42 protein-coding genes and 2 pseudogenes (1 of these 44 running past the window's edge) are annotated in these 57671 nt (G+C 63.3%); 11 read left to right on the forward strand and 33 right to left on the reverse strand.

Translation table 11 applies throughout. From position 1 onward, the window contains the following. Positions 1 to 248 precede the first annotated feature (248 nt). The gene (locus FJY68_02270) at positions 249 to 1328 is read left to right on the forward strand and encodes a DUF814 domain-containing protein (GenBank protein ID MBM3330662.1); all 1080 of its coding nucleotides are present in this window, start codon (positions 249 to 251) and stop codon (positions 1326 to 1328) included. 62 nt (positions 1329 to 1390) lie between these two features. After that, positions 1391 to 1630 (forward strand): NifU family protein, encoded by a 240-nt coding sequence (locus FJY68_02275; protein MBM3330663.1) that lies wholly within the window; start codon positions 1391 to 1393, stop codon positions 1628 to 1630. An 86-nt stretch (positions 1631 to 1716) separates the two neighbouring features. Here FJY68_02275 and FJY68_02280 read toward each other — a convergent pair whose 3' ends face one another. The 6 genes from FJY68_02280 to FJY68_02305 all read right to left on the reverse strand — a co-directional run bounded on the left by FJY68_02280 (position 1717) and on the right by FJY68_02305 (position 7889). Further along, entirely contained in the window at positions 1717 to 2940 is a 1224-nt protein-coding gene (locus FJY68_02280) for a hypothetical protein (GenBank protein ID MBM3330664.1), read from the reverse strand. Then, entirely contained in the window at positions 2937 to 4517 is a 1581-nt protein-coding gene (gene rseP / locus FJY68_02285; protein ID MBM3330665.1) for an RIP metalloprotease RseP, read from the reverse strand. Before rseP ends, FJY68_02280 begins: the two co-directional genes overlap by 4 nt. A gap of 1 nt (position 4518) precedes the next feature. Further along, a complete protein-coding gene (locus FJY68_02290) occupies positions 4519 to 5724 on the reverse strand; it encodes a 1-deoxy-D-xylulose-5-phosphate reductoisomerase (protein MBM3330666.1) in 1206 nt (401 codons plus the stop codon). After that, positions 5706 to 6389 (reverse strand): 2-C-methyl-D-erythritol 4-phosphate cytidylyltransferase, encoded by a 684-nt coding sequence (ispD, locus tag FJY68_02295; protein ID MBM3330667.1) that lies wholly within the window; start codon positions 6387 to 6389, stop codon positions 5706 to 5708. Before ispD ends, FJY68_02290 begins: the two co-directional genes overlap by 19 nt. Before the next feature lie 61 nt (positions 6390 to 6450). Further along, positions 6451 to 7446: a tryptophan--tRNA ligase gene (trpS, locus tag FJY68_02300; protein ID MBM3330668.1), complete on the reverse strand. Its 996-nt coding sequence runs from the start codon at positions 7444 to 7446 to the stop codon at positions 6451 to 6453. Between the two features lie 218 nt (positions 7447 to 7664). Then, positions 7665 to 7889 (reverse strand): hypothetical protein, encoded by a 225-nt coding sequence (locus FJY68_02305; GenBank protein MBM3330669.1) that lies wholly within the window; start codon positions 7887 to 7889, stop codon positions 7665 to 7667. A 394-nt stretch (positions 7890 to 8283) separates the two neighbouring features. Between FJY68_02305 and FJY68_02310 the strand changes: the two genes are divergently transcribed. From FJY68_02310 to FJY68_02340, 7 genes are all read left to right on the forward strand, one after another. Then, positions 8284 to 10965, forward strand: coding sequence for a tetratricopeptide repeat protein (locus tag FJY68_02310; GenBank protein ID MBM3330670.1), 2682 nt, complete (start codon positions 8284 to 8286; stop codon positions 10963 to 10965). Between the two features lie 527 nt (positions 10966 to 11492). Then, positions 11493 to 11993, forward strand: coding sequence for a hypothetical protein (locus FJY68_02315; protein ID MBM3330671.1), 501 nt, complete (start codon positions 11493 to 11495; stop codon positions 11991 to 11993). Between the two features lie 261 nt (positions 11994 to 12254). After that, complete coding sequence (locus FJY68_02320; GenBank protein ID MBM3330672.1) at positions 12255 to 13868, forward strand: T9SS type A sorting domain-containing protein; 1614 nt, start codon at positions 12255 to 12257, stop codon at positions 13866 to 13868. A 361-nt stretch (positions 13869 to 14229) separates the two neighbouring features. Then, positions 14230 to 16029, forward strand: a complete 1800-nt coding sequence (locus tag FJY68_02325) for a hypothetical protein (GenBank protein ID MBM3330673.1) — start codon at positions 14230 to 14232, stop codon at positions 16027 to 16029. A gap of 9 nt (positions 16030 to 16038) precedes the next feature. Beyond that, positions 16039 to 18135, forward strand: a complete 2097-nt coding sequence (locus FJY68_02330; protein ID MBM3330674.1) for a hypothetical protein — start codon at positions 16039 to 16041, stop codon at positions 18133 to 18135. A gap of 9 nt (positions 18136 to 18144) precedes the next feature. After that, entirely contained in the window at positions 18145 to 19923 is a 1779-nt protein-coding gene (locus FJY68_02335) for a T9SS type A sorting domain-containing protein (GenBank protein ID MBM3330675.1), read from the forward strand. Between the two features lie 78 nt (positions 19924 to 20001). After that, positions 20002 to 24999 carry a T9SS type A sorting domain-containing protein gene (locus tag FJY68_02340; protein MBM3330676.1) on the forward strand — a complete coding sequence of 1666 codons (4998 nt, stop codon included), beginning with the start codon at positions 20002 to 20004 and terminating at the stop codon, positions 24997 to 24999. Positions 25000 to 25177: 178 nt separating this feature from the next. On the opposite strand, the gene FJY68_02345 is transcribed toward FJY68_02340, so the two are convergent. The 17 genes and pseudogenes from FJY68_02345 to rsxC all read right to left on the reverse strand — a co-directional run bounded on the left by FJY68_02345 (position 25178) and on the right by rsxC (position 39326). Then, complete coding sequence (locus tag FJY68_02345; GenBank protein ID MBM3330677.1) at positions 25178 to 25444, reverse strand: type II toxin-antitoxin system Phd/YefM family antitoxin; 267 nt, start codon at positions 25442 to 25444, stop codon at positions 25178 to 25180. Positions 25445 to 25831: 387 nt separating this feature from the next. Further along, positions 25832 to 26428 (reverse strand): hypothetical protein, encoded by a 597-nt coding sequence (locus tag FJY68_02350; protein MBM3330678.1) that lies wholly within the window; start codon positions 26426 to 26428, stop codon positions 25832 to 25834. A gap of 295 nt (positions 26429 to 26723) precedes the next feature. Further along, the gene (locus tag FJY68_02355) at positions 26724 to 27023 is read right to left on the reverse strand and encodes a DUF2442 domain-containing protein (GenBank protein ID MBM3330679.1); all 300 of its coding nucleotides are present in this window, start codon (positions 27021 to 27023) and stop codon (positions 26724 to 26726) included. 94 nt (positions 27024 to 27117) lie between these two features. Continuing rightward, positions 27118 to 27318, reverse strand: coding sequence for a hypothetical protein (locus FJY68_02360; protein MBM3330680.1), 201 nt, complete (start codon positions 27316 to 27318; stop codon positions 27118 to 27120). Next, positions 27308 to 27790 (reverse strand): type II toxin-antitoxin system VapC family toxin, encoded by a 483-nt coding sequence (locus FJY68_02365; protein ID MBM3330681.1) that lies wholly within the window; start codon positions 27788 to 27790, stop codon positions 27308 to 27310. The genes FJY68_02360 and FJY68_02365 overlap by 11 nt, the downstream gene beginning before the upstream one ends. 352 nt (positions 27791 to 28142) lie before the next feature. After that, positions 28143 to 28211: pseudogene (locus FJY68_02370) on the reverse strand (zinc ribbon domain-containing protein). A gap of 850 nt (positions 28212 to 29061) precedes the next feature. Further along, positions 29062 to 30204 (reverse strand): acyl-CoA dehydrogenase, encoded by a 1143-nt coding sequence (locus tag FJY68_02375; GenBank protein MBM3330682.1) that lies wholly within the window; start codon positions 30202 to 30204, stop codon positions 29062 to 29064. A 162-nt stretch (positions 30205 to 30366) separates the two neighbouring features. Beyond that, positions 30367 to 31455 (reverse strand): annotated as a pseudogene (locus FJY68_02380) (acyl-CoA dehydrogenase). A gap of 100 nt (positions 31456 to 31555) precedes the next feature. Further along, the gene (locus FJY68_02385; protein ID MBM3330683.1) at positions 31556 to 32320 is read right to left on the reverse strand and encodes a 3-oxoacid CoA-transferase; all 765 of its coding nucleotides are present in this window, start codon (positions 32318 to 32320) and stop codon (positions 31556 to 31558) included. Beyond that, a complete protein-coding gene (locus tag FJY68_02390) occupies positions 32320 to 33291 on the reverse strand; it encodes a CoA transferase subunit A (GenBank protein ID MBM3330684.1) in 972 nt (323 codons plus the stop codon). The genes FJY68_02385 and FJY68_02390 overlap by 1 nt, the downstream gene beginning before the upstream one ends. 269 nt (positions 33292 to 33560) lie before the next feature. Beyond that, positions 33561 to 33911, reverse strand: a complete 351-nt coding sequence (locus tag FJY68_02395; GenBank protein ID MBM3330685.1) for an RNA-binding protein — start codon at positions 33909 to 33911, stop codon at positions 33561 to 33563. A 258-nt stretch (positions 33912 to 34169) separates the two neighbouring features. Next, positions 34170 to 35174, reverse strand: a complete 1005-nt coding sequence (locus tag FJY68_02400; GenBank protein ID MBM3330686.1) for a 4Fe-4S dicluster domain-containing protein — start codon at positions 35172 to 35174, stop codon at positions 34170 to 34172. Positions 35175 to 35192: 18 nt separating this feature from the next. Beyond that, positions 35193 to 35765 (reverse strand): electron transport complex subunit RsxA, encoded by a 573-nt coding sequence (locus FJY68_02405; GenBank protein ID MBM3330687.1) that lies wholly within the window; start codon positions 35763 to 35765, stop codon positions 35193 to 35195. 18 nt (positions 35766 to 35783) lie between these two features. Then, positions 35784 to 36398 carry an RnfABCDGE type electron transport complex subunit E gene (locus FJY68_02410; protein MBM3330688.1) on the reverse strand — a complete coding sequence of 205 codons (615 nt, stop codon included), beginning with the start codon at positions 36396 to 36398 and terminating at the stop codon, positions 35784 to 35786. Continuing rightward, on the reverse strand, positions 36395 to 36919 hold the full coding sequence (locus FJY68_02415) for an RnfABCDGE type electron transport complex subunit G (protein MBM3330689.1): 525 nt from the start codon (positions 36917 to 36919) through the stop codon (positions 36395 to 36397). Before FJY68_02415 ends, FJY68_02410 begins: the two co-directional genes overlap by 4 nt. Beyond that, positions 36916 to 38115: an RnfABCDGE type electron transport complex subunit D gene (locus FJY68_02420; protein MBM3330690.1), complete on the reverse strand. Its 1200-nt coding sequence runs from the start codon at positions 38113 to 38115 to the stop codon at positions 36916 to 36918. The genes FJY68_02415 and FJY68_02420 overlap by 4 nt, the downstream gene beginning before the upstream one ends. Next, a complete protein-coding gene (gene rsxC / locus FJY68_02425; protein ID MBM3330691.1) occupies positions 38019 to 39326 on the reverse strand; it encodes an electron transport complex subunit RsxC in 1308 nt (435 codons plus the stop codon). The genes FJY68_02420 and rsxC overlap by 97 nt, the downstream gene beginning before the upstream one ends. 99 nt (positions 39327 to 39425) lie before the next feature. On the opposite strand from rsxC, the gene FJY68_02430 reads away from it, so the two are divergent. Next, a complete protein-coding gene (locus FJY68_02430) occupies positions 39426 to 40847 on the forward strand; it encodes a hypothetical protein (GenBank protein ID MBM3330692.1) in 1422 nt (473 codons plus the stop codon). A 59-nt stretch (positions 40848 to 40906) separates the two neighbouring features. Here FJY68_02430 and FJY68_02435 read toward each other — a convergent pair whose 3' ends face one another. The 8 genes from FJY68_02435 to FJY68_02470 form a co-directional block, all read right to left on the reverse strand. Beyond that, entirely contained in the window at positions 40907 to 43477 is a 2571-nt protein-coding gene (locus FJY68_02435) for a hypothetical protein (protein MBM3330693.1), read from the reverse strand. Positions 43478 to 43539: 62 nt separating this feature from the next. Next, positions 43540 to 44052: a hypothetical protein gene (locus FJY68_02440; GenBank protein ID MBM3330694.1), complete on the reverse strand. Its 513-nt coding sequence runs from the start codon at positions 44050 to 44052 to the stop codon at positions 43540 to 43542. A 92-nt stretch (positions 44053 to 44144) separates the two neighbouring features. Then, the gene (locus tag FJY68_02445) at positions 44145 to 45128 is read right to left on the reverse strand and encodes a hypothetical protein (GenBank protein ID MBM3330695.1); all 984 of its coding nucleotides are present in this window, start codon (positions 45126 to 45128) and stop codon (positions 44145 to 44147) included. 17 nt (positions 45129 to 45145) lie between these two features. Then, positions 45146 to 46432 carry a hypothetical protein gene (locus tag FJY68_02450; GenBank protein MBM3330696.1) on the reverse strand — a complete coding sequence of 429 codons (1287 nt, stop codon included), beginning with the start codon at positions 46430 to 46432 and terminating at the stop codon, positions 45146 to 45148. Between the two features lie 66 nt (positions 46433 to 46498). Continuing rightward, on the reverse strand, positions 46499 to 46933 hold the full coding sequence (locus FJY68_02455) for a hypothetical protein (protein ID MBM3330697.1): 435 nt from the start codon (positions 46931 to 46933) through the stop codon (positions 46499 to 46501). Continuing rightward, a complete protein-coding gene (locus FJY68_02460) occupies positions 46911 to 47528 on the reverse strand; it encodes a hypothetical protein (GenBank protein ID MBM3330698.1) in 618 nt (205 codons plus the stop codon). Before FJY68_02460 ends, FJY68_02455 begins: the two co-directional genes overlap by 23 nt. A gap of 470 nt (positions 47529 to 47998) precedes the next feature. Further along, positions 47999 to 50110, reverse strand: coding sequence for a tetratricopeptide repeat protein (locus tag FJY68_02465; protein MBM3330699.1), 2112 nt, complete (start codon positions 50108 to 50110; stop codon positions 47999 to 48001). Further along, positions 50107 to 52080: a tetratricopeptide repeat protein gene (locus FJY68_02470; GenBank protein ID MBM3330700.1), complete on the reverse strand. Its 1974-nt coding sequence runs from the start codon at positions 52078 to 52080 to the stop codon at positions 50107 to 50109. Before FJY68_02470 ends, FJY68_02465 begins: the two co-directional genes overlap by 4 nt. Positions 52081 to 52402: 322 nt before the next feature. Here FJY68_02470 and FJY68_02475 point away from each other — a divergent pair, with 322 nt between their 5' ends. Further along, positions 52403 to 55300, forward strand: coding sequence for a T9SS type A sorting domain-containing protein (locus FJY68_02475; protein MBM3330701.1), 2898 nt, complete (start codon positions 52403 to 52405; stop codon positions 55298 to 55300). Positions 55301 to 55573: 273 nt separating this feature from the next. Here FJY68_02475 and FJY68_02480 read toward each other — a convergent pair whose 3' ends face one another. Together FJY68_02480 and FJY68_02485 are read right to left on the reverse strand one after the other, a co-directional pair. Beyond that, positions 55574 to 56776 carry a Zn-dependent exopeptidase M28 gene (locus FJY68_02480; GenBank protein MBM3330702.1) on the reverse strand — a complete coding sequence of 401 codons (1203 nt, stop codon included), beginning with the start codon at positions 56774 to 56776 and terminating at the stop codon, positions 55574 to 55576. An 854-nt stretch (positions 56777 to 57630) separates the two neighbouring features. Continuing rightward, a protein-coding gene (locus tag FJY68_02485) for a hypothetical protein (protein MBM3330703.1) crosses the window boundary here: on the reverse strand, positions 57631 to 57671 show its 3' portion. The gene runs 370 nt beyond the window's last position; the window shows 41 of its 411 coding nt (coding positions 371–411); its start codon lies beyond the right edge, outside the window — the gene reads right to left on this strand; the stop codon is at positions 57631 to 57633.

Below are 57671 nucleotides of genomic sequence, written 5' to 3' on the forward strand. Positions count from 1 at the left end.
CATAGTCAAAGCCATCTGACCGGTTCCTTTCCAGATAGAACATGGTCAGATTGTGCCTCCGCTTCGAGTAGGTTTCTTACGTGAGGCAACGGGGTGGCTTCGAGTAGATTTCTGGTGAGGCAACGCGTCGCCTTGACACCGCACACGTACGGGCTACAATGTTAAATCGTGAGTGAGGGTATCGTTGGACCGAGTTCGAGAGTGAAAAGAACCAAAACCTGTTCGCAGAAGAGAAGCGACGGCAGGCGATGATCCCGAGTCGCAAATCCAAGGCGGTCGGCCTGTTTTCGGGCGGACTTGACAGCATTCTGGCGACGAAGCTGATCACCGAGCAGGGCGTCACGGTCGTGGCGCTCCACTACCGTCTGCCGTTCGGCGTGCCCGGCCAAGGACCGACCGAGGAGAATCTGTCAAGAATGGCCAGCCTCGTCGGAGCGAGCCTGATGACTCTGGACGCGGACGAAACATACCTGCAGATAGTCAGGTCCCCGCAATTCGGCCACGTCAAACAACTGGCACCGTGCATCGACTGCGTCGCCCTGATGCTGGCAAAGGCCAAGGAGCTGGCCAAGGAGATCAAGGCGGACTTCGTGTTCACCGGCGAGGTGGTGGGCCAGCGGGCCATCTGCCAGAACAAGCGGTCGCTGAAGCAGATTGAGAAGGCCGTGGGTCTCGAAGGCAGGCTGCTCCGGCCTCTATCGGCCAAACTGCTCGAACCTACTATCCCGGAACTGACCGGGTTGGTGCGCCGGGAGCGGCTGTTGGACCTCAAGGGACGCAGTCGGCGCCGGCAGATACGGCTGGCGCACGAGTTCGGCATTTTCGACTATCCTATCCCGGGAGCCGGATGCATGCTTCTGGACAAGTATTTCGCAGCCCGGGCGCGGGACGCCGTCAAGCAGGACCAGTTGGCGCTTCCCGAGATCGAGCTGCTCAAGTACGGCCGCCACTTCCGGCTGGAGAGTGGGGCGAAGGTGGTGGTGGGCAGGAACGAGGCCGAGAACAGACGGCTGGAAGCTCTGGCGCGCGAAGACGACACTCTCTGTAGACCAGTCGAAATCATGGGGCCGACCACAGTCCTGCGTTCTCAGAAGAAGACAAAGAAGGATACGGAGATCGCGGCGCGGATAACCGCCCGGTACTCGGATGCCCCGGCCGGCAAGTCGGTGAAGCTCGAGTGCGCGGGGAAGACCCTGTCGGTCAAGCCCTACAAGGACGAGGATTTTGCTGCCTGGCGCGTGCAACCGCAGGAAACGAAGTCCATCGAGCCGGCTCCCGCACCGAAGCCGGAGGCCGACAAGACCAAGAAGCGGCGTGGCAAGAGGTAGGTGCCCGAGCCGCTGCCCAACGGGCAGATGTCCCAGTTCCTGTTGACAAGAGAGAGGTCAGCATGACGGAAGAGACGAGAGCGAAGATACGCGAGACACTTGATAAAGAGATAAGGCCGAACCTGCAGGCTGACGGCGGTGATCTAGAGCTGGTTGGTGTCGGTGATGACGGCGTGGTTCAGCTCAGGCTGACCGGGGCCTGCGCCGGCTGCCCGTTCTCGGCAATGACACTGGCTGTGGGCGTTGAGCAGAGGCTCAAGGCTGCCGTGCCCGAGGTCGTCAGAGTACAGCCGGTGCCCTGAGGGCAGCAAACCCGGGGTCTGCGGACCGGCGCTGCGCCCCGGTTCCCGATCGACAATCCGAGCTTTAGCGGCCTCTCCGGCCGCGGTCAGGGCAGTTCCTCGAGCAGGTTCTGCCTGTAGGCGGCGCTGTAGGGCAGCAGATAGACGGCCGTGGTGAAGAACCCGACCCGGCGCGGTCTGCGCAGCATCCGGTCGGCTATCGTCCCCATCGAGTAAAAACGGTACTTCAACCAGGCAGGTTCGGCTGACGTGATCGTGGGTCGATAGACAACTTGCGCTAGGCTGCCGTCAGGACGCAGGAAACGCGGCTCTATGAAATCCAGGTCGATTTGCCGGAGCAGCGTGGCGATCCGGTCGTAGTCGGGCGGCGTACTCGGTTCCAGCGGCATGACCAGGCGCGCACCCACGAGCATCTTGTTCGCCTGCAGTGACTTGACTCGCCGGTACAACTGGTGCGTTAGTCGATGGCTGTCCGCGGCGCGGCGCAGCTTTCCCAGCAGGAACGACTCGTCCAAGTAGACGATCTTGGTGCCGGCCTTGGACAGGAGGCGAATCAGCCGGGGCTGCTCGAACAGCCGCTCAGACGCATTTACGATCCACTGTCGCCGGTGGTCGCGAAGTCGAGTGAAGAGCTCCTGGTAGTAGTCCGGCGCGGCGGCGACGTCGTCGTCCAGCAGTTGGATGCGCTTGCCCGGCAGCGTGATGACCTCGCCGACGATCTCTTCGGGGCTGCGCATCATTCTGTTCCTTCCGTAGTACAGGTGTTCGGTGCAGAGCCTTCTGACCGGCTCCGGGCAGAAGCACCCGCGCGCGAACTGGATGGTCTGTCCGGCGGAGTCCATCTCGAAGTTGACTCCGACCTGGCGAGGGGAGGTGTAGCCCGGGATCTCGGTCGCAACATAGACCGGCCGCAACCGCCCGGACTCGGCGTCGGCTCTCAGCTGGGGCCAGATGTTGGTGATATCGCCGACCACGCGGGGTCTGGCCCAGGCTGGCGCGGCTTCCCGCCAGGACGTGACCTGCGGACCGAAGAAAACCGGGGTGCCTGCTCCGGTCGTCCAGTTGTGCAGCAGTTCCCTGCCCCGGTCTCTCTGGCCCAGTCCGATGTGCACCAGGCAGAGGTCGTGGTCGGGTTGCTCGGCGGATTCCACCCGTTCGTCCAGGTAGCGCAGCCGGTCGCCGGGGCGCAGCAGCGCGGCGATGCGCATGACCTCGAGGTTCGGCCGCAGGAACAGCCGCGCCCCTTTGGGCGCGTAGCCTTTGATGAAGCGCTGGGTATCGTCGGCCAGCGCGACGGCCAGGACGTTCACTTGCGGATCAGTCTGAGAATGTCGTTGAAGATGGTGAAGACAGCGAGGGCCCCGATCATCACCCAGCCGATGCCTGCGGCCCAGCTGAGTTCCTTTTCGTTAAGATTGCGGCGGCGGATGCCCGCGATGCAGTCGAGGACGATGCGGCCGCCGTCAAGTACCGGCACGGGCAGCAGGTTGACCACGAACAGGTTGATCGACAGTATCGCGAAGAGCAGCAGGAAGTAGTCCCATCCCCAGTTGGCGCCTTCATACGCGATCCTGGCGACCATGATCGGTCCGCCGAGCGCTTTCTTGGCGAAGTTCTTGATCGTTACCGCCTTGTAGAGCACGACGTATGTCTGCACGGTAACCGTGCCGACCTTGCTCGCTGCCTCGCCGACTGCCATCGGGAAACTCAGCTTGCGGTGGGGCACGCGTGCGGAAATGCCGATGGCGCCCGCCTGCTGGCCCATGAGCTGGTCGCCTTCCTTGGTGACTGCGACCTTGGCCCGCATCGTCTCGGCGCCGCGCTGCCAGGTGATGGGTACGGTCTCGCCGCCCCGGGCGTAGACCGCCTCGGTGAAGTCAGTCCATTCCCGCACCGGCAGGCCGGCGAACTCGATGATCGAGTCACCCGGCCGCATCCCTGCCTTGCCGGCCGGCCCGCCCTTGCGCACGTTGCCGACGACTGCCGCGACTCGCGGGGCGATGTACCAGTCGGTGCTGACCTGGACTCCGGCGAGGTTGATCCTGGCCCCCGTTTCGGCGTCCGTGGTCAGGGAGTCCCTTAGTGTGTCGACGTGGACCGCACCGGCGTGTCGCCACGACAGCTCGTAGCTGCCCCCGGTCTGCCTGCGCACAATTTCGGTGAATCCGGTCCAGGTTGTCACCGGCGTCCCGGCGACGGCGATGATGGTGTCTCCGGGCTGGAGATCGGTGGCCGAGGCCGGACCGCCCGCCAGCAGATTGCCGACTACCGGTGGGACGAGCGTGTCGACGTACGCGAGCGGTACGGTTATCGGCACGTCGAGCCGCTGGCCGTCGCGGAGCACCGATACGCTGACCTGCCTGCCGGCGTTTTCCTGCATCCTGGCGTCGAAATCGTCGAAGGATGGAACGACTCTCCCGTCTACCGCGACCACCATATCGCCCGGCCGCAAGCCCACGGCAAAGGCGGCCGATCGCGCATCCGGGGATATGACCGGCGCGGTATAGGGCAGGCCGAAAGCGGCATAGAGCACGAGCAGGATGAGGAAGCCGAGCAGGAGGTTCGACAGCGGGCCGGCCGCGATGACGGCGACTTTGACGCCGAGCGGTTTGTCCATGTACCCGCCGGACGGGGCAGGTACCGGCTGCGCAGGCGCCGGGCCGGCCTTCTCTTCTTCGCCGACCATCTTGATGAACCCGCCCAGTGGAATGGCTGAAAGCCGGTACTCGGTTTCGCCGAACTTCTTCTTGAGGATGACCGGGCCGAACCCGACCGAGAAGACCTCGACCGGGATACGCGAGAGTTTGGCGGCGATCAGGTGGCCGAACTCGTGGAAGATTATCAGTATGCCGATGAACAGGACGACCAGGACAATTGACGAGAACATGCTATTCCTTTCGACGCGCCAAGCGGTCGGCGAGCGCGGCTACCGTTTTGCCGGCCTGTAGGGACGCGAGAGACTCCATGCGCAGAAGCCCTCGGACAGAGGGACGAGGCAGGGGAGAGGAGGGATGGGAGACGGCCGCCAGCGCCCGAGAAATGACTCCAGGGATGTCTCCGAACAGAATCCGGCCCGCAATGAACGCGTCGACCGCGACCTGGTTCGCCGCATTCAGAGCGCAGGTGGCGGCCGGGCCGGCTCTCAAAGCCCGGTATGCCAGTTCCAGACAGGGGAACCGGTTGCGGTCCACCGCGTGGAAATCGAGACGGCCGATGCCTGCCAGGTCCAGAGTCCGGGTGAGCGAAGGTACGCGGTCCGGCCACGTCAGGCAGTATTGGAGCGGCAGGCGCATGTCGGGCAGGGAGAGCTGGGCAAGTACCGAACCATCGTTGAACTCGACCAGCGAGTGGACTATGGACTGCGGGTGGATGACCGGTTCGACCTGGTCGGGACTGAGACCGAACAGCCGGCAGGTCTCTATGACCTCGAGGCCCTTGTTCATCAGCGTTGCGGAATCGATGGTGATCTTGCGTCCCATGGACCAGGTCGGGTGCCGGAGCACCTCGGCCAGACCGGCCTGCGGCGGCAGCCCTTTCTTCCAGAACGGACCTCCGGAAGCGGTCAGGATTACCCGGCGGATGTCGGTAGTCGGTCGGCCGGCAAGACACTGGTGCACGGCGGATAGCTCAGAGTCGATCGGCAGAACCGCGCCACCGCACCGGCGTGCGAGCCTCATTACCGGCTCGCCGTAGCCAACCAGTATCTCCTTGGTGGCCAGCGCGACCTTCTTTCCGTTTTCGAGCGCGGCCACGACGGCCAGCAGGCCGGCGGTGCCTGACATGGCCATGACAACGACGTCGTTCGAGCGGGCGGCGGCTGCGTCAATCAACGCCGCCGGGCCCCAGGCGACACTCGTCCCTGGTTCCAGCGCCGGTCGCGCAGCTTCGCAGGCGCCGTAGTCGCTCAGGATCACCTGCTCCGGCCTGAACTCCCGCGCCTGCCTGAGGATGCTCCGGACCGAGCGGTTGGCGGCCAGCGCCACGATTTCGAACCGGTCCGGCAGGTGCCGTACCACATCGAGGGTGGAGCGGCCGATAGACCCGGTTGACCCGAACAAGGCGATGCGCTGCTTTCTCACAGCAGGGCCTCGCACAGCAGCAGGTCCTCAGGCGTGGTGATCTTCAGGTTCGTGCGCGGGCCCGGCAGCCAGTGGGGCCGGAGGTCGAGCATCTCGATCAGCGCGCAGTCGTCGCTCGCGATGATGCCGGCGTTGCGGGCCTTGGCATAGGCGCGGCGGAGCAGGGCCAGGTGGAAGAACTGTGGCGTCTGGACGGCAATCAACGCATCCCGATCCACCGTCTCGGTGATGGCCCGATCTTGCACGCGCTTCAGCGTATCGGTGACCGCGTAACCAAAGGTGGCAGCGTCGTACTTGCGGCAGGCGCGGAAGCCCTGCTCCAGCATTCGGGTAGAGATGACCGGGCGCGCGGCGTCGTGAATGGCGACCCACCCATCTTCCGGCAGCGCGGCCAGCCCGGCCGCAACCGAGTCGGTCCGTTCCCTGCCCCCGGCTACGACGTCCAGCAATTTGCGCACGCCCTGCTGGCGCAACAGGGTCCGCACATATCCGACCCGCTCGGCCGTGGTCACGACCACGAAACCGGAGACGGCCCGGCAGTTCTCGAAAACGAGGATGCTGTGGAGCAGGGCCGGCTTGCCTTTGATCCGGGAGAACTGCTTCATGCCGCCGAAGCGGCGTCCTCTCCCGGCCGCGACAATCAGGCCGAATCTGGAACCGTGCCCCAGTGGTGAAGTCAAAGACTAGAGGCGGAAAGTGGAAATGACAAGGCCGGACTTGTGGATTTCCACTTTGTCCTTTCTACTTAAAGTAGTCTATCTTCATCGCTTCCCGCACGAGCGACATAGTCGCCGCTCCCTCCTCGCAGGCGCGGGCGGTGCCCTTGTTCAGGATGTCCCAGACCGTGTCCGGCGACTTCTCATAGACGGCCCGGCGCTCACGGATCGGGGCGAGAAAGCGATTGAGGACGTCGATCAGCAGTTTCTTGCAGGCCACGCAGCCGATAGTGCCGGCCTTGCAGCGCTCTTCTATCTCTGAACTGCCCTCGGGGTTGAATACTCTGTGGTAGGCATAGACGACGCAAACGTCAGGATGGCCCTTGTCGGTGGGGTGAATCCGGGCCTTGTCAGTGAGCGCGGTAGAGACCTTCCGCTTCACCTCCTCCGGTGGGTCGGAAAGGAATATGGCGTTGCCCAGGCTCTTGGACATCTTGGTATTGCCGTCCAGCCCGACCAGCCGCGACACCTCGCTGACCCGGGCATCCGGCTCGACCAGCACCGGGGCGTAGGTGGCATTGAACTTCCGGACTATCTTCCGGGTCTGCTCGATGTGGGGAAGCTGGTCCTCGCCGACCGGGACGAGATGGGCGCGGCAGAACGTGATATCTGCGGCCTGGCTTACGGGGTAGCTCAGGAACCCGAGCGGCATCGACTCGCCGAAATTGTACTGGGCGGCCTCGGTCTTGATGGTGGGATTGTGGGAGAGCTGCTGCACCGTGACCAGGTTCGAGTAGATGACAGTCAGCTCGGCAATCTGCGGAACCAGGGATTGGATGAACAGCGTGGCTCTGGCCGGGTCCAACCCGCAGGCGAGGTTGTCCATCGCCACGTTCAGCACGTCCTGGTGCAGTCGTTCCGGGTGGTCGAAATGGGTCGTCAGCATCTGGACGTCGGCGAGGATGATGAACGACTCGTACTCGTCCTGCAGCTTCACCCGGTTCGCAACCGAGCCGACGTAATGGCCCAGATGCAGGGGGCCGGTCGGGCGGTCGCCCGTCAGAATCCGCTTCTTTTCCATTGGGCGGATTATATCGGCCGCTCAGGGTGAATCAAGGAAGGTGGGGCGGGCTCACGGGGAGAATGGGCAGTCCACGGCCGGCTACCGGGCGGCGGCCGGCGACATCCCGACCATGCGGCAGGACCGGCTGCGCGGCCCCGCAGCTATCGCTGAAAGGCGAGGGCTGCCCCGGGCAGCCCTCGCAGCAACAGCCGACGTCCCGGTTCAGGAGTCCCGGGCTACCATTCGTGGTTGCAGTCGCGGCACATGACTTTCGAGGCCTGGGTCAGAGTGCCGTCACCGGGCAGCGGGCAGGGGGCGGGGAGGGGTTTCCCATCCGGCGTCGCGCCGATAGCCTCTGCTTCCCACTCGTTCTTTCCCGTCGGCGAGCCCGGGCAGGGCTCGTGGACGTAGTGAGCCCACGTGTTCTCATGCGTGCAAACCGGGCACTTCAGTCTAGCCATCGTCAGTTTCCTTTCGCCTTCTGTCTTTGTCTTGCCGGCTGCCGGCGCGGTTCGGCCGGGCCACCGGTTCTTCCATTCGGTCCTGTTTACCCGAACGGGCCACGTCACCACTCAAGCGGTGGCGCGGTCCTGCCTGCGAAAAGAACGCCCACAGGTTATTGCACACCATTTCTGTGTCAACCAAATCCGCGCCAGCCCCTTGGCACACCGTGGACCGTGCAGCGCTCCTCGACACCTAGTCCTAGGGTTCTTCGCTGGTTGCTTCCAGTCAGAGTCACCCTCCGGATCTTCTTTGTGTCTTTGTGTCTTGGTGGTGGACTCCTGTGTGGACTCTGATGGCCGCGAACGAGCTTGACTTGGCCAAGGTGAACACTATGCTGACCGCAGGTACGGCATGAGTGGCGCAAACGGAGTACGAGACAAGCTACAGGCCCTGCGCGCGCGGGTAACGGCGGCTACTACCCCGGCTGAGCGCGTCAATTCCAAGCTGGAGCTGGCGGAGGAACTCTGGCACCGAGACCCGGTGGCCGCGCGACCGCTGTTCGAAGAGGTGGTTGCCGAAGCTGAAGCGGCGGGACTTGCGCCCAGAGCTGGCCGCGCCGCCTCCATCCTCTGCGAAATGCTGCGGCATGCCGGTGACCTGGAAGGCAGCGCTCGATACGCGGAACTCCTGCTCAGAGATGCGGACCGTTCGGGCAAACGAGATGACCGTGCCTGTGCGCTCAACCTGGTCGGTCTGATTCACCAGGAACGCGGGGAGCTGGACCAGGCCCTCGCCTGCTTCGAGGAGTTCCTGCGGCTCAGTCGGGAGATCGGTTTCAAGAGGGGAGAGCAGCCGGCCCTGAACCAGCTCGCCGGCGTCCATGCGCTGCAGGGCGAGTTGGACAAGGCGCTCGGATACTATCAGCAGGCCCTGAGACTGACTGAGGAATCGAGCGACTTCTATGCCCGGGCGCTCCAGTTCCACAACGTCGGCTGGACTCTGGAGGCGATGGGCCGTTGGGCCGAGGCCACCGAGCACTTCCACCGCGCCGTCGCGCTCTGCGAGGAGCACGACAACCGCGACCTGCTGCTGGCCTGTCGGATGGCGCTGGGCGAGCTGGCTCTGAAGCGTTCGGACTACGACAACGCCGCCCTGGTGTTCCGCCATGTCATCGATGCGGCGCGCGAGATGAACCACTCGGGAGGGGTCTACCGCGAGGCGCTCTCGAACCTGGGCTGGACGTACTTCCGGAATGGAGACCTGGCCCGGGCTGAGGAGACGCTGGCCGAGGCCGCGCGGCTGAGCCATGCTTCTGAAGACCGCTACCAGATTGCGACCTTCGGATGCCGCCGCGCCGAACTGGCACTCGCCCAGGGAAGACTCGATTCGGCCCGCGACCTGCTGGTCGAGGCCGCGCGTCAGGCATCGGCCCTGAAGCTGCGCAAGGAGCAAGGCGAGGTGCTGCGCGTCGAGGCGCTCCTCTCCGCGGCCCGTTCCGATGCAGGCCCGGCCCTCGATCTTTTCGCGCGCGCCGAGGCCGCGCAAGAACCGCTCGGGGACACGTACGAACTCGCCCAGGCCCGGCTGCAGCACGGGCGCCTGCTCTTTGAGCTCGAGCGAACGGCAGAGGCCCTGCCCCTGCTGCAAAACGCGGCCCGGACGTTCCGCCGCCTCGCCGTCGTCGCCGAAGCCGAAGAGGCGGGCCGGCTCTTGTACCGGATTGAGGTACGCTCCGACCGCGACGCCGCCCTGCTTCAGGGGCTGTTCGGTATTGCCGCTCTGGGGCTTGTCCCGGAGCTCTTCATGGAACGCGCACTCTTCCTGCTCTGCGACAACCTCCGGTTCGAGCACGGCGCTGTCCTTCTGGATGGCCGGCCGGTCGCACTCAGGGGCAGGCCGGACCAGACACAAATCCCCGACCCTCGGACGCCCCTCACCCAGTCCGACCTTGCCCTGTTCCTGCCGGTGAAGAAGGACCGTCGTCTTCTCGGTTCCCTCTGGCTGGGTCGTGGCCAGCCGCTTTCGGAACGCGTCGACCGGGGTCTGCTGGAACTGGTCTCCCGCGCTCTCGCGCCGGAGTTCCAGAAACTTCTGGAACTGAAGAAGGTCGAAGCCGGCGGCGCGCCGGAGGTTCCCGGCCTGCGCTTTCGCGGCGTGGTTGGCAGCAACCCCGAAGTCCTCGACCTGCTCAATCTCGTCCCGCGCGTGGCCGCAACCCCCGTGCCGGTGCTGATACGGGGCGAGAGCGGCTCGGGCAAGGAACTCATTGCCCGGGCCCTGCACGATTCCGGCCCTCGCGCCGAACGGCCGTTTGTCACCGTCAACTGCGCGGCCGTGCCCGAGAACCTGCTCGAGGCGGAATTCTTCGGGGTCGAGGAGGGCGCGGCCACCGGCGTTGCCGCGCGGCCGGGCAAGTTCGAACTGGCCGATACCGGGACGATCTTCCTCGATGAGATCGCGGACATGAGCCCGGCGCTGCAGGCAAGGCTGCTGCGTGCCATCGAAGACAAGACGATTACGCGGGTCGGCGGCTCCGGGGAGAAGCAGGTTGACGTCCGGGTCATCGCGGCCACCCATGCGGACCTGGACCTGCGCGAGCGCCAGGGTTTGTTCCGGCGCGACCTGCTCTACCGTCTCAACACGGTCCAGTTCCTGCTGCCGCCGCTGCGCCGGCGCCGCGAAGACCTGCCGGCGCTCACCGGCTACTTCATCGCCCGTACCGCCCAGGAATACTGCCGGCCCGTGCTCCGGGCAAGCGAAGCGGTCCTGGCCCTGTTCGCCACGTTTTCCTGGCCCGGGAACATCCGTCAGCTTCAGCACGTCATCGAACGGGCCGTCATCCTCGCCTCCGGCCACAGGCTCGAGATTGCCGACCTTCCGCCCGAATTGAGACAGGCTCAGTTGGTGACAGCGGCGCCACCGGCCCCGGCCACGCGCGACGACCAGCGCAAGGTCGCCGACGAAGCAGAGCGGACCTGGCTGCTCAAGGCGATCGAGAGATCCCCCGACAACATGACCGAAGCCGCCAGGCTCAGCGGGTACAGCCGGGCTCAGTTCTATCGTCTGCTCCGCAAGCACCACCTCGGAGAATAGCACGCGACCGGTGGCAGCGCGCCGCTGATCGTCAGATCAGCCCACACGCTGCGCCGATATGGCCCGTCTTCCTGTCTCACTAGTGAGACAGTGTCTCATCAGCGAGACACTATCACCAAGTCAACCTAAGTCAGGCAGAACATAGCCTTATAACGTGGGCAACTTCGAAGTGACTGTCTCATTCACGAGACAGATGATTAGGCGGTCTCTTGCTCATTGCGGCTATGATATTGAGATAAGCGTAGTTAGCGCTACAGCGAGATGCGGCACGGATCATGCACTCGTGAGAACTGGAATGAAGAGACTAGTATCGGTGGTTCTGGCCGATGTCTACAATGACTTCGACTGCCTGCGCGTCACCGGCATGTTGGCGCGATTTTGGTGGGTAGGATGCCAGCCCTGCACGGGCATCCTGCAGACGAAAAGAACAAAAGGGTGCGGCGGCATCGCCGCACCCTGGAAATGAGGAGACTGTGACCAGCTTAGCTCTCAATGACTATGCATCCAGTTTGGGGCGAGGGGAAGAGATGAAGTACCTCATGCCGCTGCGGACCACGGAGTATGTCGACGTGGTCGCCCGGGCCGCGGAGCTCGGAATCCGGGCTCCGGTCGGGATAGCGCTCCTGCCCGGGAACTTCATGACAGCGGCGAGCGCGGCCGAACTCCGCTACCATGAAGCGGCGCCGCACCTGCGGTCGGCCTGGCGGAGCATCGGGCTCATTGACGGCGGTCCCTATCGTGGACCGCGCGAGCATGCGGCCGGAGCGGGCGGTGCCTTGGACCCGAAGGCTTCGCTCGTAGTCTTCTTCGGCTCCGGTCTGCGCACCAGCCCGGCCCGGCTGATCACACTAGCTTTCGGCATGATTGTTTCCGTCCTTACGCTGCGCCCCGACTGCGAGGGTTCCCGGGAGATCAGGCTCGATGCCGTGGTCGAACGGCCGGACGGCAGCTATGCGTGCTTTGAATACCGGGGCGACGGCTATGAGCTCTTCGCCCTGGCCCAGGCGGTGCGAGAGACCTGGACGTAGAATCGTGCCCGTGACGGCGACTGACACCATGCCTCCTAGTAGAAGGCCCGGCCGGCACCTACGCCTGGGCTGCCGGCCGGGCCGGTCGCAGCCAGGCGCGGGACGCAGATGTCTCCGCGACTCAGCTGCGCTTGAGGAGAGGACTGGGGTGCTATCGTTCGTCGAGTCCGGGCACTGCGAATGACCTTGTCCGTGTAGAGCAGAGACAAGCCGCAATCCGGCGCGGGGCGCCGAGAAGGCGACAGGGAAGCGGTCGGGAGGATGGAGTCGAGACCGCTCGAGCTCAAAGGTCCTCTTGATCGGCACGCCGGAGGCGGCAGAAGGAAGAAGGAGGAAAGGATGCGAAGGAAGCTGACAATGCTCCTTGCGCTCGCAGGGCTGCTCACGACGGCCCTGTCGGTGACCTGGGGTCCCGCTGCGGGGATCACCAACAACAGGCTCGAAAACGTCACGTACAGCAGCAACGCCCACAAGGTCGTCTACGGTCAGGACGGCGTAGGACACTTGGTGTGGTTTGACAACGGCGGCGGAGTGGGGGCGAGCGCGGTCTACTACAAGCGCTACTATCCCAAGACGGGCTGGACAAGCGAGCTGAAGCTGAACAACAACGGCGCTTATCCCGCGATTGCGCTCGACGCCAACGGCAGAGACATCCACGTTGTCTGGTCGGGCTACAAGAAGGTCGGAAGCACGAACTTCCACATTCTCTACCAGAAGTGTGTACCCGGAAAGTCAAGCACCGGTGGCTGGGTCGGCAATCCGACTGACCTCTGTGACAACATCACTGGTCATTCCCACGCGTATCCGGCTGCGGCCTGCGGACCAAACGGCCAGGTTGTGGTAACCTGGATGGAATCCTGGGGAACCGGAGCGGAACTGATGCGGACATACTGCTTCCGGGAGTTCATGAATGGAGCGTGGCAGCCTCAGCAGCAGATCGAGGAGCCGATACCAAGTTATCGGTGGAACCCGTCCATCGCCACATTCGGCAGCGGAAGCGTGTTTGTGGCCTACTACGGCAGCACTTCGCTGGAACCCAGGGATGAATTTCACGTCTACGTGAACGAACGTTTGGGGACCACATGGCAGGGATGGCAGAACGTGACGAGTTCGGTAGGCTATCCGGACTCCTTCATAACTCCGCACATTGAGGTCGACCCAGCGACCGGTAATCCTCACGTTGTATGCCACAGTTACTCGATAAGTGTGTCAGGAAGCGACACGACCAGATACTACCACATCTACCATGCCTTCCGGAGCGGCGGCACATGGTCGATTCCCGAGATGATATCGGACGGCGAGGCCATCGCCGATGCCTCCCCGAGCATGGACTTTGGCGCAGACGGAACAGCCCACGCCATCTGGAAACAGGCGGTTCCAGACCGCGCCGTGGAATACAGCTTCCGTGACCCGACTACCGGCGTTTGGGTAGTACCGACTTCGGTCACCAGCAGCGACGATCTCTCATTCTACAGCCCCAGTCTGACGGTTGGCCCCGGAGGCGTTTTGTACGGGGTCTGGACAAGATACGATGCCAGTGCCAAGTACGCCTACCAGATCTGGGGCAGCAATACGGGGAGCTCGAGCGGCGGCCAAGCCGGCCCGAGCGCGATGGCCAATGGGGTAGCGCTTGACGTCTCGCCCAATCCGGTTACCCGCGGAATGCTGGTTAGCTACGGCTTGCCGGCAGCGGGCAACGTTTCGCTGCGGCTCTACGATGTGAGCGGCGTCTTGGTGAAGACGGTGGATTGCGGGCAGCAGTCGTCAGGCAACCACACCGTCTCAGTTTCGAGGCAGGGCCTCGCGCGGGGCGCGTACGTCCTCAAACTCGACACCGGCGTCGGCAGCGTGACCCGGAAGGTCGTTGTTGAGTAGTACTAGAGCTCATTCTGAGGATTGCGGACGGGGCCCTTCCGGCCCCGTCCGCTCGGGCGTGTGTCGACGACCTCGTGCCATCTTCAGACCCCAGACCCGAGACTGAACCACGAGGACACCAAGGTCAAGCGAATGGGAGTATCTCACCTCCGCACCGCCTTTGTGCCTTTGTGTCTTGGTGGTGAGTTCCTATGTCGGGTATAGGGTTAGGTGTTGTGCTTGACACGCATAGTGGGCAATATGTAGAATACCGCGTTCGAAAGGGGGTCCGCGCAGTGGGCACGCGGACCATGACAGGCTGGGGCCAGTGCAGTCGGCGCCAGATGGGTCCGATTGTGCTGAGCCTCCAGAAGGAGGCAAGTTGAGGCGTACGTTCGTACTTGCGGCCGCAACGGCCGCGCTCGTGTCCGCCGCTCTTTGGGCCGAACCGATAGACCGCCTGTCCGAGCCACTACCGGCCGCCATACCGGACTGGCTGGACGCGCCGACGTTGGGTAGTTCCCCGCCACCCCACTGGATTCCTAAGCAAACCGGGCACTACGACTCGACCGACTGGCGACGGGTGATAGACTCCACCTGGGGATCGGGACTACCGGTCGATGAGAAGCTGGCCATCTTCGACATGTTTTGGGACACGGTGGACGCCAAGTACGCCTGCTTCCACAACCTCGACGTCAATTGGGACTCGCTGCGGACGGTCTACAGGTCGGAGATCGAGGACACGGTCAGCCGCGGTAGGTTCGCCGCAATCATGAACCACCTCGGGTGGGCTCTCAGGGATGCGCACACGTATGTCCGTGACTGGGACGTGAACTACTATGCTCAGTTGCTGCCCGGCGTGCCGCTGTGGGTCATCGGCGGCTGGGGCGATGTCAGCCACTTCGGTGCCGGGTTGACGCCCCTGCCCGATAGCTCCTTGCTGGTCTATCGTGTGGTGCCGGACCATCCGCTCGGGCTTGAGCGTAGCGACGTGGTTCTCGGCTACGACGGTCGAAGGTGGACCGAAGTCCTCCGGGAGCTCAAGGAAGCCGAACTGCCGATGCACGTGAACTACATCTATGGCAGTTGCAGCACCGCAGTGACGCATGCGCTGCTCAATGCTGCCGGCGAGAACTGGCACCTGTTCGACACCATCGACATCGTGAAGTACACCTCCGGCGACACAGTGCACCTGCCGACTTCCCTGCTGGCCGATGACACCATGCACCTCTTTGCCACCGAGCAACTGGATATCCCCGGCGTGACCATGCCCAGTTCCGACTCCAATCCATCGGTCACCTTCGGCGTTGTCAGCGGGAGGCTAATCGGCTACATCTACGGCTGGCGGTGGTGGACGGCCACCGTATCGACCGAGTTCTACAATGCGATAAACGCGCTGCTCAGGATTTCGGGGCTCAAGGGCATCGTTATTGACTTCCGATACAACGAAGGCGGCGGATTCTTCAAGAGCAACCGTGGGCTGGCGTTGTTGTTCAAGGACTCAACGCCGACCATCTGCTTCTCGGCGCGGAACAGCCCCGGCAACCACTTCTCAATGGCGATCTACGACCCAGGTGACGCGAACGTCATTCCCGGCAACGGGATAGGCTTCGACAAGCCGATTGCCGTGCTGGTCGGACCGGCTGCGGTCAGCTCCGGTGACCATGTGGCGTACCGGATGACGTTTCACCCCCGGGTCAGGACTTTCGGCAGGTCCATCAGCACCACGTTCAATTCCCCGACCGGACTTGATATTGACAGTGGTTGGGGAGCGAGCTACGCAGTGGGCGAGGCAAGTCCGGTCTCCGACCCGACGTACTTCCTGACACGCAGGGAGTTCCCGGTGGACGTTCCGGTCTGGCACACACGCAGCGCCGTGGCTCGAGGTGAAGACACCGTGGTGACGGTGGCAATGGCCTGGATCGACAGCGTGGCAGGAGTGGCAGAGAGCCCCAAGCCGCAAGCCGCAAGCTACGCGCTGGAACCGACCATTGTGCGCGGGGTGCTGTTCCTGCCGAAGAGCGCAAGCTCAAGCTCAAGCACAAGCTGCCTGCTGGATATCAGCGGGCGGAAGGTTATGGTTCTAGAACCGGGCGCGAATGATGTGTCGCGATTGAGCCCCGGAGTCTACTTCATCAGAGGACCGAGGACCGAAGTCTGCAAGATTGCTCTAACAAGGTAGGAGGGAAACGTGAAGAAGTCGATTCTGTTCGTGGCCGTGTGCTTGCTGGCTGGATCCGCCGCAGCCGCCGATTCGCTCAACTGCCGGTTCGTCGGCAACTGGCCATTCGGCGTATCGTTCGCAGTGGCACTGGACTCGGCACGCGACCTGGCGTTCTGTGGCTCCGGTGGTGGCGTATACGTGTTTGATGTCAGCGATTCGACCAATCCCGTCAAGCTGTCGGAGGCAATTCACACTCGCGGTCTGGTCAGGGGGCTCTGTTATCAAACCAACCGGCTATATACCGCAGGCAAGTTGCAGGGCTTGGAGATCTGGGACGTCTCGGTTCCGGCAAGTCCCGGGTTCCTCGGCCGGTTCGACACACCAGGCTGGGCCCTCGACGTAGCGGTCGCGGGCAACTTCGCATATGTGGCGGACCGTGACTCAGGACTACGTATCATCGATGTCTCGAATCCGCAGAGCCCGCGGGAAGTCGGCCACTACATTGCACCGGACTGGGTCATGGGTGTATCGGTCGTCGGGAACTACGCCTACCTTGCGGACGGGTACCTGGGGCTCTACATAGTTGACGTCTCGGACCCGCAGAATCCTCAACTGGCAGGTAGCTGTGGCGCTCCGGGTCAAGCTATGGACGTTGTGGTTGTGGGGAGTCATGCGTACCTGGCATCTCAGAGTTCGGGACTGCGGGTCATCGATATCTCAAACCCGGCCAGTCCCCAGGAAGTCGGGTTCTTTAACACTTCGGGCGCAGCCTTGAGCGTCGCCGTCGCCGGGGGCTATGCCTTCGTTGCGGACTCCTCAGCCGGGCTGAGAGTGATCGACGTGTCGACTCCCCAAAGCCCGCTGGAAGTCGGATACTACGACACGCCCGGCAGTTCCTTTGGTGTGGCCGTTGCGGTGAACCACGCCTACTTGGCAGACTACGACGCAATGCGGGTAATCGACGTTTCAGACCCGGGGAATCCGCGGCAAGTCGGATGCTGCGACCACCCACCGGCCGTCCTCTGCGCGGCGGTTGCTGGCAACTATGCCTATGTGTCGGCCTACACGGCGGGACTGCGTGTGCTTGATGTCTCCAACCTTGCGGACCCGACTGAAGTCGGATTCTACAGCCCGCCGGGTCGGACGTACGCTCTGGCAGTCGCTGGCGACTACGCCTTTGTGGCGGACTATGACTCTGGACTGCGTGTTGTCGACATTTCAGACCCAAGGAGTCCCCGGGAAGCAGGGCGCTACCAAACACCCGCTCCACCTCGTGCCGTTGCCATTTTGGACACGCTTGCCTTCGTTGCCGACATGGGTGCGGGGCTCCGAGTGATTCGTGTCTCAGACCCGGCACATCCGGTTGAGGTCGGGTACTACGACACGCCGGGCTATGCCTACAGTCTCGCCGTTGCCGGGAACTATGCCTATGTGGCGGACGCGTCGGCCGGGCTGCGCGTGGTCGACATCTCCAACCCGTTGAGCCCGAATGAGGTCGGATACTGCTCCACTCCCAGCAATGCCACCGACGTAGCGGTTGCCGGGAACTACGCCTATGTGGCGAACTACACTGCCGGGCTGCGCGTGATTGACATTTCGAGCCCGCAGAACCCTCAAGAAGTCGGCAGTTACGACACACCTGGCTACTCTTGGGGAGTGGCGGTAGCCGGGAACTTCGTCTACGTAACGGATGCGATAAGTGGCGACGGTCTGCATGTGGTCGACGTTTCAGACCCACAACACCCGCAGGAAGTAGGCTACTATCACACGCCTGGCAACGCCGCTCGTATGGCTGTTGCGGGCAACACGGTTTTCGTCGCGGACCAGAATGCTGGGCTGCAGATAGTCGAGTTCCTCGGTGCGGGAATCGCCGAAGCGCCGAACGCCAAAGTGCGAACGCCGAATGAACCGACCATTGTGCGCGGTCTGTTGTTCCTTCCTCCAGCGTCAGGCGTCGAGCGTGGAGCGTCAAGCATTCTCCTCGACATCAGCGGCCGCAAGGTGCTGGACCTACAGCCCGGCGCGAATGACGTGTCGCGGCTCTCGCCCGGCGTCTACTTCGTGAGAGAAGCCCAAGCGCAAGCTCAAGCCCAAGCCGTCACAAAGGTCGTGGTGACTCGGTAGGAGCAGGGGATGAGAGCATTGGTGATGTTCATCGGCCTCGTGGCGGTCGCCTTGGCCACGCAGGTTGGCAGCCTCCCGGGTGCGCCGCCGAACTGGCTGAAGCCACGCGCCGGCGAAAGCCCGCCGCCACACTCGATACCGAAGCGACCCGGGCACTATGACTCGACAGATTGGCGCCGGGTGATTGATGAGACTTGGGGTCCCGGGCTACCGGTCGACGAGAGACTGGGGATCTTCGACGCGTTCTGGGAGACGATTGACTCCTCCTTTGGATGTTTCAATAATCTCACGGTCAACTGGGATTCGCTCCGGGCCGTCTATCGGACGGAGGTCGAAGCAGAAACGATGAGTCGCGGGAGATTCGCCGCGATCATGGACCACCTGGCGATGGCTCTCCAGGAAGGGCACACGGACATCGGTGACATAGCCGTGAAATACAGCCAGATGACACCGGGCGTGCCGCTGTGGGTAGTGGGATCTTGGCAGGAAGTCGGTCACTTCGGCGCCGGACTAACACCGCTGCCCGACAGCTCGCTCCTCGTGTATCGGGTTGTTGACGCCCATCCGCTAGGGCTGGAGCGCGGAGATGTGGTTCTTGGCTATGACCGCCGACGATGGGTTGACATCCTGCATGAACTGCAGGAAGCGCAACTGCCTATTCGGCGGCGCTATTGTCTCGGAAGTTGCAGCAGCGCGATGACCTATTCGTTGCTGAGTGCCGCGGGTGAGAACTGGCACCTGTTCGATACCATCGACATCTTGAAGTACTCCAGCGGAGACACTGTGCATCTTCTCACTGTGCCACTCGCCCGCAGGACTATGCACTTGTTCGCCACAGACCAGATGGACATCCCCGGCGTGCCGATGCCCGCCACCGACTCCACACCCTCAGTCACTCACGGCGTGGTCAGCGGCACTCGCATCGGCTACATCTACTGCTGGCGCTGGTGGACGGGGACTGTGGCAACCGAGTTCTACGATGCGGTCAACACCTTGGTCAGTGACACTACGCTGAAGGGTATTGTGATCGATTTCCGGTACAACGAGGGCGGTAGCATAGGGCCGAGCAACTCGGGACTGGAACTTCTGTACCGCGACTCTACGGCGACAATATGCTTCACGCAGCGGAGCGATCCTGCCAACCACTTCTCGATGAGAGTAACAAACGCGGCTCTCTGGTACATCATTCCCGGCAATGGAATCGGCTACGACAAGCCGATTGCGGTGCTGGTGGGGCCGGGCGCGGTCAGCGCCGGAGACCAGGTGGCGCTCCGCATGACGTTTCATCCCAGGGTCAGGACGTTCGGTCTGTCCACCAACACCGCATTCAGCTGCCCGAGAAGTCTGAGTGTTCATGACGGCTGGTATGCGAGCTACTCGCCGTGGGAATCCTGTCTGGCCTCCGATACCACCTATTTCCTCACGCATCGCGAGTTTCCGGTCGACGTTCAGGTCTGGCACACGCGCGATGCCGTGGCGGAAGGAAGAGACGCGGTCGTCGAGGCCGCAATGGCTTGGATCGACAGCACGGCAGGAGTGGAAGAGGGAACGCCAAGCGCCGAACGCCGAGCGACGAAGGTGGCGACCATCATCCGGGGCGTGCTGTCCCTGCCGGAAGCCACAGGCTTCCAGCCACAAGCCTCAAGCTCGCTGCTGGACGCGGCGGGGCGGCGGGTGATGAACCTGAGGCCGGGCGCGAATGACGTGAACCGACTCGCCCCCGGCGTGTACGTTGTGAAGCTTAAGTCCGGCACGACAAGCCAGACTCGCAAGCTGGTCATTCGGTAGGAAGCAACAGCCGCTCAAGGGCGGGTCGGATACGACCGGCCCGCCCGCGGCGGCGGAAGAAACAGTAGGAGGTAGACCGTGAAGAAGCTCGGAATACTCATCACCGGAGCCATGATTCCGGCAATCCTGATGGCCCAGCTCACTGAGCAGTGGGTGGCGGCCTACAATGGCCCCTACGGAACCGGTTGGGCGGAATTCCCGGTAGCGATGTCGGTTGACGCTGCCGGCAACACATATGTGACCGGCACCGGAAACACGACGCTCTCGCCAACCGGCAAAGACTATGTGACGGTCAAAGTCAACTCGAGCGGCGCCTTGCAGTGGGCGGCTGTCTATGACTACCACCTGGAGGACGTCCCAACTGCCATTGCGACGGACGCCTCTGGGAATGTCTACGTGACCGGGTACAGCTGTCCACCTGGGAGAGCTGGTGACTACGTCACCGTGAAGTATGGAGCCAATGGCACACAGCAGTGGATTTGTCGATATGATGGCCCTGCGGGAGGCTGGGACACGCCCTCGGCAATCGCGGTTGACGTCGCAGGCAACGTGTACGTGACAGGCAGCAGCATGCGCCCTGGTCTCAACCGCATGGGCAAGGACATCACGACCATCAAGTACGACCCAAACGGCAATGAGGTATGGGTACGCAGATACACCGACTCAGGAGACCGCTGGTGCGAGGGTCGGGACGTAGTAGTGGACGCCGCTGGGTACGTCTACGTGGCCGGAGTACTGGATTCCGACGGCAGCAATGGCGGGCTGGCGGCACTGAAGTACGGCGCGAGCGGGAATCTGCTGTGGGTGAGCCGCCACGACGGTCCCGGTCTGCATGAGGCCGGCCACAAGATCGCACTCGATGTCGACGGCAACGTCATCGTGACCGGTAAGAGCACCTATGTCGGGCCGTCAACGCTCTATCTGACGGTCAAGTACAACAGCAGCGGCGCAGAGCAGTGGTGGAAGACCTACGACGACCTCACCGGCAACGACGACGCGGCCTGCGCGGTCGTTACCGACGCTTCGGGTAGTATATACGTCACCGGTCACAGCAAGAACTCCACCACAGGCTACGACTACGCGACCATCAAGTACAGCCCGCTCGGCGAGGAGCTCTGGGTACGGCGTTACGACGTGTATTCCGGCAACCTGGAGGACCGGGCAACGGGGCTCGCGCTGGACGCCTCGGGCAGTATTGTCGTGACCGGCTACAGTGCCAGAGCCGTCAGCGGCATGGACTACGCAACGGTGAAGTACAGCCCGGACGGAACCGAACTCTGGGTCAGCCGGTACGACGGTCCGGTCAGCGGCAACGATGAAGCGCGCGCGATTGGTGTCGATCCGCAGGGGAACGTCTACGTTACGGGAAACAGCGTCGGGGATGGCTCCAGCCATGACTTCCTGACCGTCAAGTACAGCTCGGACGGGGCACAGCAATGGGTAAGCCGGTACGGCCGGGGCTACAGCGCGGACGCCGGGCAGAGGGTTGCCATGGATGCTCTCGGCAACGTCTACGTGACGGGATACAGCGTCGGCACGTCCCAGAAAAACGACTATGTGACAATCAAGTACGACCCTGACGGCGAGACGCTCTGGACTCGACGCTACAACGGTCCGCTGGACCACGAGGACTGCCCGACCGCCATCGCCGTTGACGGCGACGGCAACGTCTATGTGACCGGATACAGCATAGGCCTTGCCGGCTGGTACGACTGCGCGACGATCAAGTACGCCTCTGACGGGACTATGCTCTGGGTAGACCGCTATGAAAGGACCGACGGCAGGAACGACTGCGGATACGCCCTCGCGGTGGACGGGTCAGGCTTCGTCTATGTCACCGGGTATACAGGCGCCTGGGCAGACGTCCTCACCATCAAGTACGCGCCTTCGGGCAGCCGCGAGTGGGTTGCGGTCTACAACAACCCGTCGGGCGGACATGACGTTGGCTGGGCTGTGACCGCTGACGCGTCCGGCAATGTCTACGTGGCAGGCCACTCGAGGCTCGACTATCTGCTGATCAAGTACAGCAGCACGGGTGTCGAGCAGTGGAGCAGGAGGGCCGACTACGGCGGCGACGATCAAGCGAAGGACGTTGCCGTGGACGCCTCGGGGAATGCGTACATCACCGGAACGGGCAACAAGGACTACGTAACTGCGAAGTACAACTCCGCCGGCACGCGCGAGTGGTTCCAGCGCCACGATGGTTTGGCGTACACCGTGGATGCGGGCTGGGCGCTCGAGCTCGATGGCACTGGAGTCTATGTCACCGGGCAGAGTAGTCGCCCGGAATCCGGCCTGGACTTCTACACTGTGAAGTACGACTTGGCGGGCACCAGACTCTGGGACAGATGGTATACCAGTGCGGAGGACAGGGCCGATGCCGCTCAGGACATCGCCCTGGACGGCGCAGGCAACGTGTATGTGACCGGGTACTGCACGCGCGCGTATTCTGGTGAGGACTATGCGACGCTCATGTACGACGCTGCGACCGGAGTCCAGCTCGCCTTTGCCGACTACACGGGCCTGCCACACAAGTCGGACCGCTCGCTCTCGGTTGCCACCGGGCCCGCCGGCACAGTCTGCATCACGGGCTATGCCCTTCGTGATCCAGCGCTCGCCACGGACATGGTTACCATCAAGTATCAGAGCCTGCAGCCGCCGGAAGCGCCGGTGCTGGTGTCGCCGAAGAACGGTGCGACCGGCGTGCCGATTGAGGGCGATTTGACCTGGGAGGCATCGGAACGTGCGACCAGCTACGAGGTCACCTTGGACGGCAACACGTACACCGTAACCGGCAACTCGTACCACTATAGCGGACTCAGCTACCTGACCGAATACGAATGGGACGTAGTCGCCGTTAACGACGCCGGCAGCACGCCTTCGTCGAACGGGCCGTTCACCTTTGCCACGATCATCGAGAAGCCCGGCCCGTTTGACCTCATCAGCCCGGCGGATGATGCAACCGGCGTGCCGATTGAGGGCAATCTGACCTGGGAGGCATCGGAACGTGCGACCAGCTATGAAGTGACCCTGGGCGGCAACACGTACACCGTGACCGAGAACTCGTACCACTATAGCGGACTCGACTACCTGACCAAGTACAAATGGAACGTAGTCGCCGTGAACGACGGCGGCAGCACCTCTTCGGGGACCGGGCCGTACAGCTTCACCACGATCATCGAGAAGCCCGGCCCGTTTGACCTCATCAGCCCGGCGGATGGTGCGACCGGCGTGCCGGTTGAGGGCGATTTGACCTGGGAGGCATCGGAGCGCGCGACCAGCTATGAGGTCACCCTGAACGGCAACACCTACACCGTGACCGACAACTCATACCGCTACAGCGGACTCAGCTACCTGACGGAGTACACCTGGAACGTGACGGCCAAGAACGCCGGAGGGGAAAGGGTTTCGGCGAACGGGCCGTTCACTTTCACCACGATCATCGAGAAGCCCGGTCCGTTCGACCTTTCCACGCCGCCCGATCATGCGACCGGCGTGTCGATTCAGGGCGATCTGACCTGGCAGGGCTCGGAACGTGCGACCAGCTATGAAGTGACCCTGGGCGGCAACACGTACACCGTGACCGAGAACTCGTACCACTATAGCGGACTCGACTACCTGGCCAAGTACGAATGGAACGTAGTCGCCTTGAATGATGGCGGCAGCACCCCTTCGTCGAACGGGCCGTTCACTTTCACCACGATCATCGAGAAGCCTGCCCGGTTTGACCTCATCGCCCCGGCTAACGAGGCCGTCGACCAGGAATTGGCCGGCGTACTCGAGTGGAACGCTTCCAACCGTGCTGAGCACTACGACGTCTACCTCGGCACTGACCCAAAGAACCTGCCCAGGGTCAGTGAGAACCAGACCGGCCTCTCCTGGGATTACTCCGGGCTTTCATGCGGCACGGTCTACTACTGGAAGGTCGTGGCGAAGAACGCCGGGGGCGAGACCGGATCCGAGGTCTGGAGCTTCACGACCGGTACTCTGGACGCAGGCATGACTGAGATCATCGAGCCGAGCGGGCTAATCGATACTACCTCGAAGGTACCGCAGGCTACGGTCCACAACTTCGGCACCTTGGACCGCGACTTGACTACCTGGTTCGAGATACGCTACGGAGCTGCGGACGGCCCGGTGCAGTACCTGCAGTCGGTCACGGTGTACGGACTCGGCGACGAAGACCAGACCGCGACGTTCCCGACCTGGGACGTGCCCAACGACCAGGAAGGCGCGTACTACGCCAAGTCATGGACCGAGCTTGAAGGCGACATCGACGCGACGAACGACACGGCGCGGAGCCAGTTCGTGGTCGCGTCGTCAGACCCGGACCCGTGGAGCGGCTCGACGTTGACCCAGGGATACTGGAAGACCCACCCCTACTACGACCCGCAACACCCGGATGACCCCTACATCGAGAAGTACCTTCCCGTGACAATAGCGGGCGTTAGGGTGAGTACTGTTCCCGAAGCCCTGGCGATCTTCAACCCGCCCAAGCCTATGACCGCGTGGAAGATGTTCCTTATCCAGTTTCTGGCGGCCAAGCTCAACGCCGGCTGGCAGACCGACCCCAGTCTTCTGGATGCCTGGTACAACTACCCGGGCGGCGACTATCCGTTCGATAGCCAGCAGGTCTCGGCGATCTTCCAGGTTGCGGACGGCTACAGGTCAACCACGGACAAAGATACACTGGATGAGATGAAGACCGTGCTCTGCAACATCAACGAGTACACCGACACGGGAAACCGCTGCCTCTGGGACGCTCCGTTCCCGGCCGGCAGCGGCGTGCAGGGCGTGGAGGTCGCCGCGCTTGCGGCGAAGCTGTACCTGTCGGTTGCACCCAGCCTGGTCAAGAGCGGCGTCGCGCACATCGCTTACGGCCTGCCGCAGGCAGCCCCGGCTCAACTGACGGTACTGGACGTCACCGGCCGAACCGTGGTGACCCGGGGTCTCCCGGCGGAGGTTGGCGACCACGTCATCCTGCTCGACACCCGGTCGTGGAGCGCCGGCGCCTACTTCGTCCGCATCACGGGCGCAGACCTGACAGCTACCAGGAAGCTCGTGGTTCAGCGCTAGGCGAGTGGACTAGAGAACGGGTCTCGATAGGAACAAGCGGGGGTGGCGATTCGCCACCCCCGCCTGTTTTCCGTTGGGCCAGAAACCTGGACACCAGGCGTGCGCGAGCGGGTCAAGTCGAAGGGGATAGGGATCGAGGGATCAAGGCATCAAGGGGTCGAGTGGCCGCAGTCTGCGTTCAGCGGCGGCTTCGAGAAGGACGGCGTACACTGGTCGAGGGGCGGGCGTCGCGGGCGGTGAAGTCCGATGATCCGACGGGCGCGGGCTCGGCCAGAATGTCTGCCAGGCTGCGGAACCTCAGGGGGCGCTCGCGCATGCGCTTCAATGCGCGCAGGTCCTCCAGGTCCTCGGCTCGCTCCAGCAGCTCTTCGTATTCGGCGATGTCGAGGATCACGGCCGCCGGCTTGCCGTCGCGATACACGAACTCTCGTTCTCGTGTTGCCATGGGCTATTGTCGTTCAATCCCCGACTGGAGTCAAGGTACGCATGGGACGGGGGACCGTGGGCTGAGGAGCGGACGATGTCAGATGTCAGAAGTTAGATGAAAGAAGCTAGAAGTGGAGACTCAGGCCAGAAGGAACGCCGGAGGCGGTCAGCTTGGGCTTGAGCTTGGGCTTGCGCTGGCGGTGTGCTTGTGCTTGAGCGTGGTTTCACCCCAAGGGGTCACAGGTGCACGTGCGGGAAACGGGGACTGTACCGCGCCAAGTTTGACGTTGGCGCTCCGTGGGACTGTCCCCAGTTTTCCCGGAGGGATGAGTAGCCCCTAAGGTGCGGGGCTTGGGGTGAAACCGGCTTGCGGCTTGTGGCTAGCGGGCTACGCCCGCGCCTGCCGCTAATCCATGATCGGCCCGGCGAGCACGGTCTGCAGCTCGCCGATCAGACCGATGGCTTCCATCTCTCCCAGTACCTTGCACCCGCCGGATCGGTTCGGACTCTCGCTGGTCACTCCGGGCAGCCGGACGCGCCACGCGGTGCGTTCCGGCTCATCTTTGCCCTCCGGCCACGGGACGGCGAAAACGAGCGCCGTGCTGGGTATGTCCCAGTCATCGCGTTCCGTGGAATCGACGTAGCAGACGACCAGGCCCAGGTGTTTGTCCTGCTGCCGCCGTATCCATGCCGGCGGGTTGTCGTCGAATTCGGAAAGGTCGTCAACGAAGTCAGCGGGAATCTCGTCATCCTCTTGGGGAGCGACGGCCTGCGGATGCTCGCGGACGAAGAGCACGGCGAGCTTACTGCGGCCCTGCGACTCAAGCGTCCGATAGATCTCGATCAACCGTCGGAACGAAAGCGGCATACTCGCGACCAGCCACCTTCCACGACCTTCCCTATCCTCGACGTAGGGATCGCTGGTATCGTACACATGCGGATCATCGGCGCTGTGGCGCTTGATGTATCGGCCGCCTGAACCCACGGGATACTCGTCTGCCATGTCAATGCTCCTTACCGTTCCGGGCGCTTGGCTCGAACTCCACTACGGCATTCTAGAACCGGGCGGGAAGCAGTCAAGTAACCGCGGGCCGGGATGCCAAATGGAAGGGGAGACGGTAGAGGGATCAAGTGATCCCAGGGTCGAGTGGCAGGAAGCGGTCAGCCGGCTTGAGCTTGCGCTTGAGCTAGCTTGCTGCTCGTGGCTTGAAGTCCGCGGGCTACGCCCGTGCCAATTCTCATTGCCTCGCGGGAGCTTCCCGCAATGAGGTGCCTGTCCCTAACTCCTGCGGTGCTGACTAAGCCTGGGACTTGCGGTCGCGGGCAACCGCGCTCTCGGGTTGCTCGCTGCGAGTCCGGTCTCCCACGCCGTGGAGCAGACCCGACACCAGGATATCCTCGTCGAGGTCGTCCCAGTGAAGCCCAATGCCGCTCCCACCTATGACACAGCGCTGCCGCTGCGCCGGAGTCGCTCTCAGCAGGCGCGGAAAGTAGGCCAGAGGCACGCCCAGCCGCCTCCCGTCAGCGAGGTCAACCCACATGGTGTCGGCGTCGAAGCTGACGCCGATGGCCTGTGGTTCAGCCGCCAAAATGCTCATTCCAGAACCTCTCAATGTCCAGCACGACAGGATTCTAGGATTCGCGGGCCGGGGTGTCAAATCGGCGGAGGTTGGACGGCCGAAGGCCTGCAGTTCACGGCTGACTGTCCTTCGGCGGGTTGTCGCGGGCGACGGGGGAGGCCGTGGCTGCTATCTCCCGTTCGACTCTGTCCGCCGTTTCCTCCGCACGCGCGAGCCACTCGGCGATGGTCTTGCCCTGACGCCGGCGCTCGGCTTCCGATTCCTCTCTGATTCGATGGAGCCAGTCGAGCCAGTCGTTCCCGTCAGTCTTCATACTCCAGCACCTCCTCAGGTGTCCTGATGCTCAGCTGCTGGTATCCCTCGCGCCGATTCACGGCGCACACCCGCCGCTCCGCCCACTCATTGGCCAGGTGTCGCAGGTTGAGTGATACCAGCACGTCGGCCTTGCATACAGTCGCATAGGCGACATGCTCGGCGTCTTCGGCAAACCGCTCTGGGACTACGCGATCCCGAAGGTAGGCTGCGGCAAGACGCCCTACCTCGTCTCTGTCCGCGGACACCAGCCGTACGCTGCTCAATAGGTTGATAAGCTCCGACCGGCGCGGCTCAGCAGCCCGGTCGAGTTCGGTGAATGTCAACGGCGAGGTCGCCGCATCCAGAATCCCCAGGCGAACTTGCTCGAACATCTTTGTCACGGCCTCACGTCGCTCTGCGTTCCGCGGCTCGGGGTCGAAGTAGAACCCGAAGACCGAGGTTTCGACGTAGAGCAGCGGCCGTTGTTTCACGTCCAAAGGATACCTCTGCTCAGACGAATGTCAACGTGACTGCGACGGACCCAGCGACTAGGTCAGTGGCGAACGTGTCGGCGAAGTCAGGGTCGAACTCATCTGCAGACTCAGCGACGTTGTTGCCGCAGAAGACACCGGCGAGGACATCCTGAAAGACACTCTGTCAAGTCGCGGGCCGTGGTCGAGGGCCGCTAGGCGGGCTGGCCGGGGCAAGGCCTGTCCTAAGTGCGGCCGCTGTTCCGGGGGCAGTTGCAGACACCGGAGCGGGGCCTTCTGCGGAGACAGGAGCGAGGGCCGCAGCGGGTGCAGGAGCGGTGACTGTTGCATGAGGGGGAGCGGAGGCCGCTCAGGAGGAAGGAGCGGGGACCGGAGCGGGTGCCGCTGCGGCTGGAGGAGCCGGGGCCGGAGCAGAGGCCGCTCAAGGGACAGCAGCGAGTGCAGGAGCAGGCGCCGTTCTCCAGGCCGGTGCGGTATCTGTTGCGGGTGAAGGACCGAGGTCCGCACCGGGGGTAGCAGTACCCCCCATGACCCCTACCCTTGAATTGCCCGCCCCACGCCAGGTCTCAACCTGCCGACAATACGGGTCTTATGACCCATGGAGGCGGTCTGTTCATCTGCCGATTCCTTCAACCAGCTGCGGAGACCGTCGTATCCCTCTGGGGACTGATCCCCTCTTGTCATCGGAAGTGCCTCCTCGGTGGCATACAACTGGTAGCATGGGCTGGCCGCCCGACCACAATTCCGCCGGGGAGTGGTCGGCCCACGGGCCGCCTGGGGGGTAGCATCGGCCGACACAGCGCGGGATCCATCCGAACACACAACTGCGCGAACATCGACTCGAAAATCGAGCCGAACAACATCGTGAACATCTGCCGGAACAACGACCGGTACGACTTCACGAAGAACGCGCGGTACAGCGAACGATAGAGGTCAGGATTGAGGTCGAGGTTCAGGTCGAGACAGAACGAGTGACGTAACGGCTGACGCAAGCGAATACGCAGCGAGCGATAGGACTGCCGCTACTTCGTAACGAACAACGAGGGATACTTCGCGAGACACAACGCCGCGTGCAAGGAATGATCGAGGCTGAGGTTGAGGTCGAAGGGAAGGTGAAGGGTGAGGCTGAGATCGAGACATCTGCGTTAATCTGTGTCCATCCGTGGTTCACAAGTCTGGTCTCCGGTTTCTCAGGAGTGGTCCGCGGACGGGTGACCCGCATGAAGAAAGCGGGAGGCGTGAGGCCTCCCGCTCTGTGCAGATGAGAGTCGTTACCCGAGCATGGTGCGGGCGATGACGATGCGCTGGACTTCGGAGGTGCCTTCGTAGATTTCCATGCACTTGGCATCGCGGAAGTAGCGCTCGACCGGGTAGTCTTTGGTGTAGCCGTACCCGCCGTAGATCTGGAGCGCTTCGCGGGTGACCTCGACCGCGGTCTCGGCGGCGAAGAGTTTGCACATCGCCGACTCGAGGTTGAACCTGGTCTTGCCCGAGTCTTTCTGGTGGGCGGCGTAGTAGACGAGGAGTCGCGCGGCCATGGTCCGGCAGGCCATGTCGGCAATCTTGCCCTGGATCATCTGGAAGTCGCAGATGGGCTTGCCGAACTGCTTCCGTTCTTTGGAGTAGGCGATCGCCTTTTCCATCGCCGACTGGGCGATACCTACTGCCTGGGCGCCGATGTCGATTCTCGAGACGTCGAGCGTGCCGAGGGCGACCTTGAAGCCCTGCCCGACCTGGCCGAGGACGTTTTCGACCGGCACTTCACAGTCGTCGAACATCAGCTCGCAGTTGGCGGTGCCCCTGAGGCCGAGCAGGTTCTCGTGTTTACCGAGCGAGAAGCCTTTGGCGTCGCGGTCGACGATGAAGGCGGTGATGCCCTTGGTGCCGGCGGCCGGATCGGTCTTGGCAAAGACGAGGAAGACCTTGGCCACGCCGCCGTTGGTGATGAAGCGCTTGGAGCCGTTGAGGATGTACTTGTCGCCTTTGAGCACGGCCGTGGTTTCCATGGCGGCCGGGTCGGACCCGGCGTTGGGCTCGGTCAGAGCGAACGCGCCGAGCAGCTCACCGGTCGCCATCCGCGGCAGGTACTTCTCTTTCTGGGCATCGGTTCCCCAGTTGGTGATGGGCCAGCAGGCGAGCGAGTTGTGGACCGCAGTGATGACACCGGTGGAACCGCAGCCGCGGGAGATCTCTTCGACGGCGAGCGCGAGCGAGAGGAAGTCGAACGCGGCCCCGCCGTACTTTTCGGGGATGGTCATCGAGAGCAGGCCCAGTTCGGCCATCTTCTTGATGGTGTCGTGCGGGAACTCACCCTTTTCGTCGATCTCGGCGGCCCTGGGTTCGAGTTCCTTGGTGGCGAACTCTCTTGCCATGTTGCGGACCATCATCTGGTCATTAGTGTAGCTTAGTTCCATCGATACCTCCTGGGGAGAAAAGCAGTATTGGCTGTGTACAAAACTCGAAGTCCGAAGCCCGAATGACGATTCAAGCCCGAAGTCCGAATGACCGAATTCGTCATTCTCCGCGCTTCGAGCTTCAATCGGATTTCGAGCTTCGTCATTCGAGCTTGGTTCTTTCTAGCAGGCTTCTTTGGCTTCTTTGATTACATCTTTGGCGATAATCATGCGCATGACCTCGGACGTGCCTTCGCCGATCTCGCCGAGCTTGGCGTCGCGGTAGGCGCGGGCGACCGGCATGTCGTCGGTGATCGCCAGCGGGCCGATGGCGTCGATCGCCGTGCCGCAGGCGAACATCGCCACCTCGGAGGCGAAGAGCTTGGCAAAGGCGCACTCTTTGTCCACGCGCACGCCGGTGTCTTTGATCTGGGCCGCGTTGTAGACGAGGAGCCGCGCCGCCTCGACCTGGACCGCGACGTCGGCCAGCGCCTTGGATGCGAGCTGGGACATCTCACGGTCCTTGAACCACGTGATCATCGTGTCGAGGGCGCACTGGGCCATGCCGAGGCAGAAGGCGCCGATGGAGATGCGGCCGCCGTCGAGCGTCTCCATGAAGATGCGGTACCCGTCGTACTCCTTGCCCAGGACGCTGTCGAGCGGCACCAGCATGTCTTCGAAGACGAGCTCGGCGGTGTCCGAGCCTTTCAGTCCCAGCTTGTTCTCGACCGATGGGACCTTGAATCCCGGGGTCTTGGTTTCAACGATGAAGCAGGTGATGCCTTTGCGGCCGAGCTTGCGGTCGAGCGAAGCGGCGACGATGACGGTGCCGGCGTAGCTGGCCGAGGTGATGTACCGCTTGCTGCCGTTGATGAGAAAGCCCTGGTCGGTCTTCTTTGCGGACGACTCGATGCCCGCGGCATCCGAGCCGGCGTTGGGCTCGGTCAGGCCGAACGCGCCCAGATAGTCGCCGGCGGCAAGCCTCGGGATGTACCGTTCCTTCTGCTCGGTTGTGCCGAACTTGTAGATGGGGTAGGTGCCGAGTGAGGTGTGGGCGGCGAGGGTCAGGCCGGTCGAGGCGCAGGCCCGGGAGACTTCCTCCACGGCAATGACGTAGGTCTGATAGTCGAGTCCCATGCCGCCGAGCTCTTTGGGCCAGAGGATGCCGAGCCAGCCGCGTTCGGCCAGTTCCCGGACGTTCTCCTTCACGAACTCGCCGGTCAGGTCGTGCATCGTCGCCCGCGGGGCGACGTGGGTGCGGGCAAACTCGCGCGCCTCGGCTCGGAACTTGAGGTACCGTTCCGCCAGTATCACACTGGCTCCAGGGCCTGTTTCCGAATTCGGATTTCGCACTTCGTCATTCGTGCTTCTCCTAGATGTAGTACTTGTCCTTGTCTATTTCTTCGCGCAGCAGCCGGAGTTCCTTCTCGGTCGGCTCGGGATTGACGCCGACCTTGTCGGCCACGAGCAGCTCGAACCCGGTGGCCTTCACCACGTCCTCCGCCTTGACTCCGGGATGAGTGGCGATGAGGCGCATGCGCTTGGAGGTCGGCTCGAAGTCCATCAACGCCATGTTGGTGACCACCCGATAGGGGCCGGCGCCGGGAGGGAGCCCGGCTTTCTCGCGCGCGCCCGGGCCGGTGAGGTAGCCGGGCGTGGTGATGAAGTCCACTTTGGGGACAAAGGAACGCGCATCGTGCTTGCGCATGATGACGATGGTCTTCCAGCAGAAGGAGGCGACGTCGTTGGCGCCCCCGGAACCCGGCAGCCTGACTTTGGGCGGCCAGTACTTGCCGATGACGGTCGTGTTCAGGTTGCCGAAGGCGTCGATCTGGGCGCCGCCGAGGAAGCCGTACTCGATGAATCCCCGGGTCGCGGTCTCCATGATGTCGCAGATGCCGGAGGCGGCAACCGCCCGGTGGAACGTGCGGGAGTCGCCGACGCCGAGCGGCAACTTCTCAAGGGACGCGCCGGTGCCGCCGAACTCGAAGATGGGGACGAGGTTCGGGGCGTGCATCCGTTTGGCCAAAGCGCCGGCCAGCATCGGGATACCCGTGCCGACGAAGGCGGTGGTGCCGTCTTCCATCAGCTTGGAGGCGAGGCAGATGAGGAATTCGGATTCGTTGTAGGCTGCCATTACCGGCCTCCGATTTCCGCTTCGAGCTTCCTGAGTTGGTCCATGCCGACCAGGTTCACGTAGTCGTTGTGGTTCTTCGGGCCGTAGACCCACTTGTCGAGATAGGCCCTGGTCTTGGCCGGGTCGGCCGAGTCTTTGAGAAACGCCTGCAGATGCTCGCCGTCACGCCAGTAGCGGTAGCACATCTCGCCGGGATGAGACCCGTACTTGGCCTCGACCACGGCGTCGACGAGGTAATAGGGGATGACCGTCTGTTCCGGGTACTTCCGGATTTCATCTGTCGAGACGATCTCCTCGGCCGAGACGATGAGTTTCTTGGAGGCGCGGGACATCTCGTGGACGAACCCGGAGATGCCCTCGACCCGACAGTTGCCGAACTTGTCCGCTTTGTGTACATGAATCAGGCCCACGTCGAGGAAGAGCGCCGGAACCAGGCAGACCGGCTTGCCGGTGAACGGGTCCTCAACTGCCTTGGCAGCGGAGTACTTGAAGGTGTCGGTACCGAGCATGGAGCGGATAGGGAGGAACGGTACGCCCATGGCCGCGGCTTTGAACCGCCAGGTGATGCCGCCGTTGGACCAGTCGGTGGTCTTGACCCGGCCGGACTCGACGGCGCGGCGCAGGCAGGAGGAGATGCCGTAGACTTCCCAGGCGATGTAGGTGATGTCGAGGGTGTCGACCAGGTCGGCGGCCAGCAGGAGGTCAATCTCGTGGATGCCCTGGCCGGCCACGCGCAAGTGCTTCTTGCCCTGGCGGATCGCTTCGCGGACCAGAGACATGGGAGCACGCACCGTGCCGTAGAGTTCGGTGCCGATGTAGTCCCCGTCGGCAATGAACTTCGCGACCGCATCCTGCTCGGTCATGACTTTGTCCACCATCTTCGTGTTCTTCCGCGTGTGGACCCACTCGCGGAAGCCATCCGGGTCAGGCGGCTGGAACAGCTCGCCCGTGCCCGATTCGATCACTTTCATAGGCGCGACCTCCGGTGGTTCAGTTGAATCGATTGAAAGCTCTAACCACTGTATCTTAGGGGCGAGTGGGTGAAAGTCAACAGCGGCCGGGGATCACGAATCCGAATGGTTGGCCACGAAGACACGAAACTGGAGTGAAACGGATTCGTAACATGCAGCGCCGTTTCGTTTCGTGCCCTTCGTGCTTTCGTGGCGCGAGTGTCGGTTTGGGGGGACAGCCCAAAGAGCGCGGGCGGGCCTGAGCCCGCCCGCTTGAGAACTGGCGAGAACTACCAGCGCGGACGGTTGAAGTCGCGCTTCTGGTCGTCGCGGCCACCGCGTCTCGGGCCACCGCGTCCCGGGCCGCCGAACCCGCCGCGCGGACCGCCTTCGGTCCGCTCGCGGGCTTCGTTGACGGTCAGGGCCCGGCCGTCGAGCTGGTACTGGTTCAGGGCCGCGATTGCCGCGCCCGCTGCCGCGTCATCGCTCATCTCGACGAACGCGAACCCGCGCGAGCGGTTCGTGAACTTGTCGGTGATGATGTTCACGGATGAGACTTCCCCGTGCGCGCCGAACAGTCCGCGCAGCTGGTCTTCGGTAGCGCTGAAGGGCAGGTTGCCCACGAATATGCGCTTTGCCATTTCGTTCCTCCGGTCGTTTCTTGCTTGGGATTCGGTACGGGACCAGCCTGCGGTCTGCTCAGGCGTATACACACGTGGACCACGCGCACGTTTCTCAAGCGGTTTCAGGACCTTGTCTTGTCTGTCGCCGGGCGCAGGTCCCCCGTGTCCGGCAGACGATATTAACAATGGACTGGGAGATGTCAAATGGAGAAGATGAGAAAGGACGAGGGTCAAGAGACAGGGGAGCGGGTGTCGGGACCTCTCTCCCTTTGCTCTCTATCCCCCGGGTCCCCGGTGCGAATGGCCGAGCGCGCCGACCAGGTCGATGGCGCCGGCCGGGCAGACCTTGCGGCACTCGCCGCAGCCGATGCACTTGTCGGCAGCGACCTTGTGCTGGCTGCCGGCTTCGCCCTCAATCGCCTTGAACGGGCAGGCTTTCACACAGGCCTGACAGCCGTCGCACTTGGGGTTGATGACCGCCTTGGGCCGACCCGGGGCGCGGTCGATGAAGGACCGGGTCGGGCACTTGTGGACGCAGATGCCGCAGTCGATGCACTTGGCGAAGTCCATCACCGGCAGGTTGCTAACCATCGTCAGGGCACCGGCCGGGCAGACTTTGACGCAGAGACCGCAGGCGGTACAGCCGACTTTGCAGACGTCTTTCACCGCCCTGCCTTTGTCGTGAGAGACGCAGGCGAGAATGACGAGCTTGCTGCGGCGGACGAGCAGGAGCGTGTTCTTGGGGCAGCCGCGCACGCAGTTGCCGCAGCCGGTGCACTTCTTCTCGTCGATGACGGGCAGGTTGTTGCCGCCCATGGTGATGGCGCCGAACGGACAGATCCGGGCACAGTGGCCGAGACCGACGCATCCGTAGACGCATGCCTTGGGACCGCCGAGGAGCAGGGCGGCCGCCCGGCAATCCGCAGCGCCCTTGTACTGGAAGCGGGCCGGGGCCACGTCCTTCCCGCCGCGGCAGATAAGGACTGCAACCTTGGGTTCGACCGCTCCAGCCTCCTGACCCATGATCTCGCCGATGCTGCGGGCGACATTGGCGCCGCCCACCGAGCACTTGTTCAGTTCCGCCGAGCCCGATGCAACCGCGGCAGCGTAGCCGTCACAGCCGGGGAAGCCGCAGGCACCGCAGTTAGCCCCGGGCAGCACAGCCCGGACCGCGGCCTCGCGTTCGTCCACCTTGACGGCCAGCTTGACCGAGGCGACGAGTAACAGGACGGCAATGAGCAGGCCGGCGCCGCCCAGCACGGCCAGCGCCCGGATGACCATGCCCCAGTCAATCATGCGTCAGGCTGAGATCCCAAAGAGGTTGGCAAACCCGAGGAAGGCGAGGGAGATGAGCGACGCGCCGACGAAGGCAATGGGATACCCGCGGAATGCAGGTGAGATCGGCGAGTCCTCCAGCCGCTCGCGGATGGCGGCGAACAGGATGATGGCGAGCGAGTAGCCGCCGCCCACGCCCAGTGCGTAGATGGTCGCCTGCAGCAGGTTGTACCCGTAGTCGACGTTGAGGAAGGTGACCGCGAGGATGGCGCAGTTGGTGGTGATGAGCGGCAGGTAGATGCCCATGGCTGAGTAAAGGCCGCGCACGTACTTCTTGAGGAACATCTCGACGAACTGTACGAGCCCGGCGATGACGAGGATGAATACCGCGGTGCGAAGGAACTCGAGGCCGAGCGGCAGCAGGACGCCGTGCCAGAGGACCCAGCAGACCCAGGTCGCCAGCATCGTGACGAACACGACCGCCGCGCTCATGCCGACCGACGTGTCCATGGAAGTCGAAACCCCGAAGAAGGAGCAGAGCGCGATGAACCGCATCAGCAGGATGTTGTTCACCAGGAATGCCCCGATGAAGATCATGGTAAGGTCTTTCACAGGCTACCTCTTGTCCAGTTTGAACTTGGCCACCAATGCCTTGAGGATGCCGATGAGCAGGAACGCACCGGGCGGGAAGATCATGAACAGCATCGGCGCGCTACGGTACCAGGCCGGGGTAACGACGTACCCGAAGACCGTGCCGACCGCGAAGAACTCGCGGAGGGATCCGAGGACGACCAGCACGAGCGTGAACCCGAGCGAGTTGCCGAGGCCATCGAGGAAGGAGTCGAAGACACCGTGGCCGTAGGCGAACGCCTCGGCCCGGCCGAGGATGATGCAGTTGACGACAATCAGCGGTACGAATACGCCCAACACCTGGTAGAGCGAGGGTTGGTAGGCCTGGAGCACGTAGTCGATGATGGTCACGAAGGTGGAGATGATGATTATGAAAATCGGGATGCGGATGGTCGGCTGGACGAACTTGCGCACCAGCGCCACGACAACGTTCGAGAAGATCAGCACGAATGACGCAGCGGCGGACATGCCGAGCGCATCGCGGGCCGAGGTCGACGTGGCCAGGACCGGGCAGAGGCCGATCATCAGGATAAGGACCGCGTTCTCGCGGACTATCGGGTTGACCAGGAATCCGAGGCGCGATGGTTTCTTGCTGGTCATGGCTTGAGGTGCTCCGAGTACTTGCGGATAGTCTGGGCTACGCCCGAAGCTGCGGCCCGGGAAGTAATCGTGGCGCCGGAGATGGCGTCAATCGTGCCCGCCTCCTTCTTCAGCGACACGGTTGAGTCGAGCCCGAGGAACTGCCGAGCGAACCAGTCTTCGCGTGCCTTAAGGCCAAGTCCCGGAGTCTCCTTCAGGTCTTCCACTTTGATGCCGCTGATGCGCCCGGTGAGGTCGAGGGCGATGAGCACCGGAACGGGCCCGCCGTACCCGCGCGCGCCTGACCGAACCACGATGCCGACCTTGGCGCCGGCGGCGTCGAGTCCGTACCAGAGCGAGTCCTGCTCCACTTCCTTAAAGGTCTGCGCAGCCGGCAGGGCCTGACTGAGCGCCGACCTGGTCGCGTCGGCCTTCTGCTGCTCAATCTTGGGCTTGGTGACGGAGTAGACCTGTGACAGGGCAAATGCCGCAACCAAACAGGTGATGAGAAGCGAGACAACCATCCAGGTGCGGCTGTTCACTTCGCCGCCTTCGTCTTCTTCACAGCGCCGAACAGGCGCGGCCTGGTCAGGCGGTCGATGAGCGGCGTTGCCACGTTCATCAGCAGGATTGAGTAGGAGCAGCCCTCCGGGTATCCGCCGTAGAGCCGGATGAGCATGGTGATGAGGCCGCAGCCGATGCCGAAGATGATGCGGCCCTTGCCGGTGACCGGGGAAGTCACGTAGTCGGTGGCCATGAAGAACGCACCGAGGATGATGCCGCCGGAAAGCACGTGGAAGGAGTAGGTCATGGGGTTGTTGGGCAGGACGAGCGCGAGGACGATGACCGTACCGATATAGGCAACCGGAATTCGCCAGTCGACGACGCGGATGATGATCAGGAAGAGAGCGCCGATGAGGAGGAGCAGTGCCGAGGTCTCGCCGAGACAGCCGCCGATGTTGCCGAGGAAGAGTCGCTTCAGTTCAGCCAGGGAGTTGGCTTGGCGAAGCAATTCGTTCAGGTCCATGCCCTGGGGAACCAACTCGGCGGCGCGGCGGACAAAGGCGAGCGGCGTCGCGCCCGAGACGGCGTCAATTCCGGAGAGTGGCGCGGTGCCGAAGGGCTTGAGCCACATAGTGGTCATGTGGGTGGGCCACGAAACCATGAGGAACGCCCGGGCTGCCAGGGCCGGGTTGATGAAGTTGTGGCCGAGCCCACCGAAGAACTGCTTGACCACGACGGTGGCGAAGGCGGCACCGACTACCGGCATCCAGAGCGGGACCCCGGGCGGGAGATTGTAGGCCAGCAGCAGTCCGGTTACTGCTGCCGAGCCGTCGAACGGCGTCGGCTTGCGGCCGAACGCCCGCTGCGTCAATGCATCGAAGAGCATCGAGGAGGCGACTGAGATGGCGACGAGCAGGAGAGACTTGAGTCCGAAGAAGTAGACCGAGCCGCCGAGAGCCGGGAGCAGAGCAATCGCCACGACCCACATGATCCGGCTGACCGATGCCTGGGAACGGACGTGCGGCGAAGCGGCAACGACGAGAGGAGAGGTTAAGGTTGAGGTTGAGGACGGAGGCAGACCGGTTTCCTTTGCCTCTGCCTTAACCTCAGCCTCAGCCTTGACCTTCGGGTCTGTGCTCACTTGCGCTCCATTGCCGCGAGTTCGGACTTGGCGTACTTGAACTGGTGCACCAACCGGATCTTTGCCGGGCAGGCGTAGGCGCAGCACCCGCATTCGATGCAGTCCTTCACGTGCTCGGCCTTGGCCGCCTCGAGCTGGCCGCGCCGGATCAGGTTGTTCAGGCGCTGCGGCGCCAGGCCCATCGGGCAGGCCTCGATGCAGCGGCCGCAGCGGATGCAGTCGTGCTCATCGAAGACGGTAGCCGCCCGGTCGAGCACGAGCACACCGGATGTGCCCTTCAGCACCGGTACCTCGTCGGTGCTGACCGCGATACCCATCATCGGCCCGCCCATGATGAGCTTGCCGACCTCGGCCGCATACCCGCCGCAGAATTGAAGCAGCTCCTTCACCGGCGTGCCGATCCGGACGCGCAGGTTCTTCGGCTCCTTGATGGCTGGGCCGGTCACGGTCGTAACCCGCTCGTAAAGGGGTCGATTGAGGCGGAGCGCGTCCCGTACCGCCAGCGCAGTGCCGACGTTCTGCACCACGCAACCGACGTCCATCGGTAGTCCCCCGGACGGCACCTCGCGCTTGAGGCAGGCCTTGATGAGCTGCTTTTCCGCGCCCTGCGGGTACTTGGTCCTGAGTTTCCTGACCTTGAATCCGGATGAGGCGGCCGCGGAAGTCATCGTCGCTACAGCATCGGGCTTGTTGTCCTCGATGACTATCATGACATTCTGGACCCCGAGCACTCTGGACATGATCTTCACGCCTTCGACCATCTCGGCCGGCTGTTCCAGCATCAGCCGATGGTCAGCGGTCAGGAAGGGCTCGCATTCGCAGCCGTTGATGAGCAGGGTGTCAATCGGTTTCTCTTTGGGCGGTGTGAGTTTGAAGTAGGTCGGGAAGGCCGCGCCGCCCAGGCCGACGACTCCGGAGAGGCGCAGGGTTTCCACTATCTGTTCATTCGTGAACCCCGAATAGTCGCGCTCCCCGAGTGCGTCATCCGGCGTGTCCGCGCCGTCCGAGTCGATGACTACTGTAGGGCCGCGGCGGCCGGTCAGCGGGTGAGGCAGGTCGGAGACGTCGGCGACGGTGCCGGAGACCGAAGCGTGGGTGGCAGCGGAGATGCGGCCGGCCGGCTCGCCGATAAGCGTACCGGTCTTCACCAGGCTGCCCTTCGCGACGACCGCTTTCGAGGGCGCGCCGGTGTGCTGAGACAACGGAATGAAGACCCGTGCAGGCAGGGGAAGCACCTCTACGGACTTGTGTTCGGTAGCTTCCTTGTCCTCACGGGGATGGACACCGCCGCGAAATGTCAGCATTGGACGGCGGGAATTGTAGCGCTGGGCCTTCCGTTGTCAAGCAGCCGGTAGGGAACGACGCGGTTTGACAGCCGAATCCGGCTGCATTACTCTCATAACATGAGAAACCTGACCATCCTTTTCGTTGCTTTGGCACTGGCAGCCGGATGCGGCGGCGCAATGGCGCCCAAACCGGGATCGGACAGCGCCGAGACCTGGTTGTCCTCTACCATTCAGGGACAGAAAGTCGGCTACTCCGTCTACCGCTTCGACCAGCATCCCGACGGTTACCGGTTCGAGAGCTACATAAGGATGACCCTGGCGATGCAGGGCAAAGAGCAGCGGGTTCAATCCCATTCGGAAGCGTACACCGGTCCGGACCTTGCCCTGCAGAGCTTCACCTTCACTTTCTCTTCGCAGGACCGGTCGTTCGGCGTCAGGGGCCGGGTCGTGGGTGACACGCTGTGGGTCGAAGCCCCGGGAGGCAGCGAAGAACGGAGCCTCACCGTGGCAGGTCCGGTCTATCCTTCCTCCGCACTGGGCAGGTACGTTGTGGTCCGGAAGCTGCTCAAGGACTCGACCTACCAGGTGCCGGTCTTCGATGCGGCGGTTATGGGCGTTTCGCTGGCCCAGGTGAAGGTTCTCGGCCGGGAGAAGGTCAAGGCCGGGGGCCAGGAGTACGACGCGCTCAAGTTCACGACCAGGATGGCCAAGTCCACGGTGACATCCTGGGTTGACGACAAAGGCATGGCGATTGTCGAAGCGTCAGCGCCGGGCATCAGGTCGGAGCGGACCGCCGCCGACCAGGTGCTCAAGGCCGAACCGGAGGGCCAGAAGCTCGACGTACTGACGATGTTCCGCGTACCCGTCGACACGAGCATCCCGGATGGAGCGAAGGTCAGTTCTCTGAAGCTGGAAATCGAGGGGATTGACCCGAAGCAATATGCGTTGAGCGGGCCGGGACAACAGGTCTTGAGTACCAACCCGCTGCTGGTCCAGATCAATACGCCGGAGCTGCCCACCGAGCCGGTGGCGCTGCCCATCGCCGCCGAGAGTGAGTATCTGCAGCCCTCGGTCACAATCCAGTCCGACGCGCCCGAGGTGAAGGCCAAGCTGAAGGAGGCGATTGGCGACGAGAAGGACGGCGTGGCCGCCGCGCGCAAGCTGGTCTCCTGGGTCTTCACCGTGGTAGAGAAACAGCCGACTGCGTCATTCCCGAACGCGCTCGACGTGCTCAAGACCATGAAGGGCGACTGCAACGAGCACGCGGTCCTGTTCGCCGCGCTTGCCCGGGCCGCCGGCATCCCGACGCAGACCGCAGTGGGTCTTCTCTACATGAACGGGGCGTTCTACTACCACGCCTGGAACGAGGTCTACGTCGGGAAGTGGATACCGGTTGACGCGACCTTTGGCGAGTTCCCGGCCAGCGCCCTGCACCTGAAACTCGCGCAGGGCGAGTTGAGCGAGCAGGCGGAGATTCTCGGCCTCGTCGGCGCCATCGGCATCAAAGTCAGAGAGTTCGGCGCCGCTCCGGCCCGGTAGCCGGTCCCAAAGCTGAAGCCCCCGGCCTGCAGAGCCGGGGGCTTTGATTTCGGCGCGGACTACTTCTCGGGTTCGGCCGGCTTGGGCTGCGCTTCCTCGGGCTGAGCTTCTTCGGGAATTGGCTCAACCACGAAGTCGGCCTCCTTCATCACGATGTCGATCTTCGCCCTGCCACGGAGATCCTTCAGCAGTTGGTCGTACAGCTGTTTCTCCTGGGCTCGGCGGAGCTTGTTGTCGATCTTGGAGCGGACCTCGCTGAACGGGCGCGTAAACGCGGCCTTCTTCTCTTCCATGGTCACAAACACGTAGCTTGAGTCGTTGAGCTTGATGACCGGGGAGAGGCTTCCCTTGGACAGGCTGAACGCGGCGTCAACGATCTTCTTGTCGTGGGCCTTGTCGTCACGGGCAAGCCAGTAGAGGTCACCGCCTGACCAGCGGCTCGACGAACTGGAGAACCGCTTGGCGATGTCCTGGAACGTGGCCTTCTGGGCGGTGTCCTTCCTGGTAACTTTGACAAGCAGCTTGCCGTCGGCGGTCGCGAGCGGCTTGGCGGTCTCGTTGGCGCCCAGCTTGAACAGCCCGGCGACAAAGTCGGCGGGCAGGGGTTCGTCGGCTTTGACGTAGGTGCCGAACCTGGCCGAATCGGTCGGAGCCACGGTCGCGGTCTCCGGTCTGGCAGGCCGGCCGAGCAGCGAGTCGAGCTGTGCCAGGCGTTCTGCCCGTGCCGGCACCGGTCTGTAGAGCCTGCCCTGTTTCGAGAGGTCGCCGAATCCGAAGCCGTAGGGTGCAGGCTTGACGTAGGGGCCGGTGATCTTCGTCTTCTGCGAGATATCGGGGACGCTCTTGTTGCCGACACTCACCATCGGCTTGCCCGGTAGCGCAACGGGTGCGCCGGCCAGGGCGTATTCGCCGAGCAGCGAATCAGTGTTGGCAGAAGCGGCCGAGAAGGATGCTTCGACGTCCGGGTTGTCGGCCGGGAAGAGCAGGCCGCGGCCCTGGATCATGGCCGGCAGCTTGCCGTTCACCGCCCAGCGCCGCAGCTCCTCGGCCCGGGTCCGGCTGGGGGCGGTAATCTCACGGGCGTGGACTTTCGCCGGTTCTTTGTACTCCGCCAGTGTCGCCTTGTATTCGGCCATGAGCTGGGCCGAGTCGAGGACGACCTTGTCTGCCGTCATGCTGCGTTTGTAGGCATCGACCAGCATGCCGGCCCGGCGACTCATGACCTGGTCGACGACCTTGTTGACCAGCCAGAGCTTCTGAGACTCGGCTTCTTTCAGGAGCAGCTTCTCCATTACGAGATTGTCGAGGATGCGCCGCTTGCCTTCGGGCGTGTCGAACTGCGAGCGGTAGAACGGCGGTATCGCGTTGAGGCGCGCCGTGAGAGCAGTCGTGTCGATCAGGATGCCGTTCACAGTTGCCAGCGTGTCCTTGCCCTGGTCGAGGGCGGTCGTGTCCATCTTGAGGGTCGCCTTCACCTTGAGGTCGGCAATCACCTGCTCGTAGAGCCTGGCCGTGTTCTGCTGCTTCATGTCCGCCGACAACTGGTTGCGGACGTCGGCAAACGTGCGGACTGTCTTCGGCTTCTTTTCAGTAACCTTGACAATGACGAACCCGTCCTTCACCTGAATCGGCTTGCTGATGTCGCCGACTTTGAGCGAGAACGCGGCCTGCTCGACCGGCTTGGGCTGAGACCCCCGGGCAATCATCCCGAGATCACCGCCCTTTTCCTTGTCCGGGGCAGTCGAGAACTGTCTGGCAAGGCTGTCCCACTTCTTCGTGGTGTCGGAGAGCAGGTCTAGCCGCAGCTTCTCGGCTTCCTCTTTGGTCGCAACCTGAATCTGGTAGAGGCGAACCTTCTCCGGCGTTGTGTACCTGGTTGCTACCTCTTTCTTGTAGGCGGCCTTCAGTTCCTTTTCCGCCGGCTCGCTCTTCGAGGCAACGGTACGCTCGTTCCATTCCTGGAAGACCGCACGGTTGCGCTGTTCGCTGAGCGCGAGGAGAAGCGTCGAGTCCGTCGCGACGCCGGCCGAAACTGCGGCCGAATAGAGCAGCCGGTTGTCGATCATCGTGTCGAGCAGCAGTTGCTTCTTCTCGTACTTCTCATACGCAGAGGGGTTTCGGCTGATGCGGTCGTCGAGTTCGATGCGCGTGATGGGGTAGGAATCGACGTAGGCAACCCGGTCCTGATAGTTCTTGCGGAAGCAGCGCTCGATGGCATCCAGCGCGTCGGTGCCGTAGGTTGACTTCGGATACCTGGTGGCCACGATCTCGTAGTTCTTGGCGCCCTCGAGGTAGTCTTCCCGCATTTCGAGACAGAGCGCCAGGCGGTACAGGACGTCCGGCAGTTGTTTGTGCTTTGGGTAATCGGCGGCCAGGGCGCTGTAGACGGCCTCGGCGCCGGCGTAGTCGGCCTTCTTGTCCAGTAGATAGTCACCGATTTCCAGCCGGACGGCAAAGCGGTCAGCCGGGGTCTTGGCCTCGGCATCGAGACGCTGGAGCGTCGCATACGCCTTGTCCAGGTCCTGGGCGGCGTAGAGCTGGTAGACAGTGTCGAGTGCCGCGTCAGGCGGAACGGCGCTCGCGCCTGCCGCCATCAGCCAGAGCAGAGCCAGGGTCAGGGTCTTCTTCACGGAGAGCCTCCTTGAGATTTGAGCGACCAGTAGTACATTTAGACTTACAAGACGTGTTTCCGTTACCGGACGATCTGCAGGGCGACCATCATGACCGTGCCGGAGAGGAGCGGAATCACGACGTTGTCGTTGACCTCAATCGGTAGCGCCTCCACAACCGAGGCCGCAACCGCACCAAGAATACCGATTCCGAGCGGGAAATCAAGACCGGGCAGGACTGACACCAGCCAGGCAACACCGATGCAGACGAACAGGCCGGCCAGCGTGCCCTCGAGAGTTTTGCGGAAGACTCTCACTCTCCCCACCGACAGGCCGACGATGGCCGCGGCCGTATCGCCCAGCGCGAGGAACCCGATGGCGGCAATGAACACGCCGCTGACGCGACCCTCCGGGCCGATTCCGAACACCAGCATGCAGACAAGTGACGCAAGCATCAGGTAGGATGCGCCGGTCAAGGAGGAGAGTTCCTTCCGTCGGAGCATCGAGCCGAAGAGAACGATGAAGACGCTCTTCACCGAGGTGAGGCGCAGCCGTAGGAAGTCGATGAGCAGGAAAGTGAGCGTGGCGGCCGCCATCAACGTCAGGGCCAGATGCCAGGGTATGAAGTAGCAGACCAGCGGGATGATCAGCGCCGAAAGGTGGGGGAGCTTCCGGCTTACTTCGGTTCCTAGAATTCGAATCCCCCGGATATCTGCTGCGGGCTGCCGAGTTCCCGCGAGTCCGGGGCGGTGCCGGAGGCATAGCCGTAGTCGACATGGAACCGCTTGATACGCAGCCCAAGACCGATGGCCAAGTTGCCCCGGTAGACGCCGAGCCGGCCGTAGAGCACTTCCCGGAACGCGTACTCGATACCGTAGCTCGGCGTGAAAACGAGCTCTTCGGTGTTCGCCTCGGCCTCGAGTGCCAGGGTCAGGCGGTCACGCGAGATACGGAAGGTCTTGGCCAGACCGATCGCGCCGCGCGGCATGACCACTTCCCGCCGGCCGGTGTCCCAGAAGAGCGGCGACGTGCTGGCGTTACGGACCCGCAGGCCGACGTCGAGGTCGGCCATGGGCGTGAGGGTCGCACCGAGGTCCAGCCCCATCCCGAACGCCGAACCGACCCCGAGGTCATGATAGATCAGCTTCACGTTCCCGCCGACGGCCACGTACGGCGAGAGGGTGCGCGCGTAGTTGGCGTAGCCCACGACCTGGGTCGCGCTGACCATGCGCCAGACGTAGGGTCGATTGTTGGGTCCTTCCGGCGTAGTGTCACCGGGTACTGACTCGCTCGGCAACTTGGTCAGTTTGATGCCCGGGATGCCATTGTGCAGTACGGCGAACCCCAGCGACTGGCGTGGGGAGTGGAACGAGACGCCCAGGTAGTTGTGCTTGACCATGCCGGAGTGCTCTTCCGAGTGGAGGAAGAGCACCGAGGTACGAGAGAAACCGGAGGGACGGGACGGGTTGTAGTAGATGGCGCTGGGATCGGAGGCCGCGGCTACGACCGCGCCACCCATGCCGATTGCCCGGGCCGATGTGCCCAGTTCTTCAAAGTCGCCCGCGTAGCGGGTCGCGAACGCGGCTGCAGCTAGTACGGTCAGCAGCACGGCGGTCCGGGTCCGGCCGATATCCGGCCGATGGTAGAAGCCCTTGGTCTTTGTCTTTCTCATCCTCAGTTCATTCAGCCCTAGATCCGGCGTACCGTCCCGGTCAGTTCCTTGCGCAGGATGCGCATCGGCCGGCTGTACGTCGGTCGGGCGGTTATGGTTACTTTGTACTCGCCCTCGGGCACCAGCACTCCGTTGTCGTCCCGGCCGTCCCAGACAATCAAGACCTCGCCTGGATGCTGTCTGTGCGGTGGGGCAAGCGAACGAACCAGTGTACCGGAAGGCGCGGTGATGTCCACCTGAATGTTGGCCATCTCAGTGATATAGAGCGCGATGGTGGTGCCGGGCTGGAGCGAGTCGAACTCGGCCGGATAGAAGCCTATGAGGTAGGCGTCGAGTCCGATCCAGTAGTACTGGCCGCCGTTCGCCTCGGAAACGAAGACCTGTCCGAATCGGCGCCAGATGGCAATGCCGGCCGGGGAGTCGAAGGAAGTGCCTTCGACTCCCTGCCGGCCAAAAGAGACGATGTACCTCAGGTCCATATCGAAGAGGTGGATCTGAGAGTTGGTCTGGTCGGTAACGTAGACATTTCCGTGTCGGTCGAAGGCGCAGTAGGCAAAACCGGCTTCATCCAGACCAATGCGGCGCATGTCGACCATACGCCGCTGCCGGCCGTCGTCGAGCGAGAACTGGCTGATGCGGGTCCGTCCCCGGTCAATGACCACCGCGGAACTGACTTGGAAGTCGTTGTGGTCGGCCTCAGGGTCGAGCACGCAGATCCCGGTCGGACCCTCCAGGTCGGCTGTCCAGGTCGTGACTGTCTTGCCCAGGGAATCGAGGACGACGATCCGGTTGTTGCCGCTGTCCGCCACGTAGACGCGACCGCGGGTGTCGATGGCGACGTCCCGCGGTGCGTCAAGACCGGAATCCACTGTCGAGACCCAACTCAGCCTTGCGTGTTCGTACTTGAGCCTGACCACCCGGTCGTTGTCGGTGTCGGCAACGTAGACATCGCCGTGCTTGTTGCAGGCGATACCGTGCGGATGGCTGAAACGGCCGGTATCGCTCCCCGGCGACCCGTAGATGCGCGGCTCGATCAGTTTCACGTTGTAGACGATCTGGCTGGAGCCGGAATTGACTCCGAACATGGTCAGGATGTGGTCGTCGTTCGACGTAGTGGTGTCATCCTCCGCGACCATCTTCGCCCCGCACATTCCCTGCGGGTCTTCGAGTTTGAAACTCCGCCCCAGATACATGCTGATGTAGAGCCGGCCGATTCGATTGAATCCCATGGTGTGGGTGAATGGTGGCACCAGGAGCGTGGTGGGGTCGTAGCCGATCAGTGCCAGGACGAGGGCAAGCTGCACTAACTAGATACTAGCAGGCCGGGGTTATCAGTCAAGCCACCGAGCCGGTTCGTTCCCGGCAAGGCGCTAGCGTCGGCTGCGGGCCTGTTTCGCCTCGATCTCCGCGAGGCGGGATGCGACTATCTTCCGGACCAGCGCAGAGGGTATGGGTTTCTCCCCGGTGAAGTGGATGGTGCCTTTGGTCAGGGTGAAACCTTCGAGCTCGGCCGCGAACTCGCGCAGCTGCGTCGGGCTCATCGGGAAGAGGCTGCAGTGGTCCTTGAAAGCAGCGTAGCAGACGAGCACTTTGCCCTGCCTGAACGCCGGCATCCTCCAGGCCATGAGTTCTACGGCCTTGGGCGCGGCGGCTCTGATGTCTTTCCGCAGTCTGGAAAGCGCTGTCCGAGAGTCCTTCGGCAACGCCTTCAGGTAGGCGTCCACCGCCTTCACTCCGGCATCTGCAGTTGCACCCTTTGTCGCCTGCGGTCTGACCTGTCTTCTAGAACTCGTAGGTGATGGCATTGTGCGCCTCCGTAATCAGCCTCCGCGCAAGCATCGTAGCGATGATCCGCTCGACTTCCTGCGTCGGTATTCTCTTCTGGAACATGGCCGAGATGGCCTGCGACAGGGTCTTGCGCTTGCGCGGGCGTCCGCGCTTCTCAAGGTTGCCGAGTACCTCGACTACGCGCTTCAACTTCGGCTCCTCGGCGGCCGGGACGGACGGTGCGGCGGTCACGGCCTTGTGATGCAGCTCGCCGAGGCTGGTGATGCGCCGGCATTTCATCGCGCCGGAATTCAGGAACCGGACCAGCGGGTCGAATCCCTTATCTCGAGACAGTATCGTGCATTCCGGCCTGGGCGACTTGTCGAAGACCCGGCCGAGTTGGAAGGCGATGAAGAAGTCGAGAGCGTTGCTGCCGTTGCCGGTGATCTTCTGCCACTCGACGCGGCTGCCGAGTTGTTGCGCCCGCGTGACGAGGTCAAAGGGGACGCTCTTCTGGTCAGCGCCGACGAATATGATGACGCGATAGCTGTCATCCAGTCTGGCCAGTTCGACCTGTTGTACGTTTTCGAAGTCAACGAGCAGCAATCGCGGCTTGTCGGCGGTGGCTACCATGATACCTCACATTCAGTGTTTTGGCCTGGGTCTCCGGCACTAGCCTGGTTCATCCTTGCCCTGCGATTCTCCATCAATCCGGCCCAGATGTCAAGGGCTGGAGATTCTCCGTCGGGCAGTGGAGCAGGCGGAGAACCGGCGACACGGGCAGGCGACATCGTCCCTGCTGCCTCTGGCAGCGTCCGGCCTACACTCCTTCCATTATCGCCTGCGACCTGTTGTGTCGGTCGTGTCGGGTCTTGCTGATGGGGTTGGCCGTGACGAATCAGGCCTGACCGGCCTTGGGCGGAAGCCGGGTCAGCCGCCTCCCGTCCCGTTCCCTGCACACGAGAGACCTCCAAACAACAGCATCACCGCGGCAAACACGATATATCTCAACACATATGTTGGGACCGGCAGACGGCCAGAGACGATTCGGTACGATGTGGTGTGCAGTCGGGGAAGCAGGCCAAGACCCAGGTATGACGGCTTCACTGCGTAGAGTGGTTCTGCTTCAACAACGAGTCGAAGTCAGGACCGACTGTCCCGCCGAGGCGGCGGATGGCTGCGAGCTGCAGGCGGGCGTCGTCGAGCCTGCCAACCTTGTAGAGACAGACCATGTAGTTGTAGCGGAGTGCAAGGTTTTCCGGCACGAGCTGTATCGCCGTGTCGTACTGAGGAATTGCCTGTGAGTACCTGTCGAGTTTCTGCAGAACGTCGGCAAGTTCGGCGCGGAAGTCCGCCTGTTCCGGTGCCAGGCCCACCGCTTTGCCGAGTTCGAGGCAGGCAGCCTCAAGTTGTCCCCGGCGCTTGTGGATTCCGCCCAGGAAGAAGTGGGTTGACGGCGTGGAGGGGGCGGTGCGCGCTGCATCCGAGAGGAGCTGGAACGCCCGGTCCATAGCACCGCGTTCAAACATGATTATGCCGAGGTTGCGCGAGGCCTCGGCTTGCCCCGGGTACATGCTGAGCGCGTCTTCAAAGGCGGCGATGGCTCTTGATGTGTCGCTCTCGTGATAGTATAGCACGCCGAGATTGACGAGGCCCTGCGCGGCTTCGTTCCTGCTGTTGCTGCGGCGGAGGGGGTACAAAGTCAATGCCAGCGCGACGAGGACTAGTGTGAATCCGCCTGCCAGTCGCGGTAGCCACTTTGAGCCCGGCCGGCCGCGGTCCTCGGCAGCGGCGCGGATGGAATCAACGAGCCACGGCAACATCGCCCCCGCGAATGGTAGCAGGGCCGGCAGTGCGGGAGTGCGGTAGCGGGAGAAGATGAAGAAGACGATGACCGATGCCGCTGACGCGAAGAAGAAGATCGTCAGAGAGACCCGTCCAAGACCACGGGCGGTGAGCACCATCGCGGCAGAGCCGAGCGCGAAGACCAGCCCGAATGACAGCAAGGGAAGACGCAGTACCCAGGAGTGGCGGGCAAAGGAGTACATGTCTTCGTTGTCCGGAACTTCGTAGTCGTTGAAGTAGAGCATAGTCTTGCGCCAGAGCAGTTTTGTGAAATCGCGGCCATGCCTGGTTGCCCAGTGTATTGCCTCTCGGGTGTAGAAGCGGGAGACAGCGGAAGGAGAGAGCGGCTTCCCGGCAGCTCTGCTGGCGTGTCGGGCGAAGTCGGACTGCTCAAACTCAGTCGTCGGTCTGACCCAGGGCGGCGCCTGGTACTGGCCGGTCGCATTGTAGGGGCTGTTGCCGATGTAGAGGTTCTGACCTGCCTGGGTGGTAGTGAGCACGAACTCGCGGGCGAGGAGCGAGTTGCGGATGGACACCGGGGCGATGATGAGCAGTGCGCCCAAGAGGCCGGCGGCCGCGGACGCGATCCGCGGCTTGCGGCCGGTAGCCGGCGGCCTGAGCGCCAGCGCCAGAGGCAGCAGAGGCGTGAACAGCAGCATGTTGGCGCGGGTCAAGGCGGCAAGGCCCAGCCCGAGCCCGCTGGTGAACGGCCACAGCAGGGATCGGATGCCCGGGCTGCGGCCCGGGACTTGCCGTTCCTGGGTCAGGGCTCTGACGAACAGGAAGATAAACAGGGCGGTGAGGAAGATCGCGAGCGCTGTCTTTTCAATCTGGCTCTCGTAGAAGATGAACGGTTTGTATAGCGCGGCGAAGACCGCGGCAATGATCCCCGCCCGCCAGTCGAAAAGACGCTGGGCCGTATCGTAGACGATCAGCAGGAGCAGCACACCAAGTACGAACTGGAGGAGGTAGACTGCCCAGTAGCTGTGTCCGAACACCGAGTAGACGAGAGCGAGCAGGTAGGGGTAGAGCGGGTCCTGGTAGAACGGTGCCTTGACCGTCGCAGCCACTTCCGGCGTGCTGGGCCTGCCGATGATGGCCAGCGCCCACCGGTCGTAGGCCTGTCCGTCGATCACCGGACGCGTGAAAGACGGCGAGTCCGAGATGTCGAGGATGTTGGCGACGCGCAGTCCGGCGCCCAGGACAACTACCGCGACGAGAAGCCATGTGGGAGTGCAGGTCGGCCGGCCACGCTGTCGGCGCGGCATCGCAAATGGATGGACCTGCCCACAGGTTCGGCTTGCCGTGCGCTTCCCTACGTTCTTCGAAGGGGGATGGGAGCCCCCGTTTTTCCCCCGGGCCGTGGTCATGGATTCCTGCTGTCGGCGGATCTGACGGAGCCGGTGCGCAGCAAGGAGTCGAATCTGGGGTTGATAGCGCCGCCGAGGCGACGCGCGGCCTCGAGTTCGATTCTGGCCTCGGCATACCTGCCGACGTTGTACAGGCACACCGCGTAGTTGTGCCGGACAACGGGATTGTCCGGTCCCAGTTGGATCATCGTGTCATACTGCGCGAGCGCCTGCGGGTACCTGCTGAGCTGCTGCAGCGCGGTGGCCAGTTCGAAGCGGAACTCTACGCGACCCGGCGCCAGACCCACCGCCTTGCCAAACTCGGTGAAGGCGCTCTCGGTCTGTCCCCGGCGGATGTGGATCCTGCCAAGGAACAGGTGGGTCGTCGGGTTGGAAGGCTCTGCGCGGGACGCATCCGACAGGAGCTGAAAGGCACGGTCTACGTTGCCCCGGGCGAGCAAGAGGATGCCGAGGTTGCGCGACGCCTCGGCATGGCCGGGCCTGGTGCGGAGCGCCTCCTCAAAGGTGGCAACGGCCCTGACAGTGTCGCCTTCGTGGTAGTAGAGCGAGCCGAGGTTCACGAGGCTCTGTGCCGCTTCGGTCTTGCCGGCTCCGTGGTGAACCGGGTAGAGCGTCAGGGCGAAAACGACAACGACGATGGCCAGCCCGCCCGCCAGCCGGGCGGGGAACGCCGGACGACGTGCGCGCGGCGATTGCCGCAGTCCGACGGAGTCGGCCAGGCAGGGGAGCATCGCGCCGGCAAAGGGGAAGAGCGCGGGCAGCGCCGGCAGGCGGTAGCGCGAGAATACGAAGAAGACAATGACCGAAGCGGCGTATCCGAAGTAGAAGACGACCAATGACAGCGGGGCAAGCCCGCGCGCGAGCAGGATCATCGCGGCCAGGCCGAGTGCGAAGACCAGGCCGAAGGAAAGCAGGGGAAGCCGCAGGACCCAGGAGTAGCGGGAGAAGAAGTAGAGGTCCTGGTTGTCCGGGACCTCGAAGTTGTTGAAGTAGAGGACCGATTTGCGCCAGATGAGCCGGGCGAAGTCGCGAAGATGGCTGGTCGCCCAGCTCCACGCGGAACGCGTGTAGAAGCGGGAGACGCCCGAATAGGAGAGAGTCCTGCCCGCGGTCTTGTTGGCATACTCGGCAAAATCGGGTTGCTCGAAGTCGGGATTCGGTCTCACCCAGGGCGGCGCCTGGTACTGACCGGTGGTGTTGTACTGGCTGTTGCCTATGTAGAGGTTCTGGCCTGCCTGGGTGGTTGTGAGCACGAATTCACGCGCCAGAATCGAATTGCGGATTGACACCGGTGCGATGACGACCAGTACGCCGAGCAGGCTGGACGCGGCGGCCCCGATCCTGAGCCTGCGGTTCCTGGCTTGCGGGTTGAGCGCCAGCGCCAGGGGCAGCAGCGGTGCAAACAGCAGCGAGTTGGCGCGCGTAAGCGCGGCCAGGCCCAGGGCGAGTCCTGTGGCCAGAGGCCACAGGAATGGCAAAGCCCGATGTCCGACCGACGCAGGGCGGGTATGGAGAGAACGGACGAGCAGCCAGAGGAAGAGGGCAGTGAGGAAGACGGCGAGCGAAGTCTTCTCAATCTGGCTCTCGTAGAAAATGAGCGGTTTGTAGAGGGCGGCGATGGCGGCGGCCGCGACGGCGGCGCGGCGGTCGAACAGGCGGCGGGTCGTGTCGTACACCAGCAAGAGAAAGATCATCGCCAGCGCCAGCTGGCCCAGGTAGACGGCCCAGTAGCTGTGGCCGAAGGCCGTGTAGATGAGGGCGAGGAAGTAGGGGTAGAGCGGGTCCTGGTAGAAGGGCAGTCCCGGGGCTTCGCCTTTGACGATAGCCATGGCCCAGGTGTCGTAGGCCTGGCCATCAATCACGGGCCGCGCGAAGAACGGTGAGTTCGACAGGTCCGCCAGATTGGCGATACGCAGACCCAGGCCGACCAGGAGGATGGCAGGCAGCAGCCAGGTCAATCTGGAGTTCACTGTGACGGAATGCGGCGGAGCTTTCACGCGTAAGTAGTCTATGAATGCACAGGCCGCTGTAAAGGCGGGCAGGATTACGCCCGCAGCGTCGCCGCAAATCCCGGGTCTAACAGATGTTGATTGACTGCAGGCAGACACGTTCTATAATCAATTGTTGCCGCAGGCAGAGGCGTGCGGCCGACCGGGTTAGATCCTCTGGGCGGCCTTTCACGCACCTTGCCGGTTCCGGGTTCTGTCGACCAGGTTTTCGGGTGCCTGGGTCAGCGTCAGAGGCAACTGGTTGCCTTTATTGGGATTGCACTTCCGTCAAAGGAGGTCGGTCATGAAGTCGAGAGATACGCTATTCCCTGGTATTGCTTTGCTTGGTCTGGCTTTGGCTCTCACTACCGGCGTGGCCTTCGGCCAGACCGAGGTTTGGGCGAGCCACTACAGCGGTGACGGCTTTCAGAACGAAGCTACAGCCATCGTCCTGTCGCAGGATACGACCGTGGTCATTACCGGCTTCAGCGTCGGCTCTGACTTCAGCCGCGACATCTACACCATGAAGCTTCGGCGGAGCGACGGCGGTGAAGTGTGGGCGACTCGCTGGTCCGGTCCCTCCGGATCACGCGACGAAGCGTGGTCGGTGGCGGTTGACGACCTCGGCGACGTGTTCGTGACCGGAAGGACGTACACGGCCGCGACCGATACCGACTTCGTCGTGATCAAGTACGGCGGTGACGGCACCGAACTCTGGACCAGGACCTACAACAACGGTGGTGTGGACGTAGCGCGGGTCGTGGTGGCGGACCAGCGCGGCGGCTGCTTCGTGACCGGATACAGCAATGCCGGTTCCGGCAACGGCAACCAGGATTACGTAACGATTCACTACGATGCCGATGGCGGCCAACGCTGGGTTTCCCGGATTGGCGGGCCCGGCAGCTGGCACGACTACCCGACCGGCATGCTGCTGGGCGCTGCGGGCGGCCTCTTTCTCACCGGTTACTCTTGGGGTGGATCCGAAACGCAGTATGACTACCTGACCGTCAGGCTTGACACGTTGGATGGCGATACCGTCTGGGTGCGGCGCTACGACGGCACCGGCAGCGCGCCCAAGGCCGACTACGCCTACGATATCGCCCAGGACGATTCGCAGTACATCTACGTAACCGGCAGGGCCGGAGAGCAGGGCACCTGGTATGATGCAACCACCATAAAGTACACCCCGTCCGGCACGGCCATCTGGGTCAACCGGTTCGACGCCGGCTGGCTGGGGACAGACGGCGGCGGGCAGGTGGTGGTGGATGGACGCTTCAACGTCTACGTAGGCGGTATCGTGCTCGACGCGGTCAACGACATGTACGACTTTCTCACCTTTCGCATCAACCAGGACAACACCAACCCGTGGTTCCAGACGTTCGATGCCAACGTCGAAGACGACGACAGCCTGACCGCCATGGTCGTCGACGACCGGGGTAACGTCTGCGTGACCGGCTGGACCTACGTCTACCAGGGCGACATCGACTGGATGACCATCAAGTACAACGCCGACGGCGCCAAGATCTGGAGTGCCAGCCACCAGACCTTCGGCGAGGACGACCAGCCGTTCGGGATCGTGATGGACGAGAATGGGGAGTACTACGTTACCGGGTTCGACTATGCCGGGCCGGACGAGAACTACTGCACGGTCAAGTACACCGAGGACGACGTGGGTGCGTTCCGCGTCGTGCTGCCGGACGACAGCTTCCGCCTCGGCGCCACGGTCGTGCCGCGCGCCTGGGTCCGCAACTACAGCGCGCTCACGTCCAGATCGTTCGCCATCCGCTGCGAGATCGGCGGGTTCTACTTCGACGCCCAGTCGGTGGACACTATACCCGCCTACGATTCGGTCGAAGTTTCATTCTCGCCCTGGCCGGTAGAACAAGCCGCACTGGGTACCAACCAGGTCGAGTGCTACACCATGCTCGAAGTGGACAAGGAACTCACCAACGACACGGTCTATGCGCAAGTGACGGGTGTACCCGCCTGGGAGCGGCTGCCCGACGTACCGGCGGGAACCAGGCGCAAGTCGGTGCAGATGGGCGGTTCTCTTGGCAGTGTGTCGGACTCGCTGGTCCTGGCCTTGAAAGGCAACAACACGGACGAGCTGTATATCTACAACGCCAGGCAGAACACCTGGTCCCAGGGCTCGCCGATCCAGGGCCGGAAGAAGGTGAAAGCCGGGGCCCAGCTGGAAGGCGACACTTCGGGCAATGCCTACGCGTTCAAGGGCAACAACTGCGTTGAGTTCTGGAGGTACTCGGTCGAGGCACGGTCCTGGTCGCAGAAGCGTGACTATCCGCGCGGAGGCGGGAAGAAGTTGAAGGCCGGTTCGAACCTGGCCTTCGTGCCGCAGCTGAATGCCTTCTATGGCAGCAAGGGCAATACCTACGAGTTCAACCTCTACGACATTGCGACCGACAACTGGCTGCCGAAGCGCGCGGTCCCGGCCGGGCCATCCGGGCGCCGTAAGCCCAAGGACGGCACGGTGATGGCCTACGACGGTGTAGGCACCATCTACCTGCTCAAGGGCGGCACCCACGAGTTCTATGGCTATTCGGTCGCGAGCGACTCCTGGTACCCGCTCAAAGACATCCGCTACTCCGGGTACACCAGTAGAAGGCGGAAGATGAAGAAGGGCGCGGCCGCCGCGTTCGACACCGAGCACAACCGCTTCTACGCCCTGAAAGGCGGCAAAGGCGGCGAGTTCTGGTTCTACGACCCGGCGCAGGATACCTGGGTCGAGCCGTCGGTGGACAGCTTCCCGACGCCGCCGAGGATGAGACTGCCCTACACCGGCGCTGACATCTGCTACGGTGCCGGCAAGATCTTCGCCCTGCGCGGGAACAAGACCAACGAGTTCTGGCGCTACAACGCCAACTTCCCGCTCGACTTCGGCGCGGGCAAATCCGGGGCGCAGGCGGGAGATGCCTCGCCGCTGCGGTTCCAGCTCTCAGCCGCGCCAAACCCGTTTGCTCGCCGCACCTGGCTCTCCTACTCGCTCCCCTCTGCCGCGCACGTGCGACTTGAGCTCTACGATGCGGTCGGCAGGCTGGTGCGGGTCGTCGGCAACGGGCGGCAGGGCGTGGGCCGGCACGTCGTCGCACTCGACTCCGACGGCCTTGCCGCCGGGGTCTACCTGGTGCGGCTCGACACCGGCCCCGGCAGCGAAGCCCGGACCGTCAAACTCGTAGTCCGATAGCCGGACTCAGCGGGTGCCGTACCCGCCCAACAATGCCGGGGCGCACTTCCGTGCGCCCCGGCAGTTTCGCCTGGGAGTAGCCGACCGTCGGCGGGTCGCTGACTTCCGAAGTCGGGGGCCTGCGCCCGCAAACCGCGACCTCCGAACCAGCAACCAAGGACAAGGAACCTGGAACCGGTGACTCGCGCGGGTGCGGGCAGAGGCGTCAATAGCGGGAAGGGGAGGGAGATGGAATGGGCGAGGCGGAGTCTCGCCACCCGGTTCCGAGATATCCTAGATTGACCTGACCAGGGCAGCAAGCGCCCGGGCAACCTCGACCAGTTTACCGCACTCGACGATCTCCGGCAGGTCCTTCTCGGTGTGCGTTACGGTACGCATCAACTCGGGCACCAATCCGGAGGTGAGAGCAACAGCCGGGACCCCGGCCTGGACGAATACCATGTGGTCACCGCTCTGCCAAGGCTCACCGGGGACCAGGCCGGCAGAACCGGCGAGCGTGTTGCCGACCCGGCGCGCCAGTTGCTTCGCGCAGCCGTAGAGCGAGTACTCGGTCTTCCCCTTCACGTACCCGACGTCATCCACGTTCACCGCGAGCACGATACCGGTCATCGCGTCTCCGTAGCGTTTCAGGTAGTCCATCTGCCCGGCCGCGCTGTAGTGGTCCTCTCCGTTGAGGGCGACGATCTCCACCCCGAGTTCGCCGTCGTAGTCTGCCAGCATCCCGGCCAGGAGCAGCAGCACTACGGTTCCGGACGCGTTGTCCGACGCCCCGGGCGAGTCCTCGTAGGCGTCGATGTGCGCGGTCAGTACAATCTTCCGGGCCGCGCCGGCGTTCAGCCGCGCGACCACGTTCGACCCCTTAGCCCGCCGGCGACCTCCGTCAATCCGAAGACGCAGCCTCGCGCCGGCGTGCCGCGCCAGCTCTCTTCCGACCTGGTCGCGGCAGTGGGCGCAGGGGATCCCGAAGTCGCCGTCCACGATGAGGGGGAACGGGTCCAGCGCGCCGACCATATCCGGGTTGCGCTTCGTTGCCGCCACGATGGCGGCCGGATGCTTCTGCTCGAGCAACGCGACGACCCGCCGGTGGTGCTCCGGGTTGTAGAAGACGAAGTTCTTCGGCATCAACTGCTCATCGCATATCGGACCGCGCAGCAGCAGAATCCTGTCGCGGCAGTCCGCGCGCTCCAGTTGGCTGACGGTCGAGACGGCCACCAGCCCGGTCCGTACGTCGCAGCTCAATGTGTACGGGCTGGCCAGCACCTCGAACCGCCCGTTTCCAAGCGAGGCGCGGGCGACCGGGTGGTCGAGGCAATCGAAAGGCGTCGCGTCCACCTCGTATCCGAATCGCCGGACCGTGCGGGCAAAGAAAGCGGTGGCCGCGCGGTTCCCGGCCGAGCCGGTGCGCCGGTTCGGCTTCACCGAACAGAGCTTCTCAAGGTAGGCAGCCGCCTTGCTTCCGGGGTCACTCGTTGACATGCAACTCCTCTCGAGTCCGCAAGGGCGGACGGCGTTCTCTCTGCACCACGACAACCTAGCAGGGGCTGGTCTGATGTCAACTCCAGGCGGAAGACGTTCAGGGGCAGCGGTCAGCCGGCTTGAGCTTGAGCTTGTGCTTGCGCTAGTTGGAGGCTGGAGGTCCGCGGGCCACGCCCACGCCAGTCTGCAATCTGCGGTCTGCAATCTGCAATGCCTCGTGGAAGCTGCCCGAGATGGGGTGCTCGTTCCTGACTGCTCCACGCACGGAATGGCCCTCTCTCTCACTCCCTCGGCAGCTCCCCATGGAGCGGCGAGAACCGCTCCCGATTCTCCACCCCGGCTGATGCGGTCTTTCATTTCAGGAGTAACTGAGTCTTTGCATCGCGGAACCGCCCCTCATCAGTGCCCTGAGGCTGTTCGGTCATCGCATTCGGGGGCTGCCCGGGGGACGGTACCCCCAGTGCTGCCCGGGACCGAACCAGGGGCAATGACCTGTAGAAGCTAAGCTGTTCTTTGTCTTAGGCTTAAGCGCACGAGACCAGACCAGATTCGGGTCATCTCGGCCCGGATTCGGGATTTCCGTTTCCCCCGCCGAACACCGCCCGGTTCAATCACAATCCGGCAAGCGTCGGAAGCACGGCTTCATCAAGGTCACCTGGTTGGCTGAGCGCCGTCAGCCGGCTTGAGCTTGTGCTTGCGCTTGGGCTAGCTTGATGCTTGCGGCTTGAGGTCCGCGGGCTACGCCCGCGCCAATCTGCAATGCCTCGTGGGAGCTTCCCGAAATGGGGTGCCTGTCGCACAATCTGTGAAGTTGCCGTCGGCCCGAGACGTGAATTGTCGCAGCTATCGGTAGGCTAGGCGCTGGGCGTCCAGACGTTGTCCACTTTGATGCCCC

The organism is candidate division WOR-3 bacterium (genome assembly GCA_016867815.1).
Taxonomy (GTDB): Bacteria; Hydrothermota; Tepidihabitantia; order Tepidihabitantales; family Tepidihabitantaceae; genus UBA2258.

What these genes read in the sequence shown, in the direction of transcription:
- FJY68_02400 (MBM3330686.1), bottom strand. Translation starts at nt 35,174, where the DNA reads ATGGTCATCCGGGCGCTGGCCGTGCTGGGCGGCGCCGGCCTGCTCATT.
- FJY68_02480 (MBM3330702.1), bottom strand. Translation starts at nt 56,776, where the DNA reads ATGTCAACGAGTGACCCCGGAAGCAAGGCGGCTGCCTACCTTGAGAAG.
- FJY68_02440 (MBM3330694.1), bottom strand. Translation starts at nt 44,052, where the DNA reads ATGGCGGCCGCCACGCTCACTTTCCTGCTCATCGACTTCCTACGGCTG.
- rseP (MBM3330665.1), bottom strand. Translation starts at nt 4,517, where the DNA reads ATGTTCTCGTCAATTGTCCTGGTCGTCCTGTTCATCGGCATACTGATA.
- FJY68_02405 (MBM3330687.1), bottom strand. Translation starts at nt 35,765, where the DNA reads ATGATCTTCATCGGGGCATTCCTGGTGAACAACATCCTGCTGATGCGG.
- FJY68_02460 (MBM3330698.1), bottom strand. Translation starts at nt 47,528, where the DNA reads ATGGTAGCCACCGCCGACAAGCCGCGATTGCTGCTCGTTGACTTCGAA.
- FJY68_02430 (MBM3330692.1), top strand. Translation starts at nt 39,426, where the DNA reads ATGAGAAACCTGACCATCCTTTTCGTTGCTTTGGCACTGGCAGCCGGA.
- FJY68_02270 (MBM3330662.1), top strand. Translation starts at nt 249, where the DNA reads ATGATCCCGAGTCGCAAATCCAAGGCGGTCGGCCTGTTTTCGGGCGGA.
- FJY68_02445 (MBM3330695.1), bottom strand. Translation starts at nt 45,128, where the DNA reads ATGAGAAAGACAAAGACCAAGGGCTTCTACCATCGGCCGGATATCGGC.
- FJY68_02315 (MBM3330671.1), top strand. Translation starts at nt 11,493, where the DNA reads ATGAAGTACCTCATGCCGCTGCGGACCACGGAGTATGTCGACGTGGTC.
- FJY68_02410 (MBM3330688.1), bottom strand. Translation starts at nt 36,398, where the DNA reads ATGACCAGCAAGAAACCATCGCGCCTCGGATTCCTGGTCAACCCGATA.
- FJY68_02335 (MBM3330675.1), top strand. Translation starts at nt 18,145, where the DNA reads ATGAGAGCATTGGTGATGTTCATCGGCCTCGTGGCGGTCGCCTTGGCC.
- FJY68_02385 (MBM3330683.1), bottom strand. Translation starts at nt 32,320, where the DNA reads ATGGCAGCCTACAACGAATCCGAATTCCTCATCTGCCTCGCCTCCAAG.
- FJY68_02320 (MBM3330672.1), top strand. Translation starts at nt 12,255, where the DNA reads ATGGAGTCGAGACCGCTCGAGCTCAAAGGTCCTCTTGATCGGCACGCC.
- FJY68_02305 (MBM3330669.1), bottom strand. Translation starts at nt 7,889, where the DNA reads ATGGCTAGACTGAAGTGCCCGGTTTGCACGCATGAGAACACGTGGGCT.
- FJY68_02465 (MBM3330699.1), bottom strand. Translation starts at nt 50,110, where the DNA reads ATGACCACGGCCCGGGGGAAAAACGGGGGCTCCCATCCCCCTTCGAAG.
- FJY68_02275 (MBM3330663.1), top strand. Translation starts at nt 1,391, where the DNA reads ATGACGGAAGAGACGAGAGCGAAGATACGCGAGACACTTGATAAAGAG.
- FJY68_02475 (MBM3330701.1), top strand. Translation starts at nt 52,403, where the DNA reads ATGAAGTCGAGAGATACGCTATTCCCTGGTATTGCTTTGCTTGGTCTG.
- FJY68_02395 (MBM3330685.1), bottom strand. Translation starts at nt 33,911, where the DNA reads ATGGCAAAGCGCATATTCGTGGGCAACCTGCCCTTCAGCGCTACCGAA.
- FJY68_02390 (MBM3330684.1), bottom strand. Translation starts at nt 33,291, where the DNA reads ATGAAAGTGATCGAATCGGGCACGGGCGAGCTGTTCCAGCCGCCTGAC.
- FJY68_02360 (MBM3330680.1), bottom strand. Translation starts at nt 27,318, where the DNA reads ATGAAGACTGACGGGAACGACTGGCTCGACTGGCTCCATCGAATCAGA.
- FJY68_02420 (MBM3330690.1), bottom strand. Translation starts at nt 38,115, where the DNA reads ATGCGGGTGCTGCGCCTACGCCTGCCCGGCAAAGATCCGGTTGGTGCA.
- FJY68_02455 (MBM3330697.1), bottom strand. Translation starts at nt 46,933, where the DNA reads ATGCCATCACCTACGAGTTCTAGAAGACAGGTCAGACCGCAGGCGACA.
- FJY68_02310 (MBM3330670.1), top strand. Translation starts at nt 8,284, where the DNA reads ATGAGTGGCGCAAACGGAGTACGAGACAAGCTACAGGCCCTGCGCGCG.
- FJY68_02355 (MBM3330679.1), bottom strand. Translation starts at nt 27,023, where the DNA reads ATGAGCATTTTGGCGGCTGAACCACAGGCCATCGGCGTCAGCTTCGAC.
- trpS (MBM3330668.1), bottom strand. Translation starts at nt 7,446, where the DNA reads ATGGAAAAGAAGCGGATTCTGACGGGCGACCGCCCGACCGGCCCCCTG.
- FJY68_02350 (MBM3330678.1), bottom strand. Translation starts at nt 26,428, where the DNA reads ATGGCAGACGAGTATCCCGTGGGTTCAGGCGGCCGATACATCAAGCGC.
- rsxC (MBM3330691.1), bottom strand. Translation starts at nt 39,326, where the DNA reads ATGCTGACATTTCGCGGCGGTGTCCATCCCCGTGAGGACAAGGAAGCT.
- FJY68_02345 (MBM3330677.1), bottom strand. Translation starts at nt 25,444, where the DNA reads ATGGCAACACGAGAACGAGAGTTCGTGTATCGCGACGGCAAGCCGGCG.
- FJY68_02375 (MBM3330682.1), bottom strand. Translation starts at nt 30,204, where the DNA reads ATGGAACTAAGCTACACTAATGACCAGATGATGGTCCGCAACATGGCA.